Origin of the sequence: Paraburkholderia rhizosphaerae (assembly GCF_004366595.1) — a bacterium.
GTDB classification, from domain to species: domain Bacteria; phylum Pseudomonadota; class Gammaproteobacteria; order Burkholderiales; family Burkholderiaceae; genus Paraburkholderia; species Paraburkholderia rhizosphaerae.
On the sequence record NZ_SORE01000002.1, the window covers coordinates 57,672 to 114,611 of the forward strand.

Genomic DNA, 56,940 nt, shown 5'->3' on the forward strand with positions numbered 1-56,940 from the left:
CACGGACAGGTAACTCGGCCCCGCGGCGGCCGGAAAGTCGCGTCGCTCGGCGTAGCTATCGATGCGGGTCAGAAAGTCTTCGAGCAATTGCTGCGCGCCGCTGATGCCGGGCGGCAGCTTCAGGTCGCGGAGATTGCTCGGTGCAAAGCCCAGGCGGCCAAGCGCAGGCAGACCGTGGTCGAGATTCGCGGGTGGCTTCGACAGGCTCGCCGCGTATCGTTCGACCGGATATGGCCTCAGGTCGAACGGTGTGAGTTGCTTGAGCCATGCGTTGCGGTACGGCGTGAAGACCGTGAACGGCTTGCTCTCGCCCGTTAGCACTTCATCGCGCTCGAATATCACCTGATCCTTGAAGGTGATCAGCTCGCGACTTGCGTCGCGCAGGCACGCAGCGACGGCTTGGTCGCGCTCGATCGCCGACGGCTCGTAATCGTGATTCGCAAATACCGCATCGACCTTCAGCCGGTCCGCCAGCTGCGGGATCAGCTCGCGCGGATCGCCATGGCCGACAATCAGCCCGCCGCCACCCTCGCGCAACGAGCGGTCCAGTTCGGCCAGCGACGCCAGAATGAAATCGATGCGCCGGTCTTGCGGCTTGTGGCCCGGATGTTGTTCATGCGCGCGATCGATTAGCGGCTGCAGGATCGTCGTATCGAACACGAATACGCATTGCACGCGCCGGCAGTGTTTCAGCGCGTAGTAAAGCGCGGCGTTGTCGCCGGTGCGCAGGTCGCGGCGAAACCAGACAAGGCCGTTGTCGAAGGAAGTGTCGAGTCGCCGTGCACGGGTCATGTCGGCGTTCAACGGCTTTCCAGATGCTCGTTGAGCGTGCCGCGCAACCGCGTCAGGTCCTCTCGCAGGCGCACGAGGAATTCGGGCGTTTGCTGGGTCGCCGTCGAAATCCCGCCGGGCACGTCGCGCGCTGCGCGCTTGAGTGACGTGCCGGCTTTTGTCAGGCGGATGTAGACCAGCCGCTCGTCGTCGAGGCCGCGTCTACGCTCAATGAAGCCTTGTGCTTCGAGGCGCTTGAGCAAGGGCGTAAGCGTCGCCGAATCGAGGTTCAGGCGCGCGGCGATGTGTTTGACCGTCATGTCGTCGTGCTGCCATAGCACCAGCATCGCGAGATATTGGGGATACGTAAGGCCGAGCCGGTCGAGCAACGGTTTGTAGGCTTTCGTCATCGCGAGGGAAGTCGAATACAGCGCGAAACACAGCTGGTCGTCGAGCGTAAGCGGTAATGCAGTGCGAGCGGGCATCATGCACCTCGCGAGAAATGAAAGTGCGCGAATCGATCGCGTGCAAATCATTGTCCTGCAATTGTGTTGCGCTGGCGAGCCGTGTTGAGCCGTGGCGTCGCGCGAAGCGCAGCGTGGAGCGGCGCGGCGTCGCGCGGCCGCCTGAGGCGCGCGCCCGCGAGCGTCGGTGACATAGAGGAGGACGCGTCTCGCTGTTGTCGACTGGCCGCGGGCTGAGCGCCGGTTGATCGCGCGCCGGTCGCGCGCCGGTCGCGGGGATCAGGCCGCGGGCGGCACTGGCTGCTCCGGTCCCTGTACGCCGAAGCAGCCGCGATAAGTCGCGTAGAAGGAACAATAGAGCATCGTCGTGACGATGATCGACGCGGGCATCAGTACGATCAGCGCGAGGTCGCCGGCGCCGAGCGCCTGCAGCAGCGCTGACAGTCCGAGCGACACGGTGATCGCAACAGCAAACCACAGCACGCCGTACACGATAAATGCACCACGATTGCGCCAGCAGCTGACGATACTGAAGAACATCGCCTTGACCGGCGGCACGTCGTGCCATGCGGAAAGAACTGGGGAGAACCAGAACAGCATCGCGACCGGCACATAGAACGCGAGCGCGGTCAGGACAGCAAGCGGCAGATTGCTGTTCGCGAGCGTTTCCTGCTGCATCGTTTCGCCGTTCAGCATCAGGCGCAGCAGCACACCGCCGTCGGCGAGCGCGGAGCCCGCCAGCACGAGCGCCATCGCAACGATATAGAGCCCGCCCAACAGCAGTAGCCGCCTTGCGACGGTTGCGCCATACGACCGGAAGCCGTCGACCAGAATAGTCGGGAACACCGGCTTGCCGGCGATCGTGTCGCGGCAAGCCGCCATAAAGCCGACGGCGACGCCAGGAATCAGCACGAGCGGCAGCACGCCACCAATCACCGGGATCAGCGAGATCAGCGTCATCGCGAGCAGGTACGCGAAGAACAGCGTCAGAAACGCGAGCGGGTTCTTGCGGAACAGCCAGATGCCCTGCCGGAACCATACATAGCCGGTCTTCGCGGGGACTTCGATCAGTTGCATGAGGTGTGAATACCAGGGAGTGCGACGCCCTGCAGGCGCTCGCGAAGAATGCGCTCGAAATGGCCGGGGTCGTGCGGCGTCAGCAGCTCGGCCGCGCGCGGCAAGTGGAAATCATACAGGCGCGAGACCCAGAAACGGTACGCACCCGCACGAAGCATATCGCTCCAATGGCGATTCTCCTCGGGCGTGAACGGGCGCACGGTCTGGTACGCGCGCAGCAGCGCGTCGACCCGTGCGTCGTCGAGGCGCCCGGTCGGCAGATCGACACACCAGTCGTTGACGGTGACTGCGACATCGAATAGCCATTTATCGCAGCCGGCGAAATAGAAATCGAAGAAGCCGCCGAGGCGCACGTGATGTCCGGTGCCGGGCGCCGCATCGGCGAACAGCGCGTTATCGCGGAACAGATCGCAGTGGCATGGGCCGCCGGGCATAGCCGCGTAGTCGGCGGATGCGAAAAATGCGTGCTGGTGCGCGAGTTCGCTAGTCAGTAGCGAACGCTGCGCATCGTCGACGAACGGCAGCAGCGTCGGCACGGTTTCTTCCCACCATGGCAGACTGCGCAGATTCGGCTGATGGTGCGCGAAGTCGCGGCCCGCGAGGTGCATGCGTGCGAGCATCTGCCCGACCTCGACGCAATGCTCGACGCCGGGCGCAAGTTGCGGCGCGCCTTCGAGTTTCGTGACGATCGCCGCCGGCTTGCCGTGCAGCATGCCGAACAGCGCGCCATCGTCGCGCAGCACCGGGTCCGGTACCGGCACGCGATGCGCGGCGAGATGCCGCATCAGATCCAGGTAGAACGGCAACTGACGGTCTGTCAGTTTTTCGAAGATCGTCAGGACGTATTCGCCGCCGGTCGTGGTCAGAAAGAAATTGCTGTTTTCAATGCCGGACGTGATGCCGCGAAATTCGACGACCTCGCCGAGATCGTAATGACGCAGCCATTGCGCGAGTTGAGCTTCGGTGACAGCAGTGAAGACGGCCATGCGGGAAACATCGGTCGGGTTGGTCGGCTGGCGCGGGCGGGCCACCAGTGGGGTGATCGGGGATTACAAACCGGGTGCGGGTACTGCGTCATGCGGATCGTACAGCGTGCTTGCGCGGCGGACCGGTTGACTGGAACGGCCGGAACTGGCGGCGCCGGCCGCGGCATGCGCACCCCGTGCGGGATTCGTTCAGTAGTGCAGGTTCACGGACGGCAGGCGCGTGGTCGGGCGGGCGCTGTCGTGGACTTGCGGCGACGTATCGGGCGGCGCGGTCATCTGATAGCGCGTGCCGAAGTTCGAACGCACGTCGATTTCAACGGGCTTGCCGCGGTCGCGGAATTCGGTGATCTCGGTGCCGTTGCCGCTGCGTTCATAGAAGCTCGGCGTGCGCGGCACGTTGATCTCGACCTTCGAGCTGACTTCCGCCGCCGGACGATTGATCGCGTCCAGATCCGGCAGGCCGGCCCGCTCGTTGGCGGACATCGTTGCCGTCGGGGCCGGCTGCTGCGCGGGCGGCTGCTGGTCGGCAGCGGGCTGCGCGGCGAGCGCGGCGCCGGACGCGGCGAAGGCCAGCGCGGCGGCGACGGAAAGGAGCGGCTTCATGATGATTCTCCGAAAGGTGACGCATTCTAACAAATAGGTTCGGCCGACGGCCGTCTACGCCTTATTTTGCGCCGCTTTCGCGGATTGTGCGCAGCGCGTGCGCGGCCTCACATTCGCCGCATGGTTGCCGCGAATCGGCGAGATACGGACCGGTCAGATGACGCGGGTTCCGTGATAATGTGGGTTCATCCAGCGAGGCACGTGAACATGAACTATGAGACCAATCAGCGCCTGGTACAGACGCCGGCCAGCGCGTACATGACCGAGGCGTTCGACGATGCCACCGCGGCTGTCACGCGTCTTTCCGCGATCTATGAAGCGAACACGTCGTTTCTGCGCGATGCGTTCGCGCGTTATCGGCGCAACGAAGCATTCGGGCGCCGCGTGCGCGCGTGCTATCCGTTCGTGCGCGTACGCACCGAAGTCAATACGCAAATCGATTCGCGCCGTTCGTATGGCTTCGTTGCCGGCCCGGGTGTGTTCGAAACCACGGTGACACGGCCCGATCTGTTCGGCAATTACTATCGCGAACAATTGAGGTTGCTGGCGAAGAATCATCACGTGGCGATTGAAGTCGGCGTATCTGATCAGGCCATTCCGATTCACTTCGCGTTTGCCGAGGGGATTCATCTCGAAGGCGATCTCGATCGCGACCGTCTGTTCATGATGCGCGACGTGTTCGATACGCCGGATCTCGCGCTGCTCGACGATCGCATCGTCAACGGCACGTATGAGCCGATGCCTGGCGAGCCGCATCCGCTTGCACTGTTTACGGCGGCGCGTGTCGATTTCTCGCTGCATCGGCTGAAGCATTACACGGCGACATCGCCGACGCATTTCCAGAACTATGTGCTGTACACGAACTATCAGTTCTACATCGATGAGTTCGTGAAGCTCGGCCGCACGATGATGACGCATACCGACGACGCGGACCTGCGCGCGTATCGCAGCGAGTACACGTCGTTCGTCGAGCCTGGTGACGTGACCACGTATAACGCGAATCTCGGCGAGCAGGCGGGCGATGGCACGCCGCCGCCGCGGTTGCCGCAGATGCCCGCGTATCACCTGAAGCGCGCGGACGGCGGCGGCATTTCGATGGTCAACATCGGCGTTGGGCCGTCGAACGCGAAGACGATTACCGACCATATCGCGGTGCTGCGACCGCACGCGTGGATCATGCTTGGGCACTGCGCGGGCCTGCGCAATACGCAGCGTCTGGGCGACTATGTGCTGGCGCACGGCTATGTGCGTGAAGATCATGTGCTCGATGACGATCTGCCGCTATGGGTGCCGATTCCGGCGCTTGCCGAAGTGCAGGTCGCGCTCGAGCGCGCGGTCGCGCAGGTGACGCAACTCGATGGTGCCGAGTTGAAGCGTGTGATGCGTACGGGGACGGTCGCGAGTGTCGATAACCGCAACTGGGAATTGCGCGATCATCGCGAGCCGGTGCAGCGGCTGTCGCAAAGCCGCGCGATTGCGCTCGATATGGAAAGCGCGACGATCGCCGCGAATGGGTTCCGGTTTCGCGTGCCGTATGGCACGTTGCTGTGTGTGTCGGATAAGCCATTGCATGGCGAACTGAAATTGCCAGGGATGGCTGATCAGTTTTACCGCGCGCAGGTCGATCAGCATTTGCAGATCGGTGTGGCGGCGATGGAACTGTTGCGAGCCGATGGGTTGCATCGGTTGCATAGCCGGAAGTTGCGGAGTTTTGCGGAGGTGGCTTTTCAGTAGGTTGGCGTTGACAGCGCAGGGCAGCGGGTCAAGCCGCGATGTTGGCCGGCGTGAACCGCTGCCTGCGGTATAGGCTGTTGATCAGAGCGTTACTTTGCTGCCTTTGCCGTCAGTGACTTGAAGGAACTCGCGAAGGTGTTGACCGGCTCGGAGCGTGCGCCATCGTGCACCGAATGATCCGGGAGCATACGGATCGCTTTCTCCGCGACGAAGCGGCCATGCCAGGTGTGATGGATGAACTCGGGCTTTCACCCGAAGAGCGTAGCCCGGTGTATCGCTACATTGCGGGAATGCGGGCACTCATGGCTGGAACGGTCGCTTTTTGCGCTGGATCAGATCGATATCGACTGTCTTCCGAATTGGCAGTCGCGTGAATTGGCAGCCGCGTGAAATACCTTCCGGAGCGGCCGCGAAGCGGATGTAGCGCGATTTGAAACGGCGAGCTTTCGGCGGGGATCGCGACTAAATCGCCGTTCAGGCAGACAGAAAGCCCCACCCCACCAAACCAATCACACTCCCCGCCGCCAGCAGCCACAACGGATGAATCCGCGTCGTGAACGCAAGTGCGGCGCAAACGCCAGTGATATTCCACGCAAGCCAGCTCGTATCGGAAGCACGCGCGATCAACATCGCACTCGCCGCGACAAGCCCGGCCGTCACCGGCACAAGTCCCTTCTGCGCGATGCTGCGCCACGGCCGGTCCTTGAAGCGTTCCCACGCATGCAGCGCAAGCGCGGTGACGAGCGATGACGGTCCGAACTTGGCGATCGACGTGACGAGCACGCCCGCCCAACCGGCCACGTGCCAACCGACCAGCGTGACCACCATCATGTTCGGCCCCGGCGCCGCCTGCGCAAGCGCGAAGAGCGCGCTGAATTCGCTTGCCGGCATCCAGTGATGCACATCGACGACCTGCCGTTGCATTTCCGGGAGGATCGTATTGCCGCCGCCAAATGCGAGCAGCGATAACTGGCTGAAGATCAGCGCGAGCGCGACCAGCGTGGCGATCATGGTCGTGCGCCTCGTTCGTTCGCCGGCTTCGCCGACCTGGCCGCATGCGCCGCGAGCGCGATGCTAAGCGGCGTCAGCACTAACATCGTCGGCAGCAACGGAAAGCGCAGCACCGCAATCGCGACGAATCCGAGCGCCGCGATGCCGGCCGCCACCGGCTTGCGCCGCAGCGGCATCAGAATCTTCGCCGCCATCGCGATCAGCAGTCCCGAAGCAGCGGCCGCGAGGCCCGCGAACAGATGCTGCACATGCGGATCGTTTTGCGTGTGCTCATAAAGCACGCCAAGCGCGATCACGACCAGCGACGGCCCGGCGATCAACCCAAGCAGGCCCGCCAGCGCGCCGCGCCATCCATGGAAGCGCATGCCGATCGCGACCGACAGGTTGATCACGTTGCCGCCCGGCAGAAACTGGCACAGCCCGAGCAGATCGGTGAACTCGGCGGCGCTAAGCCAGCGATGCTGTTCGACGACCGTGCGCCGCGCAAGCGGCAGCGCGCCGCCGAACGAAGTGAGACCCAACCCGAGAAATCCTTTGAAGATGTCGCCGACGCTCGGTATGCGGTCGGCTGCCGCAGCGTCCTCAGGTGAGTCGCCGGCTGTCGGCGTTGAACCGCGCCGGGCCAGCGGTTCCGGCGACCTCGACGCAGAAGAAGAGGAGTGTTGATTCATTTTGCAGTCGCCCTCCAGTAGAGGCTACGGAGAGTAGCGCTGTTCGCGAGCGGTGCAAAACGATTTTTACGGCGCTTGCTTGTGACTCCGGCTCACAAGCGTGATAATCGCGCGATGATCCGCAAACTGCCACCCTTTCCCGCGCTGCGGGCGTTCGAAGCCGCCGCGCGTCACAACAGCTTCAGCGCCGCCGCTGACGAACTGCATGTGACGCACGGTGCAATCAGCCGCCAGGTCGCGGCGCTCGAAGCATGGGTCGGTGTGCAGGTGTTCGACCGGATCGGCAAGCGCGTTCGCCTGACGGACAGCGGCCACCGTTATCTCGCGCAAGTGCAGGCCGCATTCGACAGTATCGCGTCGGCAACCGACCAGTTGCGCGACACCGGTGTCGTGCATGTGCTGCGCGTCAATGCATTGCCGACGTTCGCGATGAAATGGCTGCTGCCGCGTCTGAGCCAGTTTCAGCGCATCGCGCCGAACGTCGAACTGAGGCTCGCCACGTCGAACGCGCCGGTTGAATCGATCGACGGCTTCGACGTCGCGGTGCGGCGTGGTCCCGCGCATTGGCCGAACTGCGTGAGCGGGCATTTCCTCGACGAAAGCGAAGTGCCGGTCTGCAGTCCGGCGCTGCTGAAGCGCTCACCGATTCGCGTCGCCGACGATCTCGCGCGTCACGTGCTGCTGCATTCCGATACGCGGCCGGATGCGTGGCGCCAATGGTTGACCGTAGCGGGTGTGAAAGCGAAGTGCCGCAAGAAGCAGTCGTTCGACCATTTCTATCTGGCGCTGCAAGCGGCAGTCGACGGCCTCGGCGTGGCGCTCGGTCCGCTGCCGCTACTCGATGACGAACTCGCGTCCGGGCGCCTCGTCATGCCGCTGGAAGGGCCGCGCATCGATGCGCGCGGCTATTGGTGGGTGGCGCGGCGCGAGGTCTCGGACGCGCCGCTCGTCACGCAGTTTTGCCGCTGGCTCGAAGCGCAGTCGACGCAACAGATGAACCCGCAGCAGAAGATTCGCGAACCGCGCGTGTGAGCCCGAAGTTCACTGCGCATGCGGCTCGTAAGCAAGCTCAATAGCGCATGCGGATTTACAGATAGAACATCCGGTCTTCGTCCGACTTCGCTGGATGCACTTCGGCTTCTTCGCGCTCTTCATAGAACGACAGCACCGCTTCGAGCACCTGGTCCGGATCGTCGATCACCTGCATCAGGTTCATATCTTCCGGATTGATCAGGCCCATCGGCACGAGCGCTTCCTGGAACCAGCCGAGCAGGCCTTTCCAGAACTCGGCGCCGACCATGATGATCGGCACGTGACGCGACTTCTTCGTCTGAATGAGCGTGAGCACTTCGGCAAGTTCATCGAGCGTGCCGAAGCCGCCGGGCATCACGATCACCGCGTCCGAATTCTTCACGAAAGTCACCTTGCGCGTGAAGAAATGCCGGAAGCGCAACGAGATATCCTGCCACTGGTTGCCCGATTGCTCATGCGGCAATTCGATATTCAGGCCCACCGACGGTGCCTTGCCCGCATGCGCACCTTTGTTGGCCGCTTCCATAATGCCTGGGCCGCCGCCCGAGATCACCGCGAAGCCCGCGTCGGAGAGTTTGCGGGCAATCTGCATCGCCAGTTTGTAGTATGGGGAGTTCGGTTTAAGGCGCGCCGAACCATAGATGCTGACCGCTGGCCGGATCTCCGACAGGTACTCGGTCGCCTCGATAAACTCTGCCATAATCGTGAACATCTGCCACGATGCGCGCGCCTTCTTGGCTGTTGCGCGCTCTTGATCTGCGAGTGAACGCAGACTCGGAATCACTTTTCTCTTAGTCATAATGCCTGAAGAACGAGATCTGGAAGCTGGGCTGAACACCGACCTGCAAGCGAAACCGGTAGCCGTTGCAAAGTCTGGGCCGGGCACAGCACTGGAAGGTAAGACCCTGCTATTGGTCGACGGTTCGAGTTATCTGTACCGGGCCTATCATGCGATGCCAGATTTGCGCAGCCCCGACGGAGCGCCGACGGGCGCGCTGTACGGCATCATCAATATGCTGCGCCGTATGCGCAAGGAAGTCACCGCAGAGTATAGCGCGTGCGTCTTCGATGCGAAGGGTAAGACGTTTCGCGACGACTGGTACCCGCAGTACAAGGCGAACCGCCCGTCGATGCCGGACGATCTGAGCCGGCAAATCGAGCCGATTCATGTCGCTGTGCGCGCGCTCGGCTGGCCGCTGCTGATGATCGACGGCGTCGAGGCCGACGATGTGATCGGTACGCTCGCCAAACAGGCGGAGCAGCGCGGCATGAACGTGATCGTCTCCACCGGCGACAAAGATCTCGCGCAGCTCGTGACTGACCATGTCACCCTCATCAATACGATGACGAACGAGACGCTCGATCGCGACGGCGTGATCGCCAAATTCGGCGTGCCGCCCGAGCGTATCGTCGATTATCTGTCGTTGATCGGCGATACCGTCGACAACGTGCCCGGCGTCGAGAAATGCGGCCCGAAGACGGCCGTCAAATGGCTCACGCAGTTCGAAACGCTTGATGGCATCGTCGCACATGCGGCTGAGATCAAAGGTGCGGTAGGAGACAATCTGCGTCGTGCGCTCGACTTTCTGCCAATGGCGCGCAAGCTGGTGACGGTCGAGACCGCGTGCGATCTGACCGAACATATCAAGTCGCTCGAGGAGTCGCTTGCTTCGCGCGAAGAAGCGCGCGACGAACTGCGCGATCTGTTCACGCGGCATGGCTTCAAGACATGGCTGCGCGAAGTGGAGGCGGCTGAAGCCGTCGAAGGGCCGGGCGCCGGCGAAACGCCTGCGCCGGTCATCGATGGCGTACGCCATTACGACACCGTGCAGACATGGGACAAGTTCGACGAGTGGCTCGCTAGGATCGATGCAGCGCAGATCACCGCGTTCGATACCGAAACGACGTCGCTGGACCCGATGATCGCGGAACTGGTCGGGCTGTCCATATCGGTTGAACCGGGCCATGCGGCCTATATTCCGGTTGCGCATCGCGGCCCTGACGTGCCGCTGCAATTGCCGCGCGAGGAAGTGCTCGCGAAGCTCAAGCCGTGGCTCGAGAGTGCGGATCGGAAAAAGGTCGGCCAGCATCTGAAATACGATGAACAGGTATTGGCCAACTACGGCATTGCGATGGACGGCGTCGAGCATGACACGCTGCTGCAGTCGTACGTGGTCGAGTCGCACCGTTCGCATGATATGGACAGCCTCGCGCTGCGCCATCTCGGTCTGAAGACGATCAAATACGAAGACGTGGCGGGCAAGGGCGCGCAGCAGATCGGCTTCGACGAAGTCGCGCTCGCGCAGGCCGCCGAATATGCGGCCGAAGATGCGGATATCACACTGCAGCTGCATCACGCGCTGTATCCGCAGGTGAAGGCCGAAGAAGGCCTCGAGTTCGTCTACCGCAACATCGAAATGCCGACCGCGCGCGTGCTGCGCAAGATGGAGCGCAACGGCGTGCTGATCGACGCGGCGAAGTTGCAGAAGCAAAGCAACGAAATCGCGGTGCGCCTCGTCGAGCTCGAAAAGCAGGCATACGAACTGGCGGGTGGCGAATTCAACATGGGGTCGCCGAAACAGATCGGGCAGATTTTCTTCGAGAAGCTGCAGTTGCCGGTCACGAAGAAGACGCCGAGCGGCGCGCCGTCCACCGATGAAGAAGTGCTGCAAAAGCTCGCCGAGGACTACCCGCTGCCGAAGCTGCTGCTCGAGCACCGCGGTTTGTCGAAGCTGAAGTCAACCTACACCGACAAGCTGCCGCGCATGGTCAACGCGCGCACCGGCCGCGTGCATACGAACTACGCGCAGGCCGTGGCGGTCACGGGCCGGCTTGCGTCGAACGATCCGAACCTGCAGAACATTCCGGTGCGCACCGGAGAAGGACGACGCATCCGCGAAGCGTTTATCGCGCCGCCGGGGCACAAGCTCGTGTCAGCGGACTACTCGCAAATCGAATTGCGGATCATGGCGCATATCTCCGGCGATGAGTCGTTGCTGCGCTCGTTTGCGCAAGGCGAAGACATTCACCGTGCGACAGCGTCCGAAGTGTTCGGCGTGACGCCGATCGAAGTGAGCGCCGATCAGCGGCGTATTGCGAAGGTGATCAACTTCGGCCTGATCTACGGGATGAGCTCGTTCGGTCTCGCATCGAATCTCGGCATCACGCGCGATGCGGCGAAGCTTTATATCGACCGCTACTTCGCGCGCTATCCGGGCGTCGCGCGCTATATGGACGATACGCGCGCGAGCGCGAAGCAGAAGGGCTATGTCGAAACCGTGTTCGGGCGCCGCCTGTGGCTGCCCGAGATCAACGGCGGCAATGGCCCGCGTCGGCAGGCCGCCGAGCGCGCGGCGATCAATGCGCCGATGCAGGGCACGGCAGCCGATCTGATCAAACTGTCGATGATTGCCGTGCAGAAATGGCTCGACGAATCGGGCACCGGCACGCGAATGATCATGCAGGTCCACGACGAACTGATCCTCGAAGTGCCTGACGAAGAACTGTCCGAGGTGCGCGTGCGCTTGCCGGAGCTGATGTGCGGTGTCGCGTCGCTGAAGGTGCCGCTCGTTGCGGAGGTCGGCGCCGGCGCGAACTGGGAAGAAGCGCATTGAGGGTGCACTGAACGGGTGTGGTGCCCGTGCTTCTTCCGGCGCGCATCACGCTGCGCCGTTCGCGACATTCGGCTAGTTCGGCCACGGCCTGCGGCGCACGCCGCTACGACGCCCAACAGATATGAATCAGAAACCGGAGAGTCTCGATGCATCGTATCGTCGTCGTTGGTGGAGGAGCGGGCGGGCTGGAGCTTGCTACGCGTTTAGGTGATCGCTACGGGCGCAGCAGGAAAGTCACCCGGGCACGCGTTTATGTGACGCTGGTCGATCGCTATCCAACCCATGTGTGGAAACCGCTGCTGCATGAAGTCGCGGCGGGCAGCCTCGATCCGTTCATGCAGGAGTTGCCGTATGCGGCGCAGGCGCGCTGGCATGGTTTCGACTTCCAGCAGGGCGAACTCACGAAGCTCGACCGTTCGGCAAAGCGCATCACGCTCGGCTGCGTCAACGATGATGAAGGTGCCGAACTGCTGCCGCAGCGCGAGCTGCAATACGACACGCTGGTTATCGCGATCGGTAGTACGACGCATTTTTTTGGCGTGCCGGGCGCATCTGAGAATTCGATTGCACTCGATACGGTTCCTCAGGCGGAGCGCTTTCGCAAACGGTTGATCGCGGCGTGCGTACGCGCGGAATATCGCGCGGAGCAACGCAGTGAACCACCGAAGGCCGAAGCGCAGGTTGAAACGCCGCAAGTGGCTACGCAAGACGTTACGCCGCCCGGGTACCAGCCTGCCGATCCAGTGGTAACCGCCGGCGCCGCGGCTGCCGCTGCGCCGGCAACCGGGCCGCGCATTCAGGTGGCAATTGTCGGCGGCGGCGCGACGGGTGTCGAACTGTCGGCTGAACTGCGCAACACCGCGCATGTGTTGGCCGCGTATGGGCTGCACAAGCTCGATCCGCGCCACGACATCGGCATCGTGCTGATCGAAGCGGGTCCACGCATTTTGCCTGCGCTGCAGGAACGCGTATCGACCGCGACCACCGAACTGTTGAACAAGCTCGGCGTGCAAGTGATGGTCGGCGAAACGGTCGCCGAAGTCGCACCGGGGGTCGTGCGCACGGCAAGCGGCAAGAGCGTGCGTGCCGATCTGACGGTCTGGGCGGCAGGCATCAAGGCGCCTTCCGTGCTCGGCGCACTCGATGGCCTGCCCGTCAATCGGCTCGGCCAACTGACGGTGCGCCGCACGCTGCAAACTGAAATCGACGACAACGTCTTCGCACTCGGCGACTGCGCGGCGTGCCCGTGGCCCGGCACCGAGCGCAACGTGCCGCCGCGCGCGCAAGCCGCACACCAGCAGGCGAGCTTCCTGCTGAAAGCAATCGAAGACAGGCTCGCGGGCCGGACGCTGCCTGAATTCACCTATCGCGATTTCGGGTCGCTGGTGTCGCTCGGCCATTTCAGCGCGGTCGGCAATCTGATGGGCGGATTGATCGGCGGCAACATGCTGATCGAAGGACTACTCGCGCGTTTTATGTATATGTCGCTCTATCGGCTGCATATCGCCGCATTGCACGGTTATCCGCGTATGGTGCTCGACACCTTCGCGCACTGGCTGCGTCGCACGACGTCGCCGCGTGTGAAGTTGCACTGACCGCGGCGACTGACGAAGCGCGCCGCGGGGCGCTGACGATGCGGTAGTTCGACGCGCCGTTTGCTTCTGCAACAGGATACGCAGCAGGCGTATCCTGTTGCCTTCCTGGCCGTCCGCTCTATCCACCGCTGTTCATCATCGGCCTTTCAACTTCGCCGCTTATCGAGGAGCGCAGCATGCTGAAGCCTGAAATCGACAGTCTGATCCCGCACGTCCCTTTCAATCGCCGCACATTCATCAAGGCCGCGATCGGCACGGGCTTCGCGGCTTCGGTGCTGCCGGTCTCCGCGCAAACCATTCATACCGATAGCGAAGGGCTCGAAGCGGGCGAAGTCGGTATCCATTCGGGCGATACGCTGGTGCCGGCCTATCGCGCGCAGCCGAAGGGCAAAACGCATCTGCCGGTTATCCTCGTCGTGCATGAAATTTTCGGCGTGCACGAGCATATCGCCGACGTGTGCCGGCGCTTCGCGAAGGCGGGCTATCTGGCGATCGCGCCCGACCTGTATGTGCGACAAGGCGACGCGTCCAAATACACGAGCATGCAGCAGTTGAACGAGGAACTGGTCAGCAAGGTGCCGGACGAGCAGGTGCTGGGCGATCTCGATGCGACCTTCGCATGGGCCGGCGAGCATGGCGGCGATCTGAGTCGCGCCGGGGTCACGGGCTTCTGCTGGGGCGGGAGAATCGCGTGGCTTTATGCTGAGCACAATCCGCGTCTGAAGGCGGGCGTCGCGTGGTACGGGCGCGTGGTCGGGACGCCGACATCGCTGCAGCCGTCGAATCCCGTCAATCACGTGAGCGACCTGAAGGTGCCGATGCTGGGGCTATACGGCCGGCAGGATCAAAGCATTCCGCAAGACACGCTCGACAAGATGAAAGCGCTGATCGCGCAAGGGCCGCAGCAGGCGCGCGGCTCGCAGTTCGTTGTGTATGACGATGCCGGCCATGCGTTCTTTGCGGACTACCGGCCGAGCTACCGGAAGGCCGACGCGGAAGACGGCTGGCGTCGCGCGCTTGCGTGGTTCAAGCAGCACGGCGTTTGAATATCCGCCATTAGTGGAGCGCGACGGCGCCGTACAGGCAATTCGCCGTCGCCGTCGCTCGGACAAGCCCTTACGGTTTCGCGCCGGTTGCAACCGGCCGGGCCGCGTCTGCGCTCCACTCGCTCCACGAGCCGGGATAGAGAGCGGCGCCGTGCAAGCCCGCAATCTCCATCGCCAGCGCGTTATGACATGCGGTTACGCCAGAACCGCATTGCAGCACGACTCGCTCCGCGGCGATGCCAGGCATCACTGCACCGAACTCCTCGCGCAACGTATGCGCGGACTTGAAGCGGCCGTCCGGCGTGAGGTTGTCCTTGAAGAATCGATTCAGCGCGCCTGGAATGTGTCCGCCGACGCGGTCGAGCGTTTCGTTCTCGCCGCGGTAGCGGTCGGCGGCGCGCGCATCGAGCAACGTGCGTTCGTGCGTGGTCAGATTGTGTTCGATCGCCTGCGCGTCGACGGTCACCGCAAGCGGCTTGCCGGCCTTGAAGTCGCCGCGAGTGGCTTGTGGGACGTCCTGCGTGAGCGGATGTCCGGCTGCCTCCCACGCTTGCAGCCCGCCGTCGACGAGCGCTACCGAGTCGTGCCCGAGCCAGCGCAACAGCCACCACAAGCGTGCCGCATACATGCCGCCATGCGCGTCATACGCGACCACCTGCTGACCGTGCCTCAGCCCGAGTGCGGCCAGTGTATCGACCAGCTGTTGACGATCGGGCAGCGGATGACGCCCGTTAGTGCCCGTCTTCGGCCCCGCCAGATCGCGATCGAGATGCAGATAGTGCGCGTGCGGCAAGTGACCAGCGGCATACGCTTTGGCGCCAGCGCCGGTATCGATCAGATCGAAGCGGCAATCCGCGACAAATACGCTGTCCGGCGCCGACGCGAGGCGCTCGGCGAGGTTCGCAGCGGAGATCAGCGTCGTGTAGTGCGTGTGGGGTGTGGGGTTCTGGGACATGACGAGCTCCTCAAGCAAACGAGGCCGGGCGTTGCCGGACGATGCTCCTAGTCTAAACAAAAAAAGACGGGTGCAAGCTGGAAGCTTGTCACCCGTCTTTCGATCGGTTCACGCAGCGATGCGTCGCGCACCCTTACGCGGTGCGCCGCGCTAGATCAGATCGCGCCCAGTTCGCGACGCAGGAACTCGTGGAAGTGCTGCATCCCATCTTCCATCGGACTCTGATAAGGGCCCACCTGGGATTCGCCGCGCTGCATCAGTGCGCGACGGCCGGCGTCCATCCGTTCGGCGATCTCGTCGTCTTCGCGAGCCGTTTCCAGATACGCGGCGCGTTCGGCTTCGATGAAATCCCGCTCGAACAGCGCAATTTCTTCAGGGTAATAGAACTCGACGACGTTCGTGGTCTTTTGCGGACCCCGCGGAATCAGCCACGACACGACGAGCACATGTGGATACCACTCGATCATGATGCCCGGGTAGTACACCATCCAGATCGCGCCGAATTCAGGCGGCTTGCCGTCGCGAAAGCGCAGCACCTCGTCGTGCCACTTCGCATATGTCGGGCTGCCCGCGCGCGCGAGGCCGTTATGCACGCCGACCGTTTGCACGCTGTACCAGTCGCCGAACTCCCACTTCAGGTCGTCACAGTTCACGAAGCTGCCGAGACCCGGATGGAACGGCACAACGTGATAGTCCTCCAGATAGACCTCGATAAAGGTCTTCCAGTTGTAGTTGCACTCATGGACTTCGACGTGATCGAACATATAGTCCGTGAAGTCGAAGTGCGACTGGGTGCCCAGCCGCGTAAGGTCTTTCGCGACATTGCGGCCCTGCGACTCGAACAGCAGCCCATGCCAGTTCTGCAGTGGCGTGGCGCCGAGATTCAGGCAGGGGTTATCCGCGAAATGCGGTGCGCCGAGCAGCTGACCGTTCAGGTCGTACGTCCACCGATGCAACGGGCAGACGATGTTCTCCGTGCTGCCGCGGCCATTCAGCATGATGGCCTGACGGTGCCGGCACACGTTCGACAGCAATTCGATTTGCGACTGCTGGTTACGGACGAGCACGCGCCCCTCGCCTTCGCTCGGCAGGGCAAAATAGTTTCCCGCTTCGGGCACCATCAATTCGTGGCCCACGTAGCGAGGACCTTTCTTGAAAAGGGTTTCGATTTCGCGCGTAAGAAGCGCTTCGTCAAAGTAAGCCGTGACTGGCAGCTGACTATGTATAGACCTCAGCTGCAATGCATTGCTCAGATTGGACATTCCCACTCCCGATGAAGACGTGAAAGCAGTGAACAACCCAACCATCGAAGATTCGATTTAGGGAGCCCGCGATTATACCCGTTTCCCCCTCCTTGGGGACCGTTAAGTACCTGATTTGGGTCAAAATTGTGTTGGAAGTTCGCGTTTTTGCGCTATCGGCGCTAGAGTTTTTTCAGGCATGCGTCGCGCGCTAGCCCCGTTTTTCGCATTCGGTGTGCCCAATGCGCAACGGGCCGGGATCGGGTTGTGGGCTCGGAAATGTCGCTTTTGCCGTAGAATGTCCGACTTGTTTTAATTTTGCGACGGATTCATGGCGAAGATCGCACCGACCCAGAACGCTGATACGTCCCTCGAGGACACCACCGGCGCGCCGCTGCCGGAGACCTACGAGGCGGCGCTCACGGAACTCGAAGGACTGGTCGGTCGGATGGAGGGCGGCAGCCTGAGCCTTGAAGAGTCGCTCGCCGCGTACCGGCGCGGTGCCGCCCTTGTGGCGTTCTGCCAGCAGCAGTTAGAAAAAGTTGAACAGCAGGTTCGCGTGCTCGATGGCGAGACGCTGAAGCCGCTCCCCACAACCGCCGCTGACAGCGGAGAAGACGATCTATGAATTTTGAACAATGGATGCGCACGGTGCTCGAGCGCGTCGAACAGGCACTCGAGCGCTACTTGCCACCCACATCGACCGCCCCGGCCCGCCTGCATGAGGCGATGCGCTACGCGGTGCTGGGCGGGGGCAAGCGGGTCCGTCCATTGCTGTGCCATGCCGCTGGGGAGTTGACCGGCGCGCGGGCCGAGTCCCTCGAAGCCGCTGCGGCCGCGCTGGAAATGGTCCATGTGTATTCGCTCGTACATGACGACATGCCGTGCATGGACGACGACGCTCTGCGCCGCGGCAAGCCGACGGTACACGTTCAATATGATGAAGCGATGGCGTTGCTGGTCGGCGATGCACTGCAGTCGCAGGCGTTCGTCGCGCTGACCGAAGGCGCGGCGCTTGCTCCCGTTCAGCAGGCCGCGCTCACGCGCGAACTGGCGCTTGCAATCGGCTCGATCGGGATGGCCGGCGGTCAGGCAATCGACCTCGCAAGCGTGGGCCACAAACTGACACGCGAACAGCTCGAGACGATGCACCGGATGAAAACCGGCGCGTTGTTGCGCGCCTCGGTGCGCATGGGCGCGCTAGCCGGCGAGACGCCGGATGCAAACACGCTGAGCGCGCTGGACGCGTATGCGGCAGCCGTCGGCCTCGCATTCCAGGTGGTCGACGACATCCTCGATGCAACGTCCGATTCGGCCACGCTCGGCAAGACGGCGGGCAAGGATGCGAAAGACGGCAAGCCGACCTATGTATCGATTATCGGGCTCGACGCTTCGCGCGCGCTCGCGGCGCAACTGCGCAGCGACGCGCACAACGCGCTTGCGCCATTCGGCGCACGCGCACAGCGTCTTGCCGAGCTTGCGGACCTGGTCGTGAACCGGGTTAGTTAAAAAGCGAAGAATCAACGCGAAAGCCCGCCGCACGCCAGGGACCAGAAGGGGTAGCGCGAATGAAGTGCGGGCGCGTATGTTTTCCTACAATGGAACGACGATGTACGACTTACTGAAAACCATTGACGACCCGGCCGCCCTGCGCCGCCTCGACCGCCGCCAGTTGCAACCGCTCGCCGACGAGCTGCGTGCCTTCGTGCTCGACAGCGTCTCGCAGACCGGCGGACACCTGTCGTCCAACCTCGGTACGGTCGAACTGACGATTGCGCTGCACTATGTATTCGACACGCCGCGCGACCGTATCGTCTGGGACGTCGGTCACCAGACCTATCCGCACAAGATCCTGACCGGTCGCCGCGACCAGATGCATACGCTGCGTCAGCACGGCGGCATCTCGGGCTTCCCGCGCCGCACCGAGTCGGAGTACGACACGTTTGGTACCGCGCATTCGAGCACGTCGATCTCCGCGGCGCTCGGTATGGCGATCGCCAGCAAGCTGCAGCATGAAGACCGTTTCTCGATCGCGGTGATCGGCGACGGGGCGATGACGGCCGGCATGGCATTCGAAGCGATGAACAATGCCGGCGTTGCCGACGATGTGCCGCTGCTCGTCATCCTGAACGACAACGACATGTCGATTTCACCGCCGGTCGGCGCGCTGAACCGCCACCTTGCGCGACTGATGTCGGGGCGCTTCTACGCAGCTGCGCGCGCAGGCGTCGAACGCGTGCTGCGCGTCGCGCCGCCGATGCTCGATCTCGCGCGCAAGCTCGAAGAGCACGCGAAGGGGATGATCATCCCCGCGACGCTGTTTGAGGAATTCGGATTCAACTACATCGGCCCGATCGACGGCCACGATCTCGATTCGCTGATCCCGACGCTGCAGAACATCAGGGAATTGCGTGGTCCGCAGTTCCTGCACGTGGTGACGAAGAAAGGTCAGGGCTACAAGCTCGCCGAAGCCGACCCGGTGCTGTACCACGGACCCGGCAAGTTCAATCCGGCCGAGGGCATCAAGCCGTCGACGGCGCCGGGCAAGAAGACGTACACGCAAGTGTTCGGCGAGTGGTTGTGCGATGCCGCCGAACTCGATTCGCGCGTCGTCGGTATCACGCCGGCGATGCGTGAAGGCTCAGGCCTCGTCGAATTCGAGAAGCGCTATCCGGACCGTTACTACGACGTGGGCATCGCCGAGCAGCATGCGGTGACGTTCGCGGGCGGTCTGGCGGCGGAAGGCTTGAAGCCGGTCGTTGCGATCTACTCGACGTTCCTGCAACGCGGCTACGACCAGCTGATCCACGACGTCGCATTGCAGAATCTGCCGGTCGTGTTCGCGATCGATCGCGCGGGTCTGGTCGGCGCGGACGGCGCGACGCACGCGGGCGCGTATGACCTCGCGTTCCTGCGCTGCATCCCGAACATGACGGTAATGGCCGCATCGGACGAAAACGAATGCCGGCAAATGCTGTACACCGCGCTCCAGCAGCCGAACCCAACGGCGGTGCGCTATCCGCGCGGCGCGGGCACGGGCGTCGCGACCGTCAAGCAAATGGCCGCGCTGCCGCTCGGCAAGGGCGAAATCCGTCGTGAAACGACGCAACCCGTGGGCAAGCGCATTGCGATTCTCGCGTTCGGCACGATGGTTGCGCCGTCGCTCGCCGCCGCTGAGCAACTCGACGCGACCGTCGCGAACATGCGCTTCGTGAAGCCGGTCGACGCCGATCTGATCCGCAAACTGGCGGAAACGCACGACGCACTCGTGACAGTCGAAGAAGGCTGTGTGATGGGCGGCGCGGGTTCCGCGTGCGTCGAAGCCCTGCTGGCAAGTGGGGTTATCAAGCCCGTACTACAATTGGGTCTCCCCGATCACTTTATCGATCATGGGGACCCGGCCAAGCTGCTCGCCGAATGTGGTCTCGATGGCGCAGGCATCGCGAAGTCGATCCGCGAACGGTTCATCGATCAGGTCAGCGCGGCATCCGGGAAGTCGGTGAAGCGCGTCGCCTGACGGCGTACTCGCCGCCCCTGTTGCGGCAATCCCAGATTGGGTCGATGGGTCGCAGAGCCCATCCGGAACCGCCGGCCGAGGCCGGCGGTTTGCCTTTTGCGGATCGCCATTTGCAAGCACGCATTCGCGCGTGCCCGTGAGGACAAGAAGATGAATCAGATGAACCCCGCTTTTGTGATGCCCGACGTGCAGAGCACGATCGATACCCGGCAGATTCCGATTCAGCGGGTGGGCGTCAAGGCGGTGCGTTATCCATTGACGGTTCGCACGCAAGGTCGCGCTGACCAGCCGACCATCGGCACGTGGAATCTCGATGTTCATCTGCCGGCGGATCAGAAAGGCACCCATATGTCGCGTTTCGTCGCACTGCTCGAAGAGCAGACCGGGCCGCTCGACGCGAGCACGTTGCGCACGATGCTGGCCGCGATGCTCGAGAAGCTTGAGGCGCATGCGGGCCGCATCGAGGTGTCGTTCCCGTATTTCGTGAACAAGACCGCGCCGGTGTCGGGCGTGCAGAGCTTGCTTGACTATGAGGTGACGCTGGCCGGCGAGCTTCGCGACGGCGCGACACGCGTATTTCTGAAGGTGCTGGTGCCGGTCACGAGCCTGTGTCCGTGTTCGAAGAAGATTTCGCAGTACGGTGCGCACAACCAGCGCTCGCACGTCACGATCAATGCGGAGCTGGCCGGCGATATCGCGATTGAAGATCTGATCCGTATTGCCGAGGAAGAAGCGTCGTGCGAGTTGTGGGGCTTGCTGAAGCGGCCGGACGAGAAGTTCGTGACGGAGCGCGCGTACGAGAACCCGAAGTTCGTCGAAGATCTGGTGCGTGATGTCGCGCAACGGCTCAATGCCGATGAGCGGATTGCCGCGTATGTGCTCGAGGCGGAGAACTTCGAGTCGATTCACAATCACAGTGCGTATGCGGTGATCGAGAACGACAAGCGTGCAGCACGATAGTTGTTAGTGCAACGTTAGACGCTGTCTATCTATCGGCAGACTTGCACTAGTAGACAGCATAAGCAAACGGCCGCTTCCCAGCGGCCGTTTGTGCTTTTGGAGTGCGCGTGCAGTGTGATGTGATGCAACGCTTCAGCGCGCAAGCGAAGCGAGATCCCAGCGTGGTTTGACGGTGAACGCGTAGTCGGCCTCGCCCTGCGCGGGCCAGCGTTGCAGCCGCAATGCGCCGGCCAGCGCAATCATCGCGCCGTTGTCGGTGCACAGAGACAGGTCCGGATAGTGCACGTCGAAGCCGCGCTTTTTCGCGGCCGCCGACAGCGCGTCACGCAACTGCCGGTTCGCGCCGACTCCGCCCGCCACCACCAGCCGCTTTAATTTGGTCTGCTTCAGTGCCGCCAGCGATTTCGCGGCGAGCACTTCGACCGCCGCATCGACGAAGCCGCGCGCGAGATCCGCTTTGCTCTGCTCGCAGACATTCGTGCCAAGCTTTTTCATTTGCGTGAGCGCGGCTGTTTTGAGGCCGCTGAAGCTGAAGTCGAGATCGCCTGAGTGCAACATCGGACGCGGCAGCACGACCGCGCCTGGCGTGCCGAACTCGGCAAGCCGCGACACTTCTGGACCACCCGGATAGCCGAGACCCAGCAGTTTGGCGGTTTTGTCGAAGGCTTCGCCGGCGGCATCGTCGAGTGTTTCGCCGAGGGTTTCGTAGATGCCGACGTCAGTGACGCGCATCAGTTGAGTGTGACCGCCCGACACGAGCAGCGCGACGAACGGAAACGGCGGCGGCGCATCGACCAGCAGCGGCGACAACAGATGCCCTTCCAGATGATGAATACCGATCGTCGGCTTGCCCCACGCCATCGCCAGGCCGTTCGCAATGCTTGCGCCGACGAGCAGCGCACCGGCGAGCCCTGGGCCTTGCGTGTACGCGATCGCGTCGATGTCGGCCTGCGCGGCGCCGGAGCGTTCGAGGACTTCCTCGAGAAGCGGCAGCGCCCGGCGGATATGATCACGCGACGCCAGCTCCGGCACCACGCCGCCGTATTCGCGGTGCATCGCGATCTGCGAATGCAGCGCATGGGCGAGCAGGCCGCGCTCGGTGTCGTACAGCGCGAGGCCGGTTTCGTCGCAGGAGCTTTCTATGCCGAGAACGAGCATGGTTCGAAGGGCGGGCGAGTCGCACGAATCAACCCGGCGTGAGGTCGGGGCGCGCGTTCTGCACCGGAAATGTCGATAAAAACTGAACCTCAAAGTATAGCAGTGCGTCGCAAGCCTCGCCGGGCCGCACCGTTGCCGCGGTTACAATGCGCGCCATGGAATCTTTCGACATCGCGGTAATCGGCGCGGGCGCGGCCGGCATGATGTGCGCATCGGTCGCGGGCCAGCTTGGCCGGCGCGTCGCGCTGATCGATCATGCGCCCCGGCTCGCGGAGAAGATCCGCATCTCGGGCGGCGGCCGCTGCAACTTCACGAATCTGTATGCGGGACCCGCCAACTATCTGTCGGCGAACCCTCATTTTTGCCGGTCGGCGCTCGCGCGCTATACGCCGCGCGACTTCCTCGCGCTGCTCAAACGCTATCGCGTCACGTGGCACGAGAAGCACAAAGGGCAACTCTTCTGCGACCAGTCGAGCGACGCGGTCATCGATGTGCTGAAAAGCGAATGTGATGCGGGGCAGGTCGCGTGGCGCCGGCCGGTCGTCGTCGAGGAGGTCGCGCGGACGCCGGACGGCAGTTTCATGCTGGCGACGCAGTCCGGCCGGATCGCCGCCCGCGCGCTGGTCGTCGCGACCGGCGGGCTGTCCATTCCGAAGATAGGCGCGACCGATTTCGCCTATCGGCTCGCAAAGCAGTTCGGACATAAGCTGATCGACACGCGTCCGGCGCTGGTTCCACTGACCTTCGCGGCAGCCGACTGGGCGCCGTTTGCGGCGCTCTCGGGCGTGTCGCTCGAAGTGCATCTCGCGACCGGCGCGAAGAAATCGGGCGGTGAATTCGTCGAAGATCTGCTGCTTACTCATCGCGGATTGTCCGGCCCGGCCGTGTTGCAGATTTCGAGCTACTGGCAACCGGGCGAGCCGATCCACATCAATCTGCTCGCCGAGCGCGACGCCGCGGCGGCGCTGGTCGAGGCGAAGGCAGGCGGCAAGCGCCAGATCGCGAACCTGCTTAGCGACTGGGTGCCGGCGCGACTCGCGCATGTATGGCTCGAAACTCATCGCGTATCACCGGACGCGCGTTTGGCCGACCTGCCGGACAAGACGCTGCGTAAGATCGGTGACGCGCTGTCGCGCTGGACGCTGGTGCCGAACGGCACCGAAGGCTATCGGAAGGCTGAAGTGACGCGCGGCGGCATCGATACGCGCGAGTTGTCGTCGTCGACGATGATGAGCGCGCGGGTGCCAGGCTTGTATTTCATCGGCGAGGCGGTCGATGTGACTGGCTGGCTGGGCGGCTATAACTTCCAGTGGGCATGGGCGTCTGGCGTGGCGGCGGGGCAGGCCGCAGCTGACTTTGTCAATAGGACTTGACTCGATCGTGCTTTTGTGCCGAACGTCTGCTATACTTCGTTCCCTTTGCCAAGATCCGTTATTGAAAGATGACGACCATTCGCGTAAAAGAAAACGAGCCCTTTGAAGTCGCGATGCGCCGGTTCAAGCGCACGATCGAGAAGAACGGCCTGTTGACCGAGCTTCGTGCGCGCGAGTTTTACGAAAAGCCGACGTCTGAGCGCAAGCGCAAGAAGGCGGCGGCCGTGAAGCGGCATTTCAAGCGACTGCGCAGCCAGATGCTGCCGAAAAAGTTCTACTGATCGCTGCTTCAAGTCAGGTATTTACCTGGCGCGGCGCGAAAGGTGCAACGCGAACTACGCTTCGATCAGGGCCGGAATGGCCGACGCGACCGCTTGCAATTCGCGCGACCCCGCTTGAGAAACCCGCTTCAGGCGGGTTTTTGTGTTGTAAACAGCGCTGACCGCGCCTGTTTAATTCCAGACACCACGTTATCAACGTATGGCAGGTGAACGATGAGTCTTAAGGTTCGGATCAACGACGACATGAAGGCCGCGATGCGCGCGCGTGAAACGGAGCGCCTCGGCACGATACGGCTGCTGCTTTCGGCAATCAAGCAGCGTGAAGTCGACGAACGCATCGAACTCGATGACGCCAGCGTCACGGCGGTGATCGACAAAATGATCAAGCAGCGTAAAGACTCGATCAGCCAGTTTGAAGCCGCGGGGCGCGCCGATCTCGTTGCGAAGGAAAGCGCCGAGCTCGAGGTGTTGTCCGGCTATATGCCCGCGCAAATGTCCGAAGCCGAAATCGACGCCGAAGTGCAGGCGGCGGTCGCACAGACGGGCGCTGCCGGCCCGCAGGATATGGGTAAGGTGATGGGCGTGCTCAAGCCGAAACTCGCCGGCCGGGCCGACATGACGGCGGTATCGGGCAAGGTCAAGGCGGCGCTGGCGAAGTAGGGGTTTCCCGCGAGTGGGCGTCATACGGGAATGACGCCGCTTTCCTGACGTTTACTCTCACGTCGTTGCTTTTGGCCGTTTCGGTTTCCGTCCGCGCATCCTATAACGGTCAGAACGCACGCCGACGTATCCGGTCCATTTGAAGGCAACGTTGATATCGTGATTCCGCACTCTTTCCTGCAGGATCTGTTGAACCGCGTCGATATTGTCGACGTGGTCGGCCGGTTCGTGCAGTTAAAGAAGGGCGGCGCGAACTTCATGGGACTTTGCCCGTTTCACAACGAGAAGAGCCCTTCGTTTACCGTTAGTCCGACTAAGCAGTTCTATCATTGCTTCGGTTGCGGCGCACACGGTACGGCGATCGGTTTTCTGATCGAACATGCGGGTCTGACCTTTCCCGAAGCGGTCAACGAACTGGCGCAATCGGTGGGCCTGACCGTGCCGCACGAGCCCTCGACGATGCGTGCCGGTGGTGCACCAGGCAGCGGCGGTGAAGGGTACGCACCGGCGGCATCGAAAGCGGTCACGACCACGCTGTCGGAGGTCATGCAAACCGCTTGTGATTTTTACCGCAAGCAATTGCGTGGTGCGCCGAATGCTATTCAGTACCTGAAAAAGCGCGGTTTGACCGGCGAAATCGCCGCGCGCTTCGGGCTGGGTTACGCACCGGACGGCTGGCAAAACCTCGAGGTTGCTTTTCCCAATTATCGGGACGAGGCGCTCGTCGAAGCGGGCCTGGTGATCGTCAGCGAAAAGTCCGACGGGCAGGGTCAAAACCGTCGCTACGACCGGTTTCGGGAGCGGGTGATGTTCCCGATCCGGAACGTGAAGGGACAGGTGATCGGCTTCGGCGGACGCGTGCTGGACGGCGGCGAACCGAAGTATTTGAATTCGCCCGAAACACCCCTATTTAGCAAGGGCAGCGAGCTTTACGGGCTTTTCGAAGCGCGTCTCGCGATCAGGGAACACAAGTACGTGCTGGTGGTGGAAGGGTATATGGACGTGGTCGCGCTGGCCCAGTTAGGGTTTCAGAACGCGGTCGCGACGCTCGGCACTGCATGTACGCCGATTCATGTGCAGAAATTGCTGCGTCAGACGGACACGGTGATTTTCAGCTTCGACGGCGATGCAGCAGGCCGCCGCGCGGCACGGCGCGCACTGGATGCGTGCCTGCCGCATGCGGCGGATAACCGGACCATCCGGTTTCTGTTTCTGCCGCCCGAGCATGACCCGGACAGCTATGTACGCGAGTTCGGTACCGAAGGGTTTGCGGAACAGGTCGAGCGGGCGATGCCACTCTCGCAGTTCCTGCTGAACGAGGTGCTGGCCGGCAAGGAACTGGATCAACCGGAAGGCCGCGCACGCGCGCTGTTCGATGCGAAGCCGTTATTGCAGGCGTTGCCGGCCAACGCGCTGCGCGCACAGATCATGCATCTGTTTGCGGATCGCCTGAACGTGCCGTTCGAAGAAGTCGCGGCGCTTTGCGAGGTCGATGCGCGCATTGCGGCAGCGGCACGCGCGGCGCCGGCGCGAAAGGATCGGCGACGCGTAACCGGTATCGAACAACGTGCGTTGCGCAACCTGGTGATGCATCCATGCATCGTCGCGATGCTTGACGGCGGCGCAGAACATGACTTGCTGGCTGTCGCGCATCATGGCGAACTGTTCGAAGAAGTGATTACCCATGCGAGAGCGTTGGGTGAAACGGCGGAATTTCAGTTGCTGTCCGATCTGTTGCGCAACGGTGCGAATGCCCCAACCTTCGAGGAAATCTTTCGCGAAATTCTGGACTATGATGAAAACGTTCGGGATTTGCTGCTGAAGAACCCCGAGGATGCAACCGTCGCCGAAGAGCGCCGTGAGCATGAGCGGCTCGCCGGCGAAGAACTGAAAGCGGCGATCCTCAAGATGCGCTACGACGCGTCCCGTGAACGCCTTGATCAGTTGGCACGTCAATCCAGACACACGCCGGAAGAGCTGGCGGAATTCAACGGTTTGAGTCAAAGGTGCGCCGACATGAAGCGCCAGCTCGGGCTGTGAAAGGGTGAAAAGGGAAGGGCTGAAACGCAGGTGCTATAATAAAAGGTTTTCAGCGGTTCTATTTCCAGGCAAAGGCGAAAGGCGATTGCAATGGTAAAGACTACAGGCGGAAAGAAAGCGACAGGCAAAGGCTCAGAGCAGCCGACCACGAAGGTCACCCAGGCCAGGTCCGAAACTTCCGCAACAAAAACGTCTACCGAGCGCGCCACGCCGGCCCGGAAGCGGGCCTCGACCGTTTCTGCCGCGCGAGCGGCCCCGGTGCAGGCGGCGAAAGCTGTCGCAACGGTTACGAAACAGCCGAATGCCCGTAGCGCAAAGGAAGGCGCAAGGGACGCGGCTGCCGCGCAGGACGATGCGGTAGTGCGCGAATCTCCAGTATCCACGGTTCAACCGGCTGTTGTCCACCAGCCGCGAGTCGAGACTACAGCCGGTACGGCGAACTCCATGACGAAAAAGCTGAACGAAGTATCCGTCGATGACGACGCAACCACCCAGAGCGAAGAAGTCGCAGCTCCCGCTCAGGGCAAAGGCGAAAAGGCCAAGGCACGCGACCGCCGCGCGAAGGAGAAAGCGCTGCTGAAGGACGCGTTCGCGTCCACGCAACCGGGCACTGCCGAAGAGCTCGAGGAACGCCGCTCGAAGCTGCGCGCGCTGATCAAGCTTGGCAAGGAACGCGGCTTCCTGACCTACGCCGAAATCAACGACCATCTGCCGGACAACTTCGCCGAAACCGAGGCGATCGAAGGCATCATCAGCACGTTCAACGACATGGGTGTCGCCGTCTACGAGCAGGCGCCCGATGCCGAGACGCTGCTGCTGAACGACAACGCGCCCGCTGCGTCGTCGGACGACGAAGTCGAAGAGGAAGCGGAAGTTGCGTTGTCAACGGTCGATTCCGAATTCGGCCGCACGACCGACCCGGTGCGTATGTACATGCGCGAGATGGGCACGGTCGAACTGCTGACGCGTGAAGGCGAAATCGAGATCGCGAAGCGGATCGAAGATGGCCTGAAGCATATGGTGATGGCGATCTCCGCGTGCCCGACCACGATCGCGGACATCCTCGCGATGGCTGAGCGCGTCGCGAACGAAGAGATCCGTATCGACGAACTGGTCGACGGTCTGATCGACGAAAACGCGCAAGACGCGGACGGCTTCTCGGAACAGGAAGCGGAAGCGATCGAGAACGAGGAAGAGGAAGCCGAAGAGGACGAGGAAGAAGAGGAGGAAGACGACGACGGCGCCGCGCAAGCGACGGCGAATGCCGCGCAGCTCGAGGCGTTGAAGCGCATGTCACTCGAAAAATTCGCGCTGATCAGCGAATGGTTCGACAAGATGCGCCGCGCGTTCGAGAAGGAAGGCTACAAGTCGAAGTCGTACCTTAAGGCGCAGGAAACCATCCAGAACGAACTGATGTCCATCCGCTTCACCGCGCGTACTGTCGAGCGTCTGTGCGACACGTTGCGGGCGCAAGTCGATGAAGTGCGTCAGGTCGAGCGCCAGATTCTGCACACGGTGGTCGACAAGTGCGGCATGCCGCGCGCGGAGTTCATCGCCCGCTTCCCGGGCAATGAGACGGACCTCGAGTGGTCGGACAAGATCGTTGCCGAAGGTCATTCGTACAGCGCGATCCTCACGCGTAATATTCCGGCCATTCGCGAGCAGCAGCAGCGTTTGCTGGATCTGCAGGCGCGCGTGGTGCTGCCGCTGAAGGACCTGAAGGAAACCAACCGCCAGATGGCGGCCGGCGAACTGAAGGCGCGTCAGGCCAAGCGCGAGATGACCGAAGCGAACCTGCGCCTGGTCATTTCGATTGCGAAGAAGTACACGAACCGCGGTCTGCAGTTCCTCGACCTGATCCAGGAAGGCAACATTGGCCTGATGAAGGCGGTGGACAAGTTCGAATATCGCCGTGGCTACAAGTTCTCGACGTACGCGACGTGGTGGATTCGCCAGGCCATTACGCGTTCGATCGCGGACCAGGCGCGCACGATCCGTATTCCGGTTCACATGATCGAGACGATCAACAAGATGAACCGCATCTCGCGTCAGATTCTGCAGGAAACCGGTCTCGAGCCGGATCCGGCAACGCTGGCTGAGAAGATGGAGATGCCGGAAGACAAGATCCGCAAGATCATGAAGATCGCGAAGGAACCGATCTCGATGGAAACGCCGATCGGCGACGACGACGATTCGCATCTGGGCGACTTCATCGAAGATACCAACACGGTCGCACCGGCCGATGCCGCGTTGCATGCGAGCATGCGCGATGTCGTGAAGGACGTGCTCGATTCGTTGACGCCGCGCGAAGCGAAGGTGCTGCGCATGCGTTTCGGTATCGAGATGAGCACCGACCATACGCTCGAGGAAGTCGGCAAGCAGTTCGACGTGACGCGTGAGCGGATTCGCCAGATCGAGGCGAAGGCGCTGCGCAAACTGCGTCACCCGAGCCGTTCGGACAAGCTGAAGTCGTTCCTCGAAGGGAATTGATGTTAGCCGTTTGACCGCTTCGGTGAAGCGGTCAGGCCGCCATCTTCATGCGGGGCTTCAGGGCTGTTTCGTGTGGTACGCGACGCAGTCCCGGAAGCCCCGATTTCGTGTAGTATGTCGGCCAATCAGCGATCAGGCCCGGCCTTCCGACCGGGTCTTTTTCTTCTTGGGCCGGACGCCGTGCTGGTTGCAGGCAGCGGACTCATAATCCGCCTCCGAAAGGACACCGTGGGTTCGAATCCCACCCGGCCCACCAAAGGTTTGCGGCCCATCGAATACGACTAAGAAAAGAAATATCCGCAAAAACAAGTGTTTTTCCGCAAAAGCCGCACCGGCAGAATGGTGCGAGTGTTCGTCGGTTCGTCCAAATCGACTTCCCCCATTCGCTCCTATCCAGCCTGGGGTCCTGGACTGACACGCGCCTATCCGCCCCCAACCGCAAAACGAAGCAGAATTTTGCAACCCGGTCCGTTGTCGAAAATATCGATCGATGCATCGTGCACGCGTGCGATGGCGGCAACGAGACTCAGGCCGAGTCCGTGTCCCGGTGTCGAGCAGGTCGCCGCGCACCGGCTTCGATAGAACGGCCGCAGCACCGCTTTGCGTTCCGCGAGATCGATGCCCGGCCCGGTATCCGCTACCTGCAGCACCGCGCATCCACCGTCGATTGCCACGCCAAGCGTGATCTGCCCGCCTTGCGGCGTGAATTTCAGCGCATTGTCGAGCAGGTTCTCGATCGCGCCGAACAGCAGATCGAAGTCACCGGTCACCTCCACCCGCATCGGTGTCACCACTGTCAACGACTGCCCGCGATAGTCCGCCAGCGGCTCGTACAGTTCGGCGACGTCGCGCAGCACCGCATCGAGCGCAATCGTGCTGAAACTCGCGCGGCGGCTACCGGACTCGATCTCGGCAATCCGCAGCAGCGCGGTGAAGCGGCTCAGCACGACATCCGATTGCCCGATCGCCGCGTCGATGGCCTGCGCGTACGCATCGGTCGTGCTCGAGCGACGCCGCGCACGTTCGAGCCCGGCGCGCAAATGGGTCATCGGCGTGCGCAAATCGTGAGCGATGCCCGCGCACACGCCACGCACCTCATCGACGAGGCGTTCGATCTCGTCGAGCATCGTGTTGACGATGCCGGCGAGCCGGTCGACGTCGTCTCGCGTGCCACGTGTCGGCAGGCGGCGGTTCAATTTGCCCGCCATGATCTCGCGCCCCGTTTCGCTGATGGCGCGGATACGTCGGTTCGACATCGCGTTCAGTGCTGTGCCGAACGCGATCGCCAGCAGGATGGCGAGTGCAACGCCGACGCACAGCGTCCTAGATTTAGATTGAACCATGCTTGGCTGAAACGGGTGCAATCCCAGGGATGCCGCATGGCTGGACCGTGATGGATAACTTACGAAGTTAAGTGCCAGGAAACGGGCGCATTCGCGGCGCGCGGGCGAAACAGGAGCGGAGCGTTGAGCTTTGCAACGGCTGTGTCCTGTATTCGCGATAGACATCGCGCAATTGGACAAACCCGCCGCCGCGGCAATGGAGTACCAGGTCGACCTCAACTCCCCCGCATTGCTCCTGTTCACATCAGGCAGTACGGGGCGTCCGAAAGCGGTCGAACTGACGCAGCGCGCGCTGTTGAACAATGCACTCCGCGTCATCGGGTATACGCATCTCTGTAGTTTCCAGAAGCACAAGCGCAAGCGCGTCGCAAACGTCGATTGCGCTTGCGAATTCTCTTCGCGTTCCACCTTACTTTTTCCTGCTTTTCTTCCACCACACATTCGCCTGCGTATTTCGCGCAGACATGGAATGACATCATCCCTTCGCCGTGTCGAAGTTTAACTAGCCAATCGATACAAACAATTCGATTATTCACACTAGGACACGCAGGCAGTTCGCGTGTGCAAAGCATTGCAGAAATGCTTGTTTGCGCCCGCGCTGCGTGCTCGCTAGATTGAACCTGGGCACCACGAAGACGGAGGCATGTCATGCCGGGTCTTGCAGCTATTTTCCGCCGCACGTTGTTTAGCCGCGCCTCTTGCAGCTGTGGAATGCTGCAGCCATTCGATCACGCGGGCGGCCGTGCAAACCCGCCGCCAGACCGCCCGGACAATGAAGCGGCGACGGGTGTCCACTGGAGTCGCACCGATGCCGAGCGGCTCGAGCGCATCGCGATATATGCGCGCGCCGGCTACTTCAACATCGGATACACGTACGAGATGTTCCATCTCGCGGCGGAACTACCGCCGGAATAAACGCGGGCTGCATTTGCGCGCGGCCGTCCTGTACGTAACCGGTAACGACGACCCGCGACGGTGCGCCGGCCACACAGCTTTCGCTTTTCTGAAGTGCGGAGTCAAACCCATGAGCGATATCGTTATCGATCAACCCGTGATGGTCGAAGCCGACCTGAATTACCTTGTTCCGACCGGCGAGAAGCCGTCGCGCTATATGTACGACCCGCCGCCCGGCGTAGCGATGCAGACCGGCACCTTCACCGCGCACCGGATGCCGATTGTCAACGCGCGCGTCGCGGCGCCACCGGGTGGCTTATCGATAGACCGCAATGGCTTCGAACTGCACGGACATACCAGCGCGCTCGACGACTTCTCGGACCCGATCGCAATCAAGTCGGTCTACTACCCTGAGTCGGAGCAACTGATCAAACGCGTGACGGGCGCACGCCGTGTCGTCATTTTCGATCACACGCTGCGCGACGGCGGAGCGGAGCCTGCGAGCGGCGTCCATCATCCGGTCAAGGCGATCCACAACGATCAGACGTTTGTGTCAGGTCGTCGCCGCGTGCGCGATCATGCGCCGGCGGGCGAAGTGGACGAATGGCTCAAAGGGCACACCGCGATCGTCAACCTGTGGCGCCCGATTGGCGCACCGATCGAATCGGCGCCGCTCGCAATGTGCGATTCGCGCAGCATTGCGCTAAACGACCTCATCCCAATGGATCTGCACCGCCAGGACGGCGAGGTCGGCGAAGTCTATGCGTTCGCGTTCAGCGCACAGCACCGCTGGTTTTATTTCCCGCAGATGACGCCCGAAGAAGTGCTGCTGCTGAAAATCTACGATTCGGCCGGAGACGGTATTGCACGATTGACCGCGCACACCGCATTCGACGATCCGACCTCCGCCGCGGATGCCCTTCCGCGCCGGAGCATTGAATTGCGCACGCTACTGCTTTTTTAAGCGCAGCTTTCGGTGACCCGGCCTGTTCACAGTGCATTCGCGTTGCATTCGCGGCAGGAAGGCCCATGCGGGCCTGATGCGCAATTCACGCGCAGGCTTGCTGCTTGCGCTTGCCGATCCCGCCTCTACCGCCTCCACCCAGCACGATAAACAACAGCGCCGTTACGCACGAACGAAACAAATAGCTTCTATACTCCCGCCGAAACAGGCTGAACCGGGCAGCCTGAACAGTTGATTGTTTTTCGGGGGAGGCAAGCGGCGAATGGAAACGACGGTCATTTCGAGTTGGGGCGCATTCGTGGACCTGTGTTCGGCCCTCGACGGCTGGGCGTTCCGTGGTCAGCCGGATGCACGCTGGCATTTGCAAAGCTCGTTGTCGCGCTATCTGTTCGCTTACGTTGCTGATCGCTCGGAATGGCAGGCACGTGAAGCGCGTGCGATCCGCATCTTTCGACGCAAGGCTCACAATTACCTTGCGAACCCCGAACTGCTCGACGACGATCTGCGGTGTCTAAGCCTGATGCAGCACCACGGCGCGCCGACGCGCCTGCTCGATTTCACGAAGTCGCCGTTCGTCGCCGCGTTTTTCGCGCTCGAACGAACCACCGCTGACGCGGCCATCTTCGCGCTGAATACGCCCGCGCTATGGCGCAACAGCGCGCGCCCGAAGTCCGCGCCGACACTGACGCGCGACGAACTCGATCCGCGTGTGAAAGGCAACCTGGAGAAGTATTTCCTCAGCAACGACAACGAAGTGATCTGGTTCGGCGAGCCTTCCGAAATGGACGGCCGCCTGATTGCGCAGTCCGGTACGTTCGTCGTGCCGGGCGTCATCGACCGGCCGCTGCACGAAATTCTCGACGGTTACGAAAGCGATGCCGAACTGCTGCGCAAGATCGTACTGCCACCCGCGCTGCGCAGCGATGCAATGCGCTGGCTATACCGGATGAACATTACCAACGCGTCGTTGTTTCCCGATCTCGACGGACTCGCGAAATCGATCGCAATCGAACTCGAAATGGTCTGGCCGAGCCTGACATTCGGTTCGTGACCGGCGCTCAGAAACTCAAGGTTTCATGCGCTTTGACAATTTCGCTGGCGATCGTCTCGATCTGTTCGCGCTTGACCATCGCCTGCGAGCGCAGCATCTGATACGCCTCGTCTTCCGATACGTTGCGCGCACTCATGACAATGCGCTTCGCCTGCTGAATTACCCGCAGATTGGCCTGCTTCTGCTCGAGCCGTTCGATATAGCGTTCGCGCGTGCGTGACGCCTTGCATTGTGTAAGCGCAACGGCGATCGCGGTGAGCAAGCCAAACGAACGAACTGGCGACGGTATCGTCGCGAATGCATTCAGACGCAACACCGCTTCGATCGTGATCGGGTTTTCATACGTGACGACCGGAATGACCGGCGGCGCGCAGCTTGCACCAAGCCAGGGAAACGTGATCGCGAGCGTCTCCGGACGCACCGCCATGACGACCAGGCCAGTGCCCGGCGGCAAACTGTCGAGGCGCGGCCAGAACACTTCGACATCGCAGCCGATACGCTGCAATTGCGCGAGCAGTTCTTCGCCGTCCTGATCTTGCGGATGGATTACCGCAACTTTCAGCGAGCGAAGATCGCGAAGAATGGACGGCGTACCGGCGGTTGCTTTCATCGGACGCCTCCTGATCGCGCGAACTCGGGATGCGCGGCGGCCGTCCATGCAGGTGTCGTGTGCGATACGACATACGGGTCCGCCTTCACGCGGCCCGGCGCGCGGCCGATGATATCGAACTGGCCGCTCGCATTGACGCGACCGATCAGCGGATGCAGATACGTATGGTTGTTGTGCTCGTCGATGCGAATGCGCCCTTGCGGCGCGTCGTATTCGAGGCCCGGCAGCACGCGCAGCAACAGCGTCGGGTCGTCGGAGCCCACGCGGCGTATCGCGTCAGCGAGCAGATGCATCTGGAAATAGGCGGCTTCCCAGCACATGTTAGCCGGCTGGTCGCTGCCGAAGCGGGCCTGGTAGCGCCGCACCGCGGCCAGATTTGCCGCCGTCCCGATGCTCTGGAAATAAGCGGCCGACGTAATGTGTCCTTCCGCCAGATCGCTGCCCATCACCGCGATTTCTGCTTCGCTTGTCATATGGCTTGCAATGGGCATCCGATACGGATCAAGTCCGACATGCGCAAATGCGCGATACAAATGTTGTATGCCTTCGCCGACCACGGTCGAGAAAATAAAGTCGGGCGCCCGTTGCTTGATGCGCTGTGCCGCGTCGAGATAACTTTGCCACGGCGCATCGAGTGCGAGATAGGTCTCGTCGACTTTCTCGCCGCCGCGTTCGAGAATCAGATCGCTCATTACGCGATTGGACTCATACGGACACACATAGTCCGAACCGATCATGCTGACACGCGAGCCGAACTGACTGAGCATGAATCCAGCCAGCGGTAGTGTGTTCTGATTGGGCGCCGCGCCGGTGTAGATCACATTACGGCTGTATTCGAAACCTTCATACGGCGTCGCATAGAAGAGCAGCGCATTGTGCCGCTCGACAATCGGTATCACCGCTTTGCGCGTGCTCGACATATAACAGCCGGCGATGATCTTCACACGGTGCTCGAGGATCAGTTGCTCGGCGAGCTCCGCGTACCGACGCGGCACACATTGCGGGTCCAGACAGACCAGCTCAATTTCGCGGCCTGACACACCGCCCGCGCGATTGATCTCATCGACGGCCAGCACGGTTGCTTGCAACTGCGTAATCTCCGCGGCGGACGTGACGCCGGTGCGCGAATACAGCACACCAATCCTGATAGGGGCCGACGCATGCGCCAACCCTGGCTCGTTGTTTGTCATGGGTGTCATTCGAAAGTCGTTGCTTGTGCGCGCCGCGCACCGATGGTGCATGCTTGCACAGTCCACGTGCGGAACAGACCTGCGCACGTGCCGAGAGACGCTTGCCGATAATGCCTGCTGCGCGTCGCGCGATGCAAGTGATCAATATGCGTAGTGCGTCGGCTAGCGGTTGGATGCACAACGAACAGTGCGCATGAGCATCGTTGGCACACCGATTGCTTTTTAGCCTTCGCTGATCGATCGCGCGCAGCGGATCAGTCAACCTCTTTGCGTCGTCCGGGACAAAGGCGTCTCGTGCGGCACCGGCCAAAAAAGCCCGAAACCGGTTCGTCCGGTTTCGGGCTTTTTGCGTTTGCGGTTTTCACATTCACGTCGGAGTGAAGCACATGAAAAGACGTACCTTCCTGTCGGCTGTCGGTTCGGGGTTGGTCACCGCGGCCGGCACCACGTTGCCCAAAGCTGCCTTTGCGGCGGGCGGCGGCGAGCCGATCAAGCTCGGGCTGCTGTTCTCGCAGTCGGGAACGATGGCGAACAACGAGTCGCTGCTGAAGGACACCGCGCTGATGACGATCGACCAGATCAATGCGAAAGGCGGGGTAATGGGCCGTCAACTGCAGGGCGTGGTCGTCGATCCGGGCTCCGACTGGCCGATGTACGCGCAACTATCGAAGCAACTGATTCAACGCGACAAATGCGCGGCGTTGTTCGGTTGCTGGACATCGGTGTCGCGCAAGTCGGTGCTGCCGGTCGTCGAAGCGCAGGACAGCCTGTTGTTCTACCCACTCCACTTCGAGGGCGAGGAGCAGTCGAAGAACGTCGTCTATCTGAACTCGCCGCCGAGCAGTTCGGTATTGCCCGCGGTCGATTATCTGATGAGCGAGCAGGGTGGTGGCGCGAAGCGCTTCTATATGATCGGCAGCGACTACGTATGGCCGCGCACGATCAACAAGATGCTGAAAGGTTATCTGAAGACCAAGGGCATTCAGGAAAGCGCATGGCGTGAACACTACGTGCCTTTCGGGCAATCGAACTTCCAGACCATCGTGCGCGAGATCAAGGACTTCGCCGCGCAACCCGGCGGCCAGGCGATCGTCGTGATGACCGTGGTCGGCGATTCGATTCCGGCGATGTTCAAGGAGGCGGTGAATCAGGGCATTCGCGCGACGGATATTCCGATTCTCGGTCTCGATGTGGTGGACAGCGACCTCGAAGGCCTCGACACGAAGCCGCTGGTCGGGCATTTGAGCTGCTGGTGCTACTTCCAGAATGTCGACACGCCGTTGAACCGCCAGTTCAAGAGCGACTGGAAGAACTATGTGGCCGCGCACAACCTGAAGCACCGGCCCGACATGGTGATCGATCCGATGGTGTCGACTTATCTGGGCATCAACCTGTGGGCGAAGGCCGCGACGAAAGCGAAATCGGCGAGCCCCGACGCGGTGCGCAAGGCGCTCGCCGGCGAATCGGTGGTCGATCCGGCCGGCTATACCGCGAAGATGGACGAGACCACGCAATACCTGTGGCGCGGCGACATGATCGGCTCGATCAATGCGAACCAGGGTTTCGACATCCTGTGGAAATCGAAGGACATCGTGAAGCCGGTGCCGTTCAGTCCGTACATCGGCAAGGCTTGATGCAACGCCGGCCCGCGCGCGATGCTGGTTTTTCAATCGCGCGCGGACCGTTTGCAGCACCCTCCACCGGAAACTCGTGTGATCCACCTCAGGCAGATTTTCTCCGCAGTCGTGATGGCAACGCTCATGTGCATCGTGTGCGTCGCCACAGCGAATGCCGCCACGCCGCCGAATACGTCGCGCTCGAGCGTGCTCGCTGCGTTTTGTGCGCCGGACAGCGACAAGGGCGCCGCGCTCGCGCGGATGGTCGAACTTGGTGTGTCATCCGACGCAAGTGAACGCGCATGGGCCGCACAGATCGTCGACGCGATGCGAAACGGTGCGCTGATCTGCGGCGCCGACGGCCATGCGACGATTCAGGGCAATCCTTCAGTCGATGCGGTCAGTTTGCAGCCCGCGGCGGGCAGCCCATCGACAGCGGACTCGCCGTATGTGCCCGGCATCCTGATGATGCGCAAGCTGGCCGTCGCCTCCGCGCAGATCAACCTGTTTTCGGACGATATCGACAAGCGCACAGCGGCCGCCCGCCAGGTCGACAAGTTCTTCAGTCTGCTCGATCCGGCGATCGTTGCACGCGCAAGCAAGCACGAACATGACCCGGACATCGCCGCGACGCTTGCGCTTGCATTGGCCAAACGCGGTCTGAGCAGCGACGTAAAAGCCGAGCGTCTGGCCGCGATCAAGGCGGTCGCCGCAGTGCCGAGCGAAACCGCGCGCACCACGCTCGCGAACTTCGCCGCGCAGGATTCGGTACGCAACGATCCGGATCTGAGCGCCGCGGTGCAAAGCGCGATCCGCGATATCGATACGTGGTTGTCGTTCGGCAAAGTGTTGTCGATTCTTTTCAGCGGACTCAGCTATGCGGGCGTGCTCTTGCTGACCGCACTCGGGCTGTCGATCGTATTTGGTCTGATGGGCGTGATCAATCTCGCGCACGGCGAATTCATCATGATCGGCGCGTACACGACATGGCTTGTCGAACGCTTTATGCAGGCGCACCTTCCGGGGCTATTCGACGCATACATCTTCGTTTCGATTCCCGTCGCCTTCATCGTCTGCACGTTATTCGGGATGCTGCTCGAATTCAGCGTGATCCGCTTTCTGTATCGCCGGCCGCTCGAGACGCTGCTCGCAACATGGGCGGTCAGCATCGCGTTGATCAAGCTCGTGCAGGTGCTATTCGGCTCGCAGAACCTCGAATTCGTCACGCCGGGCTTTCTTAACGGCGGCGTGCAAGTATCGCCCGGCTTCTTCGTGACTTACAACCGGCTGTTCGCAATCGGCCTCGCGTTGCTGATTTTCGCCGCGACGTTCGCGGTGATCCGATGCACGAAACTCGGCTTGCTGATGCGCGCGACCACGCAACTGCGCGATATGGCGAAATGTCTCGGCGTGCCCGCCGAACGCGTCGACCGGTTCGCCTTCGGTTTCGGCGCAGGCCTTGCTGGCCTCGCGGGCGTCGTGCTTACGCAGATCGCCAGCGTGAATCCGTCGATGGGCACCGGCTTCGTCGTGGACTCGTTCATGGTGGTCGTGCTCGGCGGCGCGGGGAGTCTGGTCGGCACGGCCGTATCGTCGCTCGCGCTCGGCGAGATCAACCAGTTTATCGAACCGTTCTATGGCGCGGTCGCGGCGAAAGTCGCGGTGCTGCTGCTGATCGTGCTGATCATCCAGAAACGGCCGCAAGGACTCTTTGTTTTGAAGACCCGCGTATGAACACATCGCCCGAGCCGCGCACCGCGACGCGCCTTACGTTATCGGGTCTTGCGGCCCGATGGATCGGTCCGGCTGCCGACGCGTCCGTCGCGCCCGTGCTGGTTTTCGTCGCGCTGTATTTGCCGTTTGCGTATTTCGTTGTGCCGGAGTCGAGTGCACTGCATCTGTCGCTGTTCGGCATCAATCTGATCGGGCAGATCATGTGCTTCGCGCTGCTCGCGCTGGCGCTCGATCTGGTGTGGGGCTACGCGGGCATTCTGAGCCTCGGCCATGGCATTTTCTTCGGCATCGGCGGCTATCTGATGGCGATTTACCTGCTGAACGGTGCGTACGCGCAGACCCACGTGCTGCCCGATTTCATGCAGTACATGGGCGCACACGATTTTCCGAAAGCGTGGACGCTGCTGTCGAGGCTTGATGTGACGGTCGTCGCGACGGCCGCGATCAGTGCGGCGGTTGCCGCCGTGTTCGGGTTCGTGACGTTCCGCTCGCGAATCAACGGCGTGTATCTGTCGATCATCACGCAGGCGCTGACCTATGCGCTGATGCTGCTGCTTTTCATCAACGACGTCGGTCTCGGCGGCAACAACGGAATGACCGGCTTCACGCAGTTAGCAGGACATCCGATTGCAGGCACCGGCACGCAGATCGGGCTCGCGGTCGCGTCGTGCGTGCTGCTGGTGCTCGCGTACCTCGGCGTGCGTTATCTGACGCGTTCCGCATTCGGCCGCGCACTGATCGCCGTGCGCGACGACGAACCCCGTATGCGCTTTCTCGGCTACCGCACGCACACGCTGAAGCTGATTGCGTGGTGTCTGTCCGCGGTGCTGGCCGCGTTGGCGGGCATGCTGTATGTGCCGCAAGTCGGCATCGTGAACCCGACGATCGTGTCGCCGCAACTATCGGTCGAGATTGCAGTGTGGGTCGCGATCGGCGGACGGGGCACGCTGGTCGGTGCGATCGTCGGCGCGATTCTGGTGAACGGCATCAAGTTCTGGCTCACCGCGGAGTTGCCGGCTGTGTGGCCGTTCATTCTGGCCGGCGTTACATTGCTGATCGTCGTCTGTTTTAGCCATGGCGTTTGGGGCACCTTTAAAGCCGCCGTAGGCGCGGACCAGGGTGAACGTCGATGAGCGCGGCACCGCAAACGGCAATCTATATCAGCGGGCTGTCCGTCACGTTCTCGGGTTTTGCCGCTATCACGAACCTGTCGATGGAATTCCACTACGGGCAGATCCGCGCAATCATCGGACCAAATGGCGCCGGCAAGACCACGCTGATGGACGTGATCACCGGCAAAACGCGGCCCGCCGCCGGCGAAGTATTCCTGAACAAGACGACCAACCTCGCGGCGCTCGATGAAACGGCGATCGCTCGCCTTGGCATCGGCCGCAAGTTCCAGAAGCCAAGCGTGTTCGAAGCGCTGCGCGTGCGGGAAAACCTCGAACTGGCGATCCGCAACGGCCGCGGCTATGCTGATATGGTGCGCTCGCGGCTGGAATCGCAACAAAGCGAACGTATCGACGCGGTGCTGGAGACAATCAACCTTGCCGCCGAGGGGCAGCGCATCGCCGGCACGCTGTCGCATGGACAGAAACAGTGGCTAGAGATCGGCATGCTGCTGGTCGCCGACCCGCATGTCATTTTGCTGGACGAACCGGTCGCCGGCATGACCGATCACGAGACCGAGCGCACGGCGGAGTTGATCGCGCGGTTGAAATCGCCGGAGCGCGCGGTGATCGTGATCGAGCATGACATGGAGTTCGTCGGCGCGATCGCGGATCTCGTCAGCGTGCTGCACGAAGGCAAACTGCTCGGCGAAGGTTCGATGGCAAGCGTACGCGCGAATCCCGACGTGATCCGCGTTTATCTGGGGCGTTGATATGTTGACCATTTCTTCGCTGAACCAGTATTACGGCAGCAGCCATACGCTGCGCGATGTGTCGCTGAAGGTGGCCGAAGGCGCGTGCACAGTCGTGCTCGGCCGCAACGGCGTCGGCAAGACGACGCTGCTCAAGTGCCTCGTCGGCCTGTTGCCGGTCAAGGCCGGCGAGATCGCGCTCGACGGCCATACGATTACCCGCACGCCATCGCACAGACGCGTCGCGGCCGGTCTCGGCTATGTGCCGCAAGGCCGGGAAATCTTCCCGCTGTTGAGCGTCGACGAAAACCTGCGCATCGGCGCGTATGCGGGCGAGCGCAGCGAGTCCCGCAATGGCCGGCAGTTTTCCTTCGCCGACGTGTTTCATACCTTCCCCGTGCTCAAGACAATGCGCGGCCGCATCGCGGGAAATCTGTCCGGCGGCCAGCAACAGCAACTCGCAATTGGCCGCGCACTGCTGACCAACCCGAAGCTGCTGATTCTCGACGAGCCCACCGAAGGCATTCAACCGTCCATCGTAATGGAAATCGAAGCCGTGATCCGTTCGCTGAAGGGCTCGCTGTCAATTTTGCTCGTCGAACAGTTTTTCGATTTCGCGCAGGCGGTAGCCGACGACTATGTCGTGCTGGTGCGCGGACAGGTCGTGTCCTCCGGGCGCGGCGACCAGATGGAAGCAAACAACGTCCGCTCGCTGATTTCCGTTTAAACGCGAGCTTCCTTCCGACCCACCTCACAGGGACAGCTAGATGAACTGGCTTGAACAATCGATCATGTACACACGCGGCGTCGCACGCGGCCAGGTCGGCACGACGCACGAACTCACCGAAGCACGCCAGCACACCTTCCACTACACGATGGGTCCGTATTCGGACCCGGTACTGAACATTGCACCAGGCGACCGCGTTGTCGTCGAAACCCGCGATGCATTCGACGGCAAGATCCGCACCGAAAAGGACCTGCCGAGCCAGCATCTGAAAGTGCCGTTCCTGAACCCGCAGAACGGTCCGATCATGATCGACGGCGCGGAGAAAGGCGACGTGGTCGCGGTTTATATCGAATCGATGCTGCCGCGCGGCGACAATCCGCGCGGCACGTGTTGCCTGATTCCGCGCTTCGGCGCGCTGACCGGCACCGAATACACCGCAACGCTGAACGAACCGCTGCCCGAGATCACCCGCAAGATTGACCTCGACGAAGACGGCGTGTACTGGAGCAAGCGGATCAAGCTGCCGTACAAGCCGCATATCGGCACGCTGAGCCTTTCGCCGGAAATCGACTCGATCAACTCGCTGACGCCGGACAACCACGGCGGAAACATGGATGTGCCCGACATGGGGCCGGGCAGCATCACCTATCTGCCGGTGCGCTCGCCTGGTGGCCGCCTGTTTATCGGCGATGCGCACGCATGCCAGGGCGACGGCGAGGTATGCGGTACGGCAGTCGAGTATTCGAGCACGACGACCATTCACGTCGAACTGATCAAAAACTGGCAGATCGCGTGGCCGCGGCTCGAAACCGACGAACTGCTGATGACGATCGGCAGCGCGCGGCCGCTTGAAGATGCGACCCGCATTGCCTATCACGAACTCGTGCGCTGGCTCGAACTCGAGTACGGGTTCGACCGCTGGGACGCATACATGATGCTGAGCCAATGCGGCAAGGTGCGCCTTGGCAATTTTGTCGACCCGAAGTATTCAGTCGGCGCGGCGATCAACAAGAAGTATCTGGCGCCGGCCGTTGCCTAAAGAGGAGACACAGACATGGACCTGAAGCTCAAAGGACTGAAAGCACTCGTCACCGGCGGCACGCGCGGCATCGGGCTCGCAATTGCCGAGGCGTTCGTGGCGGAAGGCGCGGACGTCGCGCTGTGCTCGCGCGACGCGGCAGCGGTCGATCGAACGGTCAACGACCTGAAACAGCGTGCGGCCGGCGGCGTGCGCGTGACCGGCGCCTCTGTCGACGTTGCCGACCGCAACGCACTGCAAACCTGGACACGCTCGGTCGCTGAGCAGTTCGGTGGACTTGACATCGTGGTCGCGAATGTCAGTGCGTTGTCGGTTGCGGACGAGATTGAGTCGTGGAAAGCCGAGTTCGAGACTGACATGATGGGCACCGTGAATCTCGTGCAGGCGGCGATGCCGTATCTCGAAGCGAGCAAGGCTGCATCGATCGTCGGTATTGCGAGCGTATCCGCGCGCGAGATCGATTTTGCGGCGGGACCGTACGGCACGTTCAAGGCGGCCGTCGTGCATTACATACAAGGGCTCGCGTATCAGCTCGCGCCGAAAGGCATTCGTGCGAACACAGTGTCGCCGGGCAATACCTATTTTGCCGGGGGCATCTGGGAGCACATCGAACAGAACAATCCAAAGCTTTTTGCCGATTCGCTCGCGTTGAATCCGACTGGCCGCATGGCGCGGCCCGACGAAATCGCGAATGCGGTGGTGTTTATCGCGAGTCCGGCGGCGAGTTTCGTGAGTGGGACCAACCTCGTGGTCGACGGTGCATTGACGCGCGGCGTGCAGTTCTGACATACCGCTGCCCGTCGTGATCGGAACACAACCAAATACAAGGAGTAATACAACAATGAAGCGCATCTCTTCCGTCGCGGCGGCAGCCGCGTTGCTCGCGTCGATCGTGACCGGGCAGACAGCATTCGCCGCCGATCCGATCAAGATCGGCGTGCCGGTGGGCTTGAGCGGTGCGAATAGCGTGGTCGCGCCATCGGTCGTGCAATCCGCGCAGCTCGCGGTCGACGAAATCAACGCTAAGGGCGGCATTCTCGGTCGCCAGGTGAGCCTCGAAGTGGCGGACGACGGCAGCGGCGCGGCGGGTGCGCAAAAAGCCTTCGATTCGCTGATCTTCGACAAGAAGGTCAATGCACTGATCTCAATGGAAACCAGCGCGGCGCGCAATGCGGGCTTGCCGATCGTCTCGCGTGGCAAGGTGCCGTTCATCTATACGTCGTTCTACGAAGGCCGTTCGTGCAACCGCTATATGTACGTCGATGCATGGGTGCCCGACCAGCAGGTCGCGCCGATCGTCGACTACTTCATGAAGGATAAGCACGCGAAGACGTTCTTCCTGATCGGCAGCGACTACGCGTTCGGCCGCGGCATGCTCGACTTCACGAAGAGCTACATCGAGAAGAAGGGCGGCAAGGTGGTCGGCAACGAATACCTGCCGATGGATGGCTCGGACTGGACGCCGATCATCAGCAAGCTGCAGGCCGCGAAGCCTGACGCGATCATCACGTCGACCGCCGGCGGCGCACCGAACGTCACGCTGACCAAACAATTACGCGCCGCGGGTGTGAAGCTGCCATACGGCAATCTCGCGGTCGACGAAGGCACAGCGAAAAGCATGGGCGCGGACGCCGAAGGTATCTATATCTCCGGCTCGTACGTGACGAACATCGACACGCCTGCCAACCATCAATTTCTCGCGGCAATGCAAAAGCGCTTTGGCGCAGACCTGAAGACGCCGAACGACCTGTCGGTGCCCGAATACGAAGCGATCTACCTGTACAAGGCAGCGGTGGAGAAAGCCGGAAGCTTCGACACCGCGAAGGTGATCCCGGCGCTCGCGCAGGTTTCGTTCGATGGTCCGCGCGGCACGATTCGTATGGACAAGCAGCGCCACACGCCGCTCACGATGTATCTCGGCCAGGTGCAGGCGGACGGCTCGGTCAAGGTGATCGGTTCGTTCAAGAACGTCGATCCGGGCGACCAGTGCCCGTCGCTGAAGTAGGCGCAATGAGGAAGCCGCGATGCTGAACCTGGGCCTCGATATCGTCACGACGGCGGCGATCCTGTTTATTGTCTCGACAGGATTGCTGCTCGTGTTCGGCGTGATGAAAATCATCAACTTCTCGCACGGCGCGTTTCTGACGACCGGTGGCTATGCAAGCGTGATCGTCGCGCAAGCGGGGCTGAACTGGTGGTGGAGCATTCCGTGTTCGCTTGCGATCGGCTTCGTGCTCGGAATGGCGGTCGAACGTTTTATCGTGCGTCCACTGTATGCGCGTCCGCTCGATGCGATTCTCGCGACCTGGGGCCTCGGCATCATCGTCGGCCAGATCATCACGCTGGTGTTCGGACGCGGCGTGCAAATGGTCGCGAGCCCGCTGACCGGCGCGATCGCACTGGCGGGCGCGCAGTATTCGGCGTACCGGCTGGTGCTGGTCGGTGTCGCGTTGCTGGTCGCGCTCGCGCTCGGCTGGCTGTTGAACGGCACGCGGCTGGGCTTGCAGACCCGCGCGGTGATCATGAACGAGTCGCTGGCAAGGGGCCTCGGCATCAGCAGCACACGCGTGCGCTTCATCACGTTTTGCACCGGCGCGGCGCTCGCGTCGCTGGCGGGCTGCCTGATCACGCCGCTGGCGAGCGTCGATCCGAACATGGGTGTCGCGTGGGTGGTCGGCGCGTTCATGCTCGTGCTGGTGTCGGGCGCATCGCTGGTCAACCTGGCGGTGGCGAGCGCGGTGCTCGGCGGTGCTCAGGTGCTGGTCAGCACATTTATCAATCCGGTGCTCGGCGGACTGACAATCGCGGTGCTAGCCGCATTGCTGCTGCGTATCCGGCCGGAGGGTTTTGCTCGTGGCTGATCCTGTTTCGACGTTACCGCTACGCGTGCCGGCCGCGCCGCCGTGGCGCGCGCCACTGGTGGTCGGCGTCGTCGCGCTCGCGGTGCTGGCGGTAGGCAGCGTCGTGCTGCCGACTTTTCTGGTCAACAACCTGATCCGATCGTTTCTGTACGCGGCGCTCGCGTTGACCGTCGACCTGCTGTGGGGCTACACGGGCATCCTGACGTTCGGGCAATCGGCGTTCTTTGGAATCGGCGCGTATGCGGCGGGCCTGGTATTTGTCCATGCGGGTTATTCGCCGCTGCTTGCGGCTGGTGCGCTTGCTGCCGGACTTGCCGCGGCCTGGCTCGTCGCGCGGGCCATCGGCTGGCTCGCGTTCTATCACGGCGCGTCGCCGCTGTACGCATCGGTCGTCACGCTGGTGCTGCCGATCGTGCTCGTGCAGGCAATCTATTCAGGCGGCGAGTTCACCGGGTCGAGCAGCGGATTGTCCGGGTTCGACAGCATCGATTTGCCGCTCGAAGCGTGGTTCTTTATCGCCGGCACATTCTTGACAGCGGTAGCCGTGGTTGCGTGGCTGTTCGTGCGCAGCGACGCGGGCCGCCTGCTGGTGGCGATTCGCGAGAACGAATCGCGCTGCGAGTATCTCGGCATCGACGTATCGCGCTACAAGGCGCGGCTGATGGAAACCTGCGCGCTGGTCGCCGCATTCGCGGGCTTTCTGTTCGCATGTGTGCAGATGGTGGTCGCGCCCGAGTATGCCGGGTTCGTATTCGGCACCGAGCTGGTGATCTGGGTGGCGCTCGGTGGACGCGGTTCGCTGCTCGGGCCGATCGTCGGCGCGCTGCTGATCGATACGGGCAGCGCGTATCTGAGCGGCGATTTGCCGTATATCTGGATGTTGCTGATCGGCACCGCGTTCGTCGTGGTGATCGTTGCAATGCCGCGCGGGCTCGCGCCGCTCGTTGCGGATGGCGTGCGCCGTGCGATTCCGCGCCGCCGCGGACCCGCGGCGGTCCCCGTGACCTTCGTTGCGGCGCCCGCGCGCGAGCGTGCCGAAGACAGCAAGCCCGCGCCCGCGCTGTCGCTACGTGGCGTGCACAAGCATTTCGGCAGTCTGAAGGTGCTCGACGGCATCAGCTTCGATGCGCATGCAGGTGAATTGCTTAGCCTGATCGGCCCGAATGGCGCGGGCAAAAGCACGCTGATGCGCTGCATCGCGGACGGCGCGCAGCGCTCGGGCGGCACCGTTGAAATCGGCGGCGCCGATATCCGGCACCTAGCGCCGTACGACTGCGTCGCGCTCGGTGTCGGGCGCAAGTTCCAGACGGCCACCGTATTCGATTCGCTGAGTGTCGCCGACGCGTTGCGCATTGCGCGTTACCGCGCGGCGCCGCCGTCGAAATGGAAACGCGCGAGCGCGCTCGAGTTGCCGCAGCCGGCACTCGATGTGCTGCGGCTGACCGGTCTTGACCGGATACCTGAGCAGCCATGCCGGTATCTGTCGCACGGACAGAAGCAGGCGCTCGAACTGGCGATGGTGCTGGCGCTCGAGCCGCGCACCGTGCTGCTCGACGAACCTACCGCGGGCCTCACGAAACAGGAACGCACGCAGATCGGCTCGATCTTCGTGTCGCTTGCGACGCGCTATCGGATGTGTCTATTGCTGGTCGAACACGACCTCGATTTTGTGCGGCAGATCAGCTCGCGCATCGTCGTGTTGCATCAAGGGCGCATCGTGATGGATGGCGGTGTCGACGATGTCGTGAATTCGGATCTCGTGCGCGCGGTGTATGCGGGTGAATCGCACACGGGTGCGGCCAACGCGGAGGGCGGCGCATGAATGCATCGGCATCGACAACGGCTGCCGTCCATATCGGCGCGTTGCAAAGCGGCTATGGCGAAGCGATGGTGTTAAAGGGCGTCGACCTGACCCTCGCGCGCGGCGAAGTCGTCGCGATCATGGGCAAGAACGGCATGGGCAAATCGACCTTGCTGAAAACGCTGATGGGCTATATCCGCCCGAAAAGCGGCGACATCGCGCTATTCGGCGAGCGCATCGCCGGACTGCCGCCGAACCGGATCGCGCGGCGCGACGTCGCGTACATTCCGCAGGAACAGGCGCTGTTTCAAGACCTGTCCGTCGAAGAGAATCTGAAGCTCGCGCTCGCGCGCGACCGCGATTTCAAGCCGCTGTTTGCGCGCATCGAAGACCTTTTCCCGTTTCTGAAGGAGCGTTTGCGGCAGAAGGCGGGCACCTTGTCCGGCGGTGAACAGAAGATGCTGCTGGTCGCGCGCGCGCTGATCCGCCAGCCGAAGCTGATCCTGATCGACGAAATCACCGAGGGCATGCAGCCTTCGGTGATCGAACGGCTGATCGGCATCCTGACGCGCGAGCGCGACCGCGCGGGCACGTCGATGCTGCTCGTCGAACAGCATCTGCGTTTCGCCTTTGCGGTCGCGAATCGCTATGCGGTGCTCGAACTCGGCGAGATACCCGCGTCGGGATCGACGTCGGCGCCGGCTGCGCAGGCCACGGTTGCGCGGTATCTGTCGCTCTAGCGGCGTGAAGGAGGTCACGGGTCATGACATTTTCGATTGTCGCGCGTTGCGATAAAAGCGGTGCGCTCGGCGTCGCGGTCAGTACCGCGGTGCCGGCGGTGGGTGCGATGTGCGTGTACGTGCGTGCGGGTGTCGGCGCAGTGTCGACGCAATCGTGGGTGAATCCGTATCTGGCGCTCACCACGCTCGATCTGCTCGAGAGCGGCGCCGATACGGAGAGCGCGCTCGCGCAGGCGCTCGGCCGCGACCCGGCTGCGGATTTGCGGCAGATCGGCGCGATCGGCCACCGCGGGCACGGCGCCGCATGGACCGGTGTGCGATGCACGGACTGGGCTGGGCAACGCACGGGCGCCTGGTATGCGATTCAAGGCAACATGCTGGTCGGCGCGGCGACGCTCGATGCGATGCAGGCTTCGTTTGAAGCGACCCGGCACCTCGCGCTGGAAGAGCGGTTGATGCAGGCGCTCGAAGCCGGGCAAGCGGCCGGCGGCGATATGCGCGGACGGCAGTCGGCGGCGCTGAAAGTGGTGCGTGACGAAGCGTATGCGTGGGTCGATCTGCGCGTCGATGAACATGAAAATCCGGTCGCCGAACTGCGGCGCGTGTTCGATATTGCGCGGCAGCAGATGACGCCGTTTGTCGAAGGCATGCCGACCCGCGACGATCCGGGCCGCGCACCGCCGCCCGATGTTACGCGCATGTTATTGATGCCGCCGCTATCGCGCCCTGGTGCGACGATGCGTGAGCGCGACGTGCATGAGCACGATGTGGCGAGCGATCATATCGATCAGCTCGCGCGGTGGATCGGCGTCGATTTTGCGGACGACCGCGTCGCGCACAACCTGTCGGTTTATCGCTCGATCCTCACGGAGATCGACAAGCTGCGCACGCTTGATCTGGCGGATCGGCATCCGGCCGTCGTATTCGACGTGAAGCGTCTTTATCGAACGGATCGCTCATCCGGTACGCAAGACACGACGGAGAGCGCATGAGCGATATCGACGACCTCACTTCGCTCGCGGCACGCATCGCTGCGTCGGATGTCTCGCCAGTCGATGTAATGGACGCCATGCTGGCGCGCATCGCCGCATTCGACGCCGACGTGCTTGCATACGAATGCATCGACTCGAACGCACGCGAGCAGGCGGAGCGCTGCGCGCGAAAATCCGCGTGCGGCGTACCTCTTGGTCCATTGCATGGCGTGCCGATTGCGGTGAAGGATAACTACCTGACGGCCGATATGCCGACCACCGCAGGTAGCCACGCACCGGGCTACAGCTTCGCGCGTGAAGACTCGGCCGCGGTCGCGCGCTTGCGTGCGGCCGGTGCGATATTGATCGGCAAGACCCGTACGCACGAGTTCGCGTGGGGCACCGAGACGCCGCCGACTCGTAATCCATGGGACCTGACGCGCATCCCCGGCGGTTCGAGTGGCGGCTCGGGCGCGGCGCTCGCCGCGGGCCTCGCTTATGGCGCGCTCGGCTCCGATACCGGCGGATCGATCCGTATTCCCGCTAGCCTGTGCGGCGTGGTTGGGCTCAAGCCGACCTTCGGCCGCGTGAGCCGTGCCGGCATCGTGCCGCACAGCTGGTCGCTCGATCACGCGGGGCCGCTGGCGCTGTCGGTGCGCGATGCGGCGTTGCTGCTAAACGTGCTGGCTGGCTTCGACGCACACGACCCCGGCAGCGCCGACGTGCCCGTGCCCGATTTCACCGCGCAGTTGAACGCGGGCATCGCCGGTTTGCGGATTGGCGTGTGCCGCAATCACTTCTTCGGCGCCAATGAAGTCGACGTCGAAGCGCGCGTCGAGGATGCGCTCGACGATCTGGCCGCGCTCGGCGCGCGGATCGTCGATTTCGAGGTGCCGAATCTGCAATACGGACTCGGCGCGATCTATGCGATCGAGCTTGCGTCGTCGAGTGCGTATCACGATCGTGGTCTGCAGCAGCGCGCGACGGCTGCGATGAACGACGACGTGCGCACACTCGTCGAGATCGGCCGGATGGTAACGGCCGCCGATTATCTGAAGGCTGAGCAGCTGCGCGCGCTGCTGATCGACGACTTCAGCACGGTCTTCGAACGTGTCGACGTGATCGTCACGCCGACGTCGCCCGTCACCGCGTGGCATCGCGGTCAGGCGTCGGTGGTGACTGGAGGGCTCGAGGAAAGCCCGCTTGCCGCGTCGTGGCGGCTCACGTATCCGTTCAATCTGACCGGGCTGCCGGCGTTGTCGCTACCCTGCGGGTTCGACACGCACGAGTTGCCGGTCGGCCTGCAGATCGTGGGCCGGCCGTTTGACGAAGTCACCGTGCTGCGCGTCGCGCAGGCCTATGAAAACGTGCATCGCTGGAACGCGATGCGCTCACCGATTGCAAGGAGTGTCGTGCAATGACCTCAGGCAAGGAAAGCCGGCTATCCGTCGCGTGCATCCAGATGCAACCGGAAGTGGGCGCGAAGTCGCGCAACGTTGCGCATGCAATCGAATTGATCGAACAGGCGCACGCGCGTGGCGCGCGTCTGATCGTGCTGCCCGAGTTGTGCAATTCGGGCTATGTGTTCGAGTCGCGCGAAGAAGCGTTTGCGTTGTCCGAACCGCTTGACGACGGCGACACGATCGGCGCGTGGGCGTCCGTCGCCGCACGGCTTAACGTGACGCTCGTCGCAGGGTACGCGGAGCGCGATGGCGACGTGCTGTACAACTCCGCGGCGATCATCGGTCCGCGGCATGTGCTCGGCAATTACCGCAAGCTGCATTTATGGGGCGACGAGAATCTGTATTTCGAGCCGGGCAATCTCGGCGTGCCGGTCTTTGCCACACCGTTCGGCCGCGTCGCGTGCGCGATCTGTTACGACATCTGGTTTCCGGAGGTTTTCCGGCTTGCCGCGAACGGCGGCGCAGATATTCTGTGCGTGCCGACCAACTGGGTGCCGATGCCGGCGCAACCCGATGGCCTGCCGGTAATGGCCAATCTGCTCGCGATGACCGGTGCGCATTCGAACGGTCTGTTCGTGGCCGCGGCGGATCGCGTCGGCCAGGAAAGAGGCCAACCGTTTCTTGGCCGTAGCGTGATTGTCGATGCACATGGCTGGCCGGTTGCGGGTCCCGCGAGCGCCACCGAGGAGACCATTCTGCTCGCGGAGGTCAATCTCGCCGATGCACGCCGGCATCGACAGCTGAATGCGTTCAATCATGTGCTGCGCGATCGGCGGCCGGACGTGTACCGGTCCGCGGAGGACGAATAACGCTGGCCTGGACACTTGCGCATGCAAACCTCGTGCGATTCGCTAAACTTGAACGGTTCGAAAGCATGAGGGGAGACGTCATCGATGGCAGTGCGCAAAACGGCCGCGAAGGCGGCGCCGGCATCCGCTACGAAAGCGGTGTCCAAACGGGCTTCGGTAACGGCCGGTAAGACGGCGGCTGCGGCAGCGGCGAATTCTGGCGCGAAAGGGGCGGCAAAAAAGGCGGCGGCGAAAACAGCCCCGAAGCCGGCCGCAAAAAAGGCGGCGGCGAAAACAGCCCCGAAGCCGGCCGCAAAAAAGGCGGCGGCGAAAACAGCCCCGAAGCCGATGACCAAGTCGGCCACCGGGCTTGCCCCCAAACCGGCGAAGAAGGTGGCCGCGACAGCCGCCCCGCAATCGCTGAAACAGGAAGCTTTGAAATCACACTCAGTGGCCTCGCCTGGACCCGCGGCCAAACGCGCGCGCAAAGACGCGACCGAATCAGCCCGTCCTGCGGGTAAACAAGCGTTGGTACGCGACGGCGCGGCGCGAAAGGGCGCGACGCCCAAACCGGCGGCATCCGAATCAGCGGCACCGGAAACGACCGCGCCCGATGCAGCAACCTCCGCATCCGCGAGCAGCCCGGCCTGCGGACCCACGCGTATTCGCATCGGCATCGGCGGGTGGACCTTCGCGCCGTGGCGCGGGCGGTTCTACCCGGAAGACCTCGCGCAGAAGCGCGAACTCGAATTCGCGAGCCGTCAGCTGACGTCGATCGAGATCAACGGCACGTTTTATGGCTCGCAGAAGCCCGAATCGTTCGCGAAGTGGCACGACGAAACGCCGGACGATTTCGTCTTCTCGCTGAAAGCGCCGCGTTTTGCGACCCATCGCCGCGTACTGGCGGAAGCAGGCGAGTCGATCGAGCGCTTTCTCGCAAGCGGCGTGCTCGAACTGAAGCACAAGCTCGGACCGATCAACTGGCAGTTCGCGCCGACCAAGCAGTTCGACGAGCGGGACTTCGACGCGTTTCTCTCTTTGCTGCCGAAGCAGGCAGGCGGCCGCGCGTTGCGCCATGCGGTCGAAGTGCGGCACGACAGCTTTCGCGACGAGGCTTTTGTCGAACTCGCGCGCAAGCACGGCGTTGCAATCGTGATCGCCGGAGACTCGAAATATCTGCAAATTGCCGATGTGACCGCGCCCTTCGTCTACGCACGGATCATGGGCACGTCGGACACATTCGAGCGTGGCTATGCCGACGATGCGCTTGAACGCTGGACCGAGCGTATGCACGCGTGGGCGTCGGGTGGCCAGCCTGAAGGACTCGAGACGGTGACGAAGCCGACCGCCGGTAACAGCCCACGCGACGTGTTTCTGTATGTGATCAGCGGCTACAAGGAAAACAACCCGGCGGCGGGTATGGCATTGATCGAGCGAATAAAGCCGCGTACGTAGCGGTATAGCGTGTCGAAAGGCGTGTTGAAAGCGTCGGCGTGCGCACATGTGCCGGTCGTGCCGAGCGTGCAGAGTCCGTTCGCGGTCACCGTCTGGCTGATCAGGCATCGCCGGGCCGTCCGGTTCGACACGGTGCGCCGCGTTGAGCCGTTGACGTCGTCACAGCCGCGCGCGCCTCCTTTCCCGTCCTGATTCGAGTCATCCCCGAGTTTGTTTCGATCGGCATGACGCCGGCCGTGCGATTGCGCACGCGCTGGCCTGTGCCACATCGCCGCACCGTCGCTCGCACATGAAACGCGCGGCGACCGGCGCGGGTCAGCCGAATGCGTTCAACTATGGCTTTACGGTGCAATACAGCTTGCCGTATCTGCAGCAGCACGTGCACGACGTCGGCTTGCCCGCGCCGCTGTCGAACCTCGTGCCGCTGTCGAAGTGCCGTTAGCGCGTAGTCAGGGCCAGACGACCGGCACGGTCAATCCGGGCGCTATCTGGATCAATCGATATGGGCAATTCGGCATCGAAGCGCAGATTCCGATCAATCGTGCGAGCGGTTCGCGAGTGGGGCTGGTGCAGGCTCACATCTTGTTCGACGACGTCGCGCCGACCATGATCGGCAAGTCGCTGTTCATTTTCTAACCGAAGGAAGTCCGATGTTCTTTTCTAACTCAGGTCGCCCCGGCTTGCGCCGGCGCGTAGCGATGCCGGTGTTCTGTGGCGCGACGCTGCTCATTGCGCAGTCCGTGTTCGCGCATGTGTTTCCGTCGAAGCAGGAACCGGGGGCGGGCACGACGGTGTCCGCGCCGGCCCAGGTGAAGATCACGTTCGACGGCCCGCTTGAGCCCGCATTCTCGACGTTGAGCGTGACCGATGTGACGGGCAAGCCGGTTTCGACCGGCAAGGCAAGCATCGATGCGCAGCAGCCCGACGTGATCACCGTGCCGTTGCCCGCGCTTGCGGCCGGCCACTACACCGTCCATTGGATCGCGGTGGCAGCCGATGGGCACCGCACGCACGGCGATTACTCGTTCAATGTGAAGTAGCCCGAGGTTCGTCTTCGGGAACAACCGGCACAGGACGGCCGGCTGTCCCCGGCGTCGCGCCGCCATGCGTGCGGCAAACTGCCGCCGCCCCGGTCGCGTCGCAACGACGACGTGGCGCGTTCAATCCGGCATGGCCGGCAGCGGCGGCAGACCGATCTTCGCGCGCAAGCGCTGGCAATCCGGATTCGGCGATCCTTCCTCAGACCATACACGGTATTCGCGGCACGGCGACGGCCGGTGCGCGTAAATCGCGCAATGAATGCCGGGTTGCCCGACTTCACCACGTAACGCGATGCACCGGCCGTGTCCGGCTTCCGTGCCTTTCATACAAACGATATACGGATTCACACGGCTGACCATTTCGTCGGGTACAGTACCACCCGGCGAACTGGCCATCTCGCCCATATACATCGAGACGCGGAAGTGCTGGCAGCATGCGCCGCACGAAAGACAGGGGTTCGCGTCGCCGTTTGCCATATCGACGAAAACGCGGCTATCCGCCTGTATGTCGAGTCGTTGAACCGGCTGGTTTTCTTGCATATTGAAAAATCGTTCAGGCAATTTTAATAATAGTTATAAAGCTTATTATCTTTAACGATGCGGATGCATAAGATTGTTGTAAAAACCTATCCCTGTATATCTAAAAACGAAGCAAGCGAACGTGGTGATAGCGAACCAGGCGGAGATGACCCGAAGTGTACGGAGGGACCCTCCGGAGCGCCGTCGAAGACTCAGGTCAGCTTAATGATTCTCTAAGGTTTCGCTGTTAATATCGACTACCCAGACTCGATGCTGGTCGAATATTTAACTGAAAGAAAATATACTGGATTTCGTAAGGGCAATTCGCCGCATCGTATGAAATCAAGGTTCCGTTTGTGCGCTTCAGGCTTAAGTGTGACTGATGAAACGAAAGATTGACGAGACATGCCGCGTCCGTGGTTTGGCTGACCGCGCACCGGTCCCTTTCCGTTTGTGCGGTCGCGACCACGCACGTCGCACCCCGGTTCGTACCGGGCCGCTACCGCTAAAAAGCGCGGCCACACAGGGTTTGCGCGGGCTTCATGCGCGTCGGGGTTTATTTGGATACCCTTTAACGGGGCGTCCGTAACATCTGCGCTTCACATACAAACCTTACGCTCGCTTTGCGAAAAGAGCGGAGTGCCTCCGATGTTAGTCAAACCAATGACGATTTCTGGTTTATCGACCGAATTGACCGATAAGCGCCGGCATAGGGAGGCTCGGCCAAGATGAACTGGACCACCTACGCGCAATGGCTGCTTGCGGCGATCTGCTGCGGGGCGACCGCCTATGTCGCGAGCGCAGCCGGCTTGATGCGGCGCTCGAACTCAGCCGGGCGGCGCGCCGCAAACGCGCGGCCGCAGCCCGCACCGGCGCCGCTCGGCGCGGTCAGCGTGCTCAAGCCGCTGTGCGGCGCGGAGCCGCGCCTCTATGAAAATCTCGCGACGTTCTGCGAGCAGACCCATCCGTGCTTTCAATTGCTGTTCGGCGTGTCGTCCGCGCAAGACCCGGCAATTGGCGTCGTGCGCCGACTGCAGGCCGCGTACCCGCATTGCGACATCACGCTGGTGGTCGATTCGCGCGTGCATGGCAGTAATCTGAAAGTCAGTAATCTGATCAACCTGGCTGAACACTCGCGGTACGAGATGATGGTGATCGCGGACAGCGATATCGCTGTCGCGCCGGACTATCTGCTACAGGTTTGCGCGCCGCTTGCCGACCCGCAGGCCGGTGTGGTCACCTGCCTGTACCGTGCGACCGGCATCACAGGCTTCTGGTCGCGCGTCGGCGCGCTGTTCGTCAACCAATGGTTCCTGCCGTCGGTACTGGTTGCGCACGCAACCGGTTCGCGCGAGTTCGGCTTCGGTGCGACACTCGCGCTGCGCCGCGAAATCTTCGAGCGGATCGGCGGTTTCATGCCGCTGAAAGACTGCCTCGCCGACGATTTCTGGCTGACCGAACATGTACGCAGGCTTGGCCTGCACACGATATTGTCGAAGGTCATCGTCGCGACCGACGTGATCGAAAACGGCTTCGCCGCGCTCTGGCAGCGCGAAACGCGCTGGCTACGCACGATCCGCTCGGTGAATCCGGCGGGTTTCGCGTTTCTGTTCATCACGTTTACGTCGCCATGGCTGCTACTCGGCGCTCAGCTTGCGAATGCCTTTCATGCAGAGGGTGGGCGGCCGGTCGCGAGTATCGCGATGACGGCGGTGACGCTCGCCGGCACGGTGGCGCGGTTGCTGATGCACGCGTATGCCACGCGTGGCTTCCGGGCGTTCTGGCGCGATTTGCCGCTGGTCCCGTTGCGCGACACGTTGCTGATGCTACAGTGGCTCGCTGGCGCGTTTGGCTCCCACGTGATCTGGCGCGGCGCGCGGGTTCCGGTCGCGGCGCGGGCGGCGGCGAGCGGCGCAACCGAACTGGACACAGTCAAAGTGCTGGAAGTGTCCGATGGCAGGTGAACTCCAGCATTCCAATAACCCGATAAAATTCATGTTTCAACGCAACGATGACCATTTGCAGGGCGGATTGAAGATGAAAACATTGTTCTTGCAGGCGCCGTCGTACGACGGGTTCGACGGTGGCGCGGGCTCGCGCTATCAGGCGAAGCGCGAAATCCGCTCGTTCTGGTATCCGACCTGGCTCGCGCAGCCCGCGGCGCTGGTGCCCGGCAGCCGCGTGCTGGACGCACCGGCCGATGGCCTGTCGGTCGCACAGACGCTGAAAATCGCGGAGGAGTACGACCTCGTCATCATTCACACGAGCACGCCGTCGTTCCCGACCGACGCGTCGTTCGCCGAAGACCTGAAAAAGCACAAACCGTCGATCATCGTCGGCATGATTGGCGCGAAGGTGCAGGTCGATCCGCACAACTCGCTGACCGCGACCGAGGCGATCGATTTCGTCTGCCGCGAGGAATTCGACTTTACGTGCAAGGAAATCGCCGAAGGCACGCCGTTCCCGGAAATCAAGGGTCTGTCGTGGCGCGCGAAGGACGGTTCGATCGAGCACAACGAAGGGCGTCCGGTGCTCGAAGACATGGACTCGCTGCCGTTCGTCGCGCCGATCTACAAGCGTGACCTGAACATCGACAACTACTTCATCGGCTATCTGAACTACCCGTACGTGTCGATCTATACGGGTCGCGGCTGCAAGTCGCGCTGCACGTTCTGCCTGTGGCCGCAAACAGTGAGCGGCCACCGCTATCGCGTGCGTTCGGTCGAGAACGTGCTCGAGGAAGTGAAGTGGATCCGCGACAACATGCCGGAAGTGAAGGAAGTGATGTTCGACGACGACACCTTCACCGACGACGCGCCGCGCGCCGAAGCGATCGCGCGCGGTCTCGGCAAGCTCGGTGTCACGTGGTCCTGCAACGCGAAGGCCAACGTGCCGTACTCGACGCTGAAAGTGATGAAGGAAAACGGCCTGCGCCTGCTGCTTGTCGGCTTTGAATCCGGTGACGACCAGATCCTCGTGAACATCAAGAAGGGC

Annotated in this window: 52 protein-coding genes, 1 tRNA gene and 1 pseudogene (2 of these 54 running past the window's edge); 38 read left to right on the forward strand and 16 right to left on the reverse strand. The window is 62.4% G+C overall.

Going from position 1 to position 56,940, the window contains the following annotated elements:
• The 5 genes from BX592_RS02370 to BX592_RS02390 all read right to left on the reverse strand — a co-directional run.
• Positions 1-792, reverse strand: partial view of a cryptochrome/photolyase family protein gene (locus BX592_RS02370; protein ID WP_134190059.1) — the 5' portion only. It extends 780 nt beyond the left edge of the window; 792 of the gene's 1,572 nt are visible here — the first part of the coding sequence; it begins with the start codon at positions 790-792; its stop codon lies beyond the left edge, outside the window.
• A gap of 8 nt (positions 793-800) precedes the next feature.
• A complete protein-coding gene (locus tag BX592_RS02375) occupies positions 801-1,256 on the reverse strand; it encodes a MarR family winged helix-turn-helix transcriptional regulator (RefSeq protein WP_134190350.1) in 456 nt (151 codons plus the stop codon).
• 258 nt (positions 1,257-1,514) lie between these two features.
• Positions 1,515-2,312: a BPSS1780 family membrane protein gene (locus BX592_RS02380; protein ID WP_134190060.1), complete on the reverse strand. Its 798-nt coding sequence runs from the start codon at positions 2,310-2,312 to the stop codon at positions 1,515-1,517.
• The gene (locus BX592_RS02385) at positions 2,303-3,298 is read right to left on the reverse strand and encodes a homoserine kinase (RefSeq protein WP_134190061.1); all 996 of its coding nucleotides are present in this window, start codon (positions 3,296-3,298) and stop codon (positions 2,303-2,305) included. Before BX592_RS02385 ends, BX592_RS02380 begins: the two co-directional genes overlap by 10 nt.
• A gap of 189 nt (positions 3,299-3,487) precedes the next feature.
• A complete protein-coding gene (locus tag BX592_RS02390) occupies positions 3,488-3,901 on the reverse strand; it encodes a hypothetical protein (RefSeq protein WP_134190062.1) in 414 nt (137 codons plus the stop codon).
• 207 nt (positions 3,902-4,108) lie between these two features.
• Here BX592_RS02390 and BX592_RS02395 point away from each other — a divergent pair, with 207 nt between their 5' ends.
• Positions 4,109-5,635, forward strand: a complete 1,527-nt coding sequence (locus tag BX592_RS02395) for an AMP nucleosidase (RefSeq protein ID WP_134190063.1) — start codon at positions 4,109-4,111, stop codon at positions 5,633-5,635.
• A 474-nt stretch (positions 5,636-6,109) separates the two neighbouring features.
• Here the strand turns inward: BX592_RS02395 and BX592_RS02400 are convergent, their stop codons facing one another.
• Together BX592_RS02400 and BX592_RS02405 are read right to left on the reverse strand one after the other, a co-directional pair.
• Positions 6,110-6,646, reverse strand: a complete 537-nt coding sequence (locus BX592_RS02400) for a chromate transporter (protein WP_134190064.1) — start codon at positions 6,644-6,646, stop codon at positions 6,110-6,112.
• Entirely contained in the window at positions 6,643-7,317 is a 675-nt protein-coding gene (locus BX592_RS02405) for a chromate transporter (protein ID WP_134190065.1), read from the reverse strand. The genes BX592_RS02400 and BX592_RS02405 overlap by 4 nt, the downstream gene beginning before the upstream one ends.
• A 114-nt stretch (positions 7,318-7,431) precedes the next feature.
• Between BX592_RS02405 and BX592_RS02410 the strand changes: the two genes are divergently transcribed.
• A complete protein-coding gene (locus BX592_RS02410) occupies positions 7,432-8,349 on the forward strand; it encodes a transcriptional regulator GcvA (protein WP_134190066.1) in 918 nt (305 codons plus the stop codon).
• A gap of 55 nt (positions 8,350-8,404) precedes the next feature.
• Here the strand turns inward: BX592_RS02410 and BX592_RS02415 are convergent, their stop codons facing one another.
• Complete coding sequence (locus BX592_RS02415; protein WP_134190067.1) at positions 8,405-9,148, reverse strand: LOG family protein; 744 nt, start codon at positions 9,146-9,148, stop codon at positions 8,405-8,407.
• Between the two features lie 154 nt (positions 9,149-9,302).
• Between BX592_RS02415 and polA the strand changes: the two genes are divergently transcribed.
• From polA to BX592_RS02430, 3 genes are all read left to right on the forward strand, one after another.
• The gene (gene polA, locus BX592_RS02420) at positions 9,303-11,963 is read left to right on the forward strand and encodes a DNA polymerase I (RefSeq protein ID WP_341803224.1); all 2,661 of its coding nucleotides are present in this window, start codon (positions 9,303-9,305) and stop codon (positions 11,961-11,963) included.
• Between the two features lie 146 nt (positions 11,964-12,109).
• Entirely contained in the window at positions 12,110-13,558 is a 1,449-nt protein-coding gene (locus BX592_RS02425) for an NAD(P)/FAD-dependent oxidoreductase (RefSeq protein WP_134190069.1), read from the forward strand.
• Between the two features lie 176 nt (positions 13,559-13,734).
• The gene (locus tag BX592_RS02430) at positions 13,735-14,604 is read left to right on the forward strand and encodes a dienelactone hydrolase family protein (protein ID WP_134190070.1); all 870 of its coding nucleotides are present in this window, start codon (positions 13,735-13,737) and stop codon (positions 14,602-14,604) included.
• A gap of 70 nt (positions 14,605-14,674) precedes the next feature.
• On the opposite strand, the gene BX592_RS02435 is transcribed toward BX592_RS02430, so the two are convergent.
• Together BX592_RS02435 and BX592_RS02440 are read right to left on the reverse strand one after the other, a co-directional pair.
• Complete coding sequence (locus BX592_RS02435) at positions 14,675-15,559, reverse strand: sulfurtransferase (RefSeq protein WP_134190071.1); 885 nt, start codon at positions 15,557-15,559, stop codon at positions 14,675-14,677.
• Positions 15,560-15,714: 155 nt separating this feature from the next.
• On the reverse strand, positions 15,715-16,821 hold the full coding sequence (locus BX592_RS02440; protein WP_134190072.1) for an aromatic ring-hydroxylating oxygenase subunit alpha: 1,107 nt from the start codon (positions 16,819-16,821) through the stop codon (positions 15,715-15,717).
• A gap of 310 nt (positions 16,822-17,131) precedes the next feature.
• Between BX592_RS02440 and BX592_RS02445 the strand changes: the two genes are divergently transcribed.
• The 4 genes from BX592_RS02445 to folE2 all read left to right on the forward strand — a co-directional run bounded on the left by BX592_RS02445 (position 17,132) and on the right by folE2 (position 21,277).
• Positions 17,132-17,428, forward strand: a complete 297-nt coding sequence (locus BX592_RS02445) for an exodeoxyribonuclease VII small subunit (RefSeq protein WP_134190073.1) — start codon at positions 17,132-17,134, stop codon at positions 17,426-17,428.
• Positions 17,425-18,309 (forward strand): polyprenyl synthetase family protein, encoded by an 885-nt coding sequence (locus BX592_RS02450; RefSeq protein ID WP_134190074.1) that lies wholly within the window; start codon positions 17,425-17,427, stop codon positions 18,307-18,309. Before BX592_RS02445 ends, BX592_RS02450 begins: the two co-directional genes overlap by 4 nt.
• Before the next feature lie 100 nt (positions 18,310-18,409).
• Entirely contained in the window at positions 18,410-20,317 is a 1,908-nt protein-coding gene (gene dxs / locus BX592_RS02455; protein WP_134190075.1) for a 1-deoxy-D-xylulose-5-phosphate synthase, read from the forward strand.
• 150 nt (positions 20,318-20,467) lie between these two features.
• Positions 20,468-21,277: a GTP cyclohydrolase FolE2 gene (gene folE2 / locus BX592_RS02460; protein WP_134190076.1), complete on the forward strand. Its 810-nt coding sequence runs from the start codon at positions 20,468-20,470 to the stop codon at positions 21,275-21,277.
• 132 nt (positions 21,278-21,409) lie between these two features.
• On the opposite strand, the gene tsaD is transcribed toward folE2, so the two are convergent.
• Complete coding sequence (tsaD, locus tag BX592_RS02465; RefSeq protein WP_134190077.1) at positions 21,410-22,435, reverse strand: tRNA (adenosine(37)-N6)-threonylcarbamoyltransferase complex transferase subunit TsaD; 1,026 nt, start codon at positions 22,433-22,435, stop codon at positions 21,410-21,412.
• A 155-nt stretch (positions 22,436-22,590) separates the two neighbouring features.
• On the opposite strand from tsaD, the gene BX592_RS02470 reads away from it, so the two are divergent.
• The 6 genes from BX592_RS02470 to BX592_RS02495 all read left to right on the forward strand — a co-directional run bounded on the left by BX592_RS02470 (position 22,591) and on the right by BX592_RS02495 (position 29,535).
• Positions 22,591-23,808, forward strand: coding sequence for a BaiN/RdsA family NAD(P)/FAD-dependent oxidoreductase (locus tag BX592_RS02470; protein WP_243849258.1), 1,218 nt, complete (start codon positions 22,591-22,593; stop codon positions 23,806-23,808).
• A 68-nt stretch (positions 23,809-23,876) separates the two neighbouring features.
• Entirely contained in the window at positions 23,877-24,089 is a 213-nt protein-coding gene (gene rpsU, locus BX592_RS02475) for a 30S ribosomal protein S21 (protein ID WP_075159061.1), read from the forward strand.
• 213 nt (positions 24,090-24,302) lie between these two features.
• Complete coding sequence (locus tag BX592_RS02480) at positions 24,303-24,749, forward strand: GatB/YqeY domain-containing protein (protein ID WP_134190079.1); 447 nt, start codon at positions 24,303-24,305, stop codon at positions 24,747-24,749.
• Positions 24,750-24,908: 159 nt separating this feature from the next.
• On the forward strand, positions 24,909-26,789 hold the full coding sequence (dnaG, locus tag BX592_RS02485) for a DNA primase (protein WP_134190080.1): 1,881 nt from the start codon (positions 24,909-24,911) through the stop codon (positions 26,787-26,789).
• Between the two features lie 90 nt (positions 26,790-26,879).
• The gene (gene rpoD / locus BX592_RS02490) at positions 26,880-29,279 is read left to right on the forward strand and encodes an RNA polymerase sigma factor RpoD (RefSeq protein ID WP_134190081.1); all 2,400 of its coding nucleotides are present in this window, start codon (positions 26,880-26,882) and stop codon (positions 29,277-29,279) included.
• 168 nt (positions 29,280-29,447) lie between these two features.
• Positions 29,448-29,535 (forward strand) — tRNA-Ile (locus tag BX592_RS02495).
• A gap of 166 nt (positions 29,536-29,701) precedes the next feature.
• Here the strand turns inward: BX592_RS02495 and BX592_RS02500 are convergent.
• Entirely contained in the window at positions 29,702-30,622 is a 921-nt protein-coding gene (locus BX592_RS02500) for a sensor histidine kinase (protein ID WP_166676295.1), read from the reverse strand.
• 196 nt (positions 30,623-30,818) lie between these two features.
• Between BX592_RS02500 and BX592_RS02505 the strand changes: the two genes are divergently transcribed.
• From BX592_RS02505 to BX592_RS02520, 4 genes are all read left to right on the forward strand, one after another.
• Entirely contained in the window at positions 30,819-31,124 is a 306-nt protein-coding gene (locus tag BX592_RS02505; protein ID WP_134190351.1) for an AMP-binding protein, read from the forward strand.
• Positions 31,125-31,333: 209 nt separating this feature from the next.
• Positions 31,334-31,537 carry a hypothetical protein gene (locus BX592_RS02510; protein WP_134190083.1) on the forward strand — a complete coding sequence of 68 codons (204 nt, stop codon included), beginning with the start codon at positions 31,334-31,336 and terminating at the stop codon, positions 31,535-31,537.
• 109 nt (positions 31,538-31,646) lie between these two features.
• Positions 31,647-32,480, forward strand: coding sequence for a CmcJ/NvfI family oxidoreductase (locus tag BX592_RS02515; protein WP_134190084.1), 834 nt, complete (start codon positions 31,647-31,649; stop codon positions 32,478-32,480).
• Between the two features lie 262 nt (positions 32,481-32,742).
• Positions 32,743-33,531, forward strand: a complete 789-nt coding sequence (locus BX592_RS02520) for an FRG domain-containing protein (protein WP_134190085.1) — start codon at positions 32,743-32,745, stop codon at positions 33,529-33,531.
• 7 nt (positions 33,532-33,538) lie between these two features.
• Here BX592_RS02520 and BX592_RS02525 read toward each other — a convergent pair whose 3' ends face one another.
• Together BX592_RS02525 and BX592_RS02530 are read right to left on the reverse strand one after the other, a co-directional pair.
• On the reverse strand, positions 33,539-34,141 hold the full coding sequence (locus BX592_RS02525) for an ANTAR domain-containing response regulator (RefSeq protein WP_134190086.1): 603 nt from the start codon (positions 34,139-34,141) through the stop codon (positions 33,539-33,541).
• On the reverse strand, positions 34,138-35,340 hold the full coding sequence (locus BX592_RS02530) for a transporter substrate-binding domain-containing protein (protein ID WP_243849260.1): 1,203 nt from the start codon (positions 35,338-35,340) through the stop codon (positions 34,138-34,140). The genes BX592_RS02525 and BX592_RS02530 overlap by 4 nt, the downstream gene beginning before the upstream one ends.
• A gap of 377 nt (positions 35,341-35,717) precedes the next feature.
• Here BX592_RS02530 and BX592_RS02535 point away from each other — a divergent pair, with 377 nt between their 5' ends.
• The 14 genes from BX592_RS02535 to BX592_RS02600 all read left to right on the forward strand — a co-directional run bounded on the left by BX592_RS02535 (position 35,718) and on the right by BX592_RS02600 (position 50,953).
• Positions 35,718-36,965 (forward strand): urea ABC transporter substrate-binding protein, encoded by a 1,248-nt coding sequence (locus tag BX592_RS02535; protein ID WP_243849261.1) that lies wholly within the window; start codon positions 35,718-35,720, stop codon positions 36,963-36,965.
• A gap of 114 nt (positions 36,966-37,079) precedes the next feature.
• Positions 37,080-38,681, forward strand: coding sequence for an urea ABC transporter permease subunit UrtB (gene urtB, locus BX592_RS02540; RefSeq protein WP_243849262.1), 1,602 nt, complete (start codon positions 37,080-37,082; stop codon positions 38,679-38,681).
• Positions 38,678-39,814, forward strand: coding sequence for an urea ABC transporter permease subunit UrtC (gene urtC / locus BX592_RS02545; RefSeq protein WP_134190088.1), 1,137 nt, complete (start codon positions 38,678-38,680; stop codon positions 39,812-39,814). Before urtB ends, urtC begins: the two co-directional genes overlap by 4 nt.
• Positions 39,811-40,563, forward strand: a complete 753-nt coding sequence (gene urtD / locus BX592_RS02550) for an urea ABC transporter ATP-binding protein UrtD (protein ID WP_134190089.1) — start codon at positions 39,811-39,813, stop codon at positions 40,561-40,563. The genes urtC and urtD overlap by 4 nt, the downstream gene beginning before the upstream one ends.
• Position 40,564: 1 nt before the next feature.
• Positions 40,565-41,269 (forward strand): urea ABC transporter ATP-binding subunit UrtE, encoded by a 705-nt coding sequence (urtE, locus tag BX592_RS02555; RefSeq protein WP_134190090.1) that lies wholly within the window; start codon positions 40,565-40,567, stop codon positions 41,267-41,269.
• Positions 41,270-41,309: 40 nt separating this feature from the next.
• Positions 41,310-42,308 (forward strand): acetamidase/formamidase family protein, encoded by a 999-nt coding sequence (locus BX592_RS02560; RefSeq protein WP_134190091.1) that lies wholly within the window; start codon positions 41,310-41,312, stop codon positions 42,306-42,308.
• A gap of 15 nt (positions 42,309-42,323) precedes the next feature.
• Positions 42,324-43,094: an SDR family NAD(P)-dependent oxidoreductase gene (locus BX592_RS02565; RefSeq protein ID WP_134190092.1), complete on the forward strand. Its 771-nt coding sequence runs from the start codon at positions 42,324-42,326 to the stop codon at positions 43,092-43,094.
• A 55-nt stretch (positions 43,095-43,149) separates the two neighbouring features.
• A complete protein-coding gene (locus BX592_RS02570; RefSeq protein WP_134190093.1) occupies positions 43,150-44,313 on the forward strand; it encodes a substrate-binding protein in 1,164 nt (387 codons plus the stop codon).
• Positions 44,314-44,335: 22 nt separating this feature from the next.
• Positions 44,336-45,169, forward strand: coding sequence for a branched-chain amino acid ABC transporter permease (locus tag BX592_RS02575; protein ID WP_208327841.1), 834 nt, complete (start codon positions 44,336-44,338; stop codon positions 45,167-45,169).
• Entirely contained in the window at positions 45,162-46,991 is a 1,830-nt protein-coding gene (locus BX592_RS02580; protein ID WP_243849264.1) for a branched-chain amino acid ABC transporter ATP-binding protein/permease, read from the forward strand. The genes BX592_RS02575 and BX592_RS02580 overlap by 8 nt, the downstream gene beginning before the upstream one ends.
• A complete protein-coding gene (locus BX592_RS02585; protein WP_134190095.1) occupies positions 46,988-47,710 on the forward strand; it encodes an ABC transporter ATP-binding protein in 723 nt (240 codons plus the stop codon). The genes BX592_RS02580 and BX592_RS02585 overlap by 4 nt, the downstream gene beginning before the upstream one ends.
• Before the next feature lie 23 nt (positions 47,711-47,733).
• Positions 47,734-48,702 carry a DUF1028 domain-containing protein gene (locus BX592_RS02590; protein ID WP_134190096.1) on the forward strand — a complete coding sequence of 323 codons (969 nt, stop codon included), beginning with the start codon at positions 47,734-47,736 and terminating at the stop codon, positions 48,700-48,702.
• A complete protein-coding gene (locus tag BX592_RS02595; RefSeq protein ID WP_134190097.1) occupies positions 48,699-50,102 on the forward strand; it encodes an amidase in 1,404 nt (467 codons plus the stop codon). The genes BX592_RS02590 and BX592_RS02595 overlap by 4 nt, the downstream gene beginning before the upstream one ends.
• Positions 50,099-50,953 (forward strand): nitrilase family protein, encoded by an 855-nt coding sequence (locus BX592_RS02600; protein WP_134190098.1) that lies wholly within the window; start codon positions 50,099-50,101, stop codon positions 50,951-50,953. Before BX592_RS02595 ends, BX592_RS02600 begins: the two co-directional genes overlap by 4 nt.
• Here the strand turns inward: BX592_RS02600 and BX592_RS02605 are convergent.
• Complete coding sequence (locus tag BX592_RS02605) at positions 50,899-51,288, reverse strand: hypothetical protein (protein ID WP_134190099.1); 390 nt, start codon at positions 51,286-51,288, stop codon at positions 50,899-50,901. The two genes, BX592_RS02600 and BX592_RS02605, sit on opposite strands and share 55 nt — an antisense overlap.
• A gap of 307 nt (positions 51,289-51,595) precedes the next feature.
• Here BX592_RS02605 and BX592_RS02610 point away from each other — a divergent pair, with 307 nt between their 5' ends.
• The 3 genes and pseudogenes from BX592_RS02610 (at position 51,596) to BX592_RS02620 (ending at position 53,427) form a co-directional block, all read left to right on the forward strand.
• Positions 51,596-52,387, forward strand: coding sequence for a DUF72 domain-containing protein (locus tag BX592_RS02610; RefSeq protein ID WP_243849294.1), 792 nt, complete (start codon positions 51,596-51,598; stop codon positions 52,385-52,387).
• A gap of 304 nt (positions 52,388-52,691) precedes the next feature.
• Positions 52,692-53,023 (forward strand): annotated as a pseudogene (locus BX592_RS02615) (hypothetical protein); the annotation flags it as partial.
• Between the two features lie 62 nt (positions 53,024-53,085).
• Complete coding sequence (locus BX592_RS02620; RefSeq protein ID WP_134190355.1) at positions 53,086-53,427, forward strand: copper resistance CopC family protein; 342 nt, start codon at positions 53,086-53,088, stop codon at positions 53,425-53,427.
• Positions 53,428-53,547: 120 nt separating this feature from the next.
• Here the strand turns inward: BX592_RS02620 and BX592_RS02625 are convergent, their stop codons facing one another.
• Positions 53,548-53,904: a YkgJ family cysteine cluster protein gene (locus tag BX592_RS02625; RefSeq protein WP_243849296.1), complete on the reverse strand. Its 357-nt coding sequence runs from the start codon at positions 53,902-53,904 to the stop codon at positions 53,548-53,550.
• A gap of 770 nt (positions 53,905-54,674) precedes the next feature.
• On the opposite strand from BX592_RS02625, the gene hpnI reads away from it, so the two are divergent.
• Together hpnI and hpnJ are read left to right on the forward strand one after the other, a co-directional pair.
• Positions 54,675-55,910, forward strand: coding sequence for a bacteriohopanetetrol glucosamine biosynthesis glycosyltransferase HpnI (gene hpnI / locus BX592_RS02630; RefSeq protein ID WP_134190102.1), 1,236 nt, complete (start codon positions 54,675-54,677; stop codon positions 55,908-55,910).
• A 31-nt stretch (positions 55,911-55,941) separates the two neighbouring features.
• Positions 55,942-56,940: the 5' portion of a hopanoid biosynthesis associated radical SAM protein HpnJ gene (gene hpnJ / locus BX592_RS02635; RefSeq protein WP_377681603.1), read on the forward strand. Its footprint extends 465 nt past the window's final position; only the first 999 of its 1,464 coding nucleotides appear in the window; the start codon lies at positions 55,942-55,944; the stop codon falls past the right edge of the window.

What these genes read in the sequence shown, in the direction of transcription:
- BX592_RS02375 (WP_134190350.1), bottom strand. Translation starts at nt 1,256, where the DNA reads ATGCCCGCTCGCACTGCATTACCGCTTACGCTCGACGACCAGCTGTGT.
- BX592_RS02380 (WP_134190060.1), bottom strand. Translation starts at nt 2,312, where the DNA reads ATGCAACTGATCGAAGTCCCCGCGAAGACCGGCTATGTATGGTTCCGG.
- BX592_RS02385 (WP_134190061.1), bottom strand. Translation starts at nt 3,298, where the DNA reads ATGGCCGTCTTCACTGCTGTCACCGAAGCTCAACTCGCGCAATGGCTG.
- BX592_RS02390 (WP_134190062.1), bottom strand. Translation starts at nt 3,901, where the DNA reads ATGAAGCCGCTCCTTTCCGTCGCCGCCGCGCTGGCCTTCGCCGCGTCC.
- BX592_RS02395 (WP_134190063.1), top strand. Translation starts at nt 4,109, where the DNA reads ATGAACTATGAGACCAATCAGCGCCTGGTACAGACGCCGGCCAGCGCG.
- BX592_RS02400 (WP_134190064.1), bottom strand. Translation starts at nt 6,646, where the DNA reads ATGATCGCCACGCTGGTCGCGCTCGCGCTGATCTTCAGCCAGTTATCG.
- BX592_RS02405 (WP_134190065.1), bottom strand. Translation starts at nt 7,317, where the DNA reads ATGAATCAACACTCCTCTTCTTCTGCGTCGAGGTCGCCGGAACCGCTG.
- BX592_RS02410 (WP_134190066.1), top strand. Translation starts at nt 7,432, where the DNA reads ATGATCCGCAAACTGCCACCCTTTCCCGCGCTGCGGGCGTTCGAAGCC.
- BX592_RS02415 (WP_134190067.1), bottom strand. Translation starts at nt 9,148, where the DNA reads ATGACTAAGAGAAAAGTGATTCCGAGTCTGCGTTCACTCGCAGATCAA.
- polA (WP_341803224.1), top strand. Translation starts at nt 9,303, where the DNA reads ATGCCAGATTTGCGCAGCCCCGACGGAGCGCCGACGGGCGCGCTGTAC.
- BX592_RS02425 (WP_134190069.1), top strand. Translation starts at nt 12,110, where the DNA reads ATGCATCGTATCGTCGTCGTTGGTGGAGGAGCGGGCGGGCTGGAGCTT.
- BX592_RS02430 (WP_134190070.1), top strand. Translation starts at nt 13,735, where the DNA reads ATGCTGAAGCCTGAAATCGACAGTCTGATCCCGCACGTCCCTTTCAAT.
- BX592_RS02435 (WP_134190071.1), bottom strand. Translation starts at nt 15,559, where the DNA reads ATGTCCCAGAACCCCACACCCCACACGCACTACACGACGCTGATCTCC.
- BX592_RS02440 (WP_134190072.1), bottom strand. Translation starts at nt 16,821, where the DNA reads ATGTCCAATCTGAGCAATGCATTGCAGCTGAGGTCTATACATAGTCAG.
- BX592_RS02445 (WP_134190073.1), top strand. Translation starts at nt 17,132, where the DNA reads ATGGCGAAGATCGCACCGACCCAGAACGCTGATACGTCCCTCGAGGAC.
- BX592_RS02450 (WP_134190074.1), top strand. Translation starts at nt 17,425, where the DNA reads ATGAATTTTGAACAATGGATGCGCACGGTGCTCGAGCGCGTCGAACAG.
- dxs (WP_134190075.1), top strand. Translation starts at nt 18,410, where the DNA reads ATGTACGACTTACTGAAAACCATTGACGACCCGGCCGCCCTGCGCCGC.
- folE2 (WP_134190076.1), top strand. Translation starts at nt 20,468, where the DNA reads ATGAATCAGATGAACCCCGCTTTTGTGATGCCCGACGTGCAGAGCACG.
- tsaD (WP_134190077.1), bottom strand. Translation starts at nt 22,435, where the DNA reads ATGCTCGTTCTCGGCATAGAAAGCTCCTGCGACGAAACCGGCCTCGCG.
- BX592_RS02470 (WP_243849258.1), top strand. Translation starts at nt 22,591, where the DNA reads ATGGAATCTTTCGACATCGCGGTAATCGGCGCGGGCGCGGCCGGCATG.
- rpsU (WP_075159061.1), top strand. Translation starts at nt 23,877, where the DNA reads ATGACGACCATTCGCGTAAAAGAAAACGAGCCCTTTGAAGTCGCGATG.
- BX592_RS02480 (WP_134190079.1), top strand. Translation starts at nt 24,303, where the DNA reads ATGAGTCTTAAGGTTCGGATCAACGACGACATGAAGGCCGCGATGCGC.
- rpoD (WP_134190081.1), top strand. Translation starts at nt 26,880, where the DNA reads ATGGTAAAGACTACAGGCGGAAAGAAAGCGACAGGCAAAGGCTCAGAG.
- BX592_RS02500 (WP_166676295.1), bottom strand. Translation starts at nt 30,622, where the DNA reads ATGGTTCAATCTAAATCTAGGACGCTGTGCGTCGGCGTTGCACTCGCC.
- BX592_RS02505 (WP_134190351.1), top strand. Translation starts at nt 30,819, where the DNA reads ATGGAGTACCAGGTCGACCTCAACTCCCCCGCATTGCTCCTGTTCACA.
- BX592_RS02510 (WP_134190083.1), top strand. Translation starts at nt 31,334, where the DNA reads ATGCTGCAGCCATTCGATCACGCGGGCGGCCGTGCAAACCCGCCGCCA.
- BX592_RS02515 (WP_134190084.1), top strand. Translation starts at nt 31,647, where the DNA reads ATGAGCGATATCGTTATCGATCAACCCGTGATGGTCGAAGCCGACCTG.
- BX592_RS02520 (WP_134190085.1), top strand. Translation starts at nt 32,743, where the DNA reads ATGGAAACGACGGTCATTTCGAGTTGGGGCGCATTCGTGGACCTGTGT.
- BX592_RS02525 (WP_134190086.1), bottom strand. Translation starts at nt 34,141, where the DNA reads ATGAAAGCAACCGCCGGTACGCCGTCCATTCTTCGCGATCTTCGCTCG.
- BX592_RS02530 (WP_243849260.1), bottom strand. Translation starts at nt 35,340, where the DNA reads ATGACACCCATGACAAACAACGAGCCAGGGTTGGCGCATGCGTCGGCC.
- BX592_RS02535 (WP_243849261.1), top strand. Translation starts at nt 35,718, where the DNA reads ATGAAAAGACGTACCTTCCTGTCGGCTGTCGGTTCGGGGTTGGTCACC.
- urtB (WP_243849262.1), top strand. Translation starts at nt 37,080, where the DNA reads ATGGCAACGCTCATGTGCATCGTGTGCGTCGCCACAGCGAATGCCGCC.
- urtC (WP_134190088.1), top strand. Translation starts at nt 38,678, where the DNA reads ATGAACACATCGCCCGAGCCGCGCACCGCGACGCGCCTTACGTTATCG.
- urtD (WP_134190089.1), top strand. Translation starts at nt 39,811, where the DNA reads ATGAGCGCGGCACCGCAAACGGCAATCTATATCAGCGGGCTGTCCGTC.
- urtE (WP_134190090.1), top strand. Translation starts at nt 40,565, where the DNA reads ATGTTGACCATTTCTTCGCTGAACCAGTATTACGGCAGCAGCCATACG.
- BX592_RS02560 (WP_134190091.1), top strand. Translation starts at nt 41,310, where the DNA reads ATGAACTGGCTTGAACAATCGATCATGTACACACGCGGCGTCGCACGC.
- BX592_RS02565 (WP_134190092.1), top strand. Translation starts at nt 42,324, where the DNA reads ATGGACCTGAAGCTCAAAGGACTGAAAGCACTCGTCACCGGCGGCACG.
- BX592_RS02570 (WP_134190093.1), top strand. Translation starts at nt 43,150, where the DNA reads ATGAAGCGCATCTCTTCCGTCGCGGCGGCAGCCGCGTTGCTCGCGTCG.
- BX592_RS02585 (WP_134190095.1), top strand. Translation starts at nt 46,988, where the DNA reads ATGAATGCATCGGCATCGACAACGGCTGCCGTCCATATCGGCGCGTTG.
- BX592_RS02590 (WP_134190096.1), top strand. Translation starts at nt 47,734, where the DNA reads ATGACATTTTCGATTGTCGCGCGTTGCGATAAAAGCGGTGCGCTCGGC.
- BX592_RS02595 (WP_134190097.1), top strand. Translation starts at nt 48,699, where the DNA reads ATGAGCGATATCGACGACCTCACTTCGCTCGCGGCACGCATCGCTGCG.
- BX592_RS02600 (WP_134190098.1), top strand. Translation starts at nt 50,099, where the DNA reads ATGACCTCAGGCAAGGAAAGCCGGCTATCCGTCGCGTGCATCCAGATG.
- BX592_RS02620 (WP_134190355.1), top strand. Translation starts at nt 53,086, where the DNA reads ATGCCGGTGTTCTGTGGCGCGACGCTGCTCATTGCGCAGTCCGTGTTC.
- BX592_RS02625 (WP_243849296.1), bottom strand. Translation starts at nt 53,904, where the DNA reads ATGGCAAACGGCGACGCGAACCCCTGTCTTTCGTGCGGCGCATGCTGC.
- hpnI (WP_134190102.1), top strand. Translation starts at nt 54,675, where the DNA reads ATGAACTGGACCACCTACGCGCAATGGCTGCTTGCGGCGATCTGCTGC.